Source organism: Serinicoccus hydrothermalis, from assembly GCF_001685415.1.
GTDB classification, from domain to species: Bacteria; Actinomycetota; Actinomycetes; order Actinomycetales; family Dermatophilaceae; genus Ornithinicoccus; species Ornithinicoccus hydrothermalis.
On sequence record NZ_CP014989.1, the window covers coordinates 2,766,441 to 2,821,998 of the forward strand.

Here is a 55,558-nt window from a genome sequence, read left to right on the forward strand (position 1 = left end):
CTACAAGGACGTCGGGCTGGTCAGCCAGGTCTTCGACGAGTCGGCGCTCGCCTCGCTTCAGGGTCACCTGGCCGTGGGCCACTGCCGCTACTCGACGACCGGGCGCAACTCCTGGCACAACGCGCAGCCGACCCTCGGCGGCACCGCCGACTCCACCCTGGCGCTGACCCACAACGGCAACCTCATCAACACCGCCGAGCTGCGCGACCTGCTCCGCGAGGCCCTGGGGGGCGACCTGAGCCGTTCCGCCGGGGAGGTCGGCCGGGGCAACACCACCGACACCGCGATCGTCACCGGGCTGCTCACCGCGGACCCCGACCTGTCCCTGCAGGAGTCGGCGATGCGGGTGCTGCCGCAGCTGCGCGGCGCCTTCTCCCTCGTCTTCTGCGACGAGGGCACGCTGTATGCCGCCCGCGACCCGCAGGGCGTGCGTCCCCTGGTCCTCGGCCGGCTGGAGCGGGGGTGGGTGGTCGCCTCGGAGACCGCGGCGCTCGACATCGTCGGGGCCTCGGTGGTGCGTGAGGTCGAGCCGGGCGAGCTCATCGCCATCGACGAGAACGGCCTGCGCTCCAGCCGCTTCACGCAGGCCGCCCCCAAGCGGTGCGTCTTCGAGTGGGTCTACCTCGCCCGCCCGGACACCCGCATCGCCGGACGCGAGGTCTACGACTCCCGGGTGGAGATGGGGCGTCAGCTCGCGCGCGAGCACCCGGTCGAGGCGGACATGGTCATGCCGACGCCGGAGTCGGGGACCCCGGCGGCGATCGGGTATGCCGAGGAGTCCGGGATCCCCTACGGCCAGGGCCTGGTGAAGAACGCCTATGTCGGGCGGACCTTCATCGCGCCCAGCCAGACGATCCGGCAGCTCGGCATCCGGCTCAAGCTCAACCCGCTGCGGGACGTCATCAAGGGCAAGCGGCTCGTGGTCGTCGACGACTCGATCGTGCGGGGCAACACGCAGCGGGCCCTGGTCCGGATGCTGCGCGAGGCGGGCGCGGCCGAGGTGCACGTGCGGATCTCCTCGCCCCCGGTGCGCTGGCCCTGCTTCTACGGCATCGACTTCGCCACCCGCGCCGAGCTCATCGCCACCGGGCTGGAGGCCGAGGACATCTGCGCCTCGGTCGGGGCGGACTCGCTGGGATACATCAGCGAGGAGGGCATGGTGGCCGCCACCGAGCAGCCCCGGTCCGCGCTGTGCACCGCCTGCTTCTCCGGCGACTACCCGATCGAGCTCCCGGCCGAGGACCAGCTCGGCAAGGATGTGCTGGAGCTGCAGTTCCCGGTCGACGAGGCCGACGTGGACCCGACGGACGTCGGCACGCTGGACGTCGACCGGGTCGGTGTCACGGCCACGGCCGGCGGCGCCGACGCCGTGCGCCGCCCCTGAGGGAGGGCATACCTCCGAGGGGGGCGGGCCTGTCTCCCGTTCCCTCTCCCGACCTGTGCACGCTTCTGCAGCCTGTGCACGCCACACGAGCCCCAGGCATACCTGGGCACGGATATGCGGGCAGAGCGTAGGAAATAACGTATGCACCGGCCGCACACGCGTGCACAGGTGACGTCCAGGCAGGTGCGGGGGCGCTTCGCCGCGCGGGAGGAGCCGGATCGGGTCTAGCGTCCGTGGCGACGGGTCGGCGACGGCGGCGACCCGAGATGCGGAGACGTCATGAGCGAGCAGGACGAGCGGGCCACCTCGGACACCGAGGACCAGGAGCAGACCACGTCGGAGACCGAGGGCGGCTTCGAGGGGAGTGCCTCGGGCTCTGGGGGCGAGAAGACCGGTGACGGCGGCATCGACGAGGGGAGTTCCTCGGGGTCCGGCGACGGGACGAGGGGCGACGCCCTGGCTGAAGGGAGCTCGGCGGGGTCGGCGGAGGGGACGACCGACCAGGCCGAGGGGGAGACGGCTGGGGCGTCGGACTCCGACGCAGACTCCGACGCGGATTCCGAGGACGACTCCGACGAGGACGACGAGAGCGGTTCCGCAGAGCCGGAGGGGACGGCCGCCGACGCGTCCGACGCGTCCTCGGCCGCGGAGACCTCTGACGCGGACGATGACGGCGAGGACGGGGACGGGCAGGACGACGACGAGGCGGAGCGGGACGCCGAGGAGGCCGCGGAGGAGACCCGGCGCCGGCAGGAGGAGTTCGCGCGCGAGCACGACCCGGCCAACCACGACGTCGACGCCGGTGCGGACTTCCGTCAGCCGGGGGACTGGGCGGCCGGCGAGGGCGAGGAACCCCAGCACCTGGAGACCGACCAGGCCACGCTGACCGCGGTCGACGACAGCACGGGCGACGACAGCGCCACGGGGCAGACCCAGGCCGAGGCGGAGCCCACGGACGGCAGCGGCACCCCTGACACCGGAGAGGCCGGGTCGACGGGCGAGGAATCCGCGGGCGGCCCTGGCGGCACCGAGGGCGAAGGGGGCTCCACCCCCGACACCACCGAGGAGATCCGCGACGGCGGGCACGGCTGGGGTTCGGCGGCGCCGAGCAGAGACGGCGGGACCCCGGAGGGCCACCCGGTCAAGGCCTGGCACGACACGATGACCTACGTGCTCCCCGACGAGGAGGGCTACGACACCGCACCGCACGAGTGCTTCGTCGACGCGCAGACCGCGGAGCAGGCCGGCTTCCGGCACGCCCACGGCTGAGCCGTCCGGCCCCCGGGCCCGAGTCCGGTCGCCGCTGCCGGCGCGCGGCGGCATACCCTGGGTGCGCACCCGTCCCGACCCCCGAGGGAACGCACCTGATGAGCGACCAGCCGATCACGTATGCCAGCGCGGGCGTCGACGTGCACGCGGGCGACCGCGCCGTGGAGCTCATGAAGGAGTCGGTCCGGCGCGCGCAGCGCCCGGAGGTGCTCGGCGGGCTCGGCGGGTTCGCCGGGATGTTCGACGCCTCGGCGCTGCAGGGGATGCGCCGCCCGGTGCTCGCCACCTCGACCGACGGCGTCGGCACCAAGGTGGCGCTCGCGCAGGCCATGGACCGGCACGACACGATCGGGCAGGACCTCGTCGGGATGGTCGTCGACGACATCGTCGTGAGCGGGGCCGAGCCGCTGTTCATGACCGACTACATCGCCTGCGGCCGGGTCGTCCCGGAGCGCATCGCCGCGATCGTGTCGGGCATCGCGCGGGGGTGCGAGCTCGCCGGCGTCGCGCTGGTCGGCGGCGAGACGGCCGAGCACCCGGGCCTGCTCGACCCGGAGGAGTACGACGTGGCCGGGGCGGCGACCGGCGTGGTCGAGCACGACGCGGTCCTCGGCCCGCACCGGGTCGAGGACGGCGACGTCGTGCTCGCCCTGGCCAGCTCCGGGCTGCACAGCAACGGCTTCTCCCTCGTCCGCCGGGTCGTCGGGGCGTCGGGTTGGGCATGGGACCGGCAGGTGCCCGAGCTCGGGCGCACGCTCGGCGAGGAATGCCTGGAGCCGACCCGGATCTACACCCGCCCGCTGCTGGAGCTGGTGCGCGACCTCGGGACCGACCTGCACGCCCTCTCGCACGTCACCGGGGGAGGGCTCGCGGCCAACCTCGCACGGGTCCTGCCCGCCGGGACGCTGGCCACCGTCGAGCGCTCGTGGACGCCGCCGCCGATCTTCACCCTCGTCCAGGAGCTGGGCCGGGTGCCGCAGCCCGACCTGGAGCAGACGCTCAACATGGGCGTCGGCTTCGTCGCGGTGCTGTCGGCCGACCGCGCCGGACGGGCGATCGAGCTGCTGACGGGCGCGGGCGTCGACACCTGGCAGATCGGCACGGTGAGCCGCGGCGGGACCGGCGAGCAGGACGGCGACGTGGTGCAGGGCGCCAAGGGCGTGGACGGCGGGGCCGTGCGCGTGGTGGGGAGCTATCCCGCCGGCGTGATCAGCACCCAGTAGGACGTGGGCCCGCGGCCGCCGATGAAGCCGCCCCACATGGTCTCGCTGGCGTCGCTGGTCAGCTCGACGCGGACGCGCTGCGCCTCGGGCTCGGCGATGACGACCGTCTGCGCCGGGTCCTGCAGCTCGAGGTCGACGCTGTGCTCCGGCGAGTTGACCGGCCAGGCGTCCCAGGTGAGGACCGACCCGGAGACGTCGTCCGGCTCGATCCGGTCCATGCCCTGCATGAGCGCCATGGTGACCGGCGCCGCGGGCACCGGGTCGCAGGCCGCCGCCTGCACCTCGTCCCAGCTCGACTGCTCGGTGAGGGACTCCTCGCACTGCCGCACCTCGTAGGTGACGGTGTCGATACCCATGTAGACCCGGTAGCCGCCGTAGAGCGCGAGCAGCGCGAGTCCGAGGAGCAGCGGGAGCATCCACCACGCGTTGCGGGGCAGTCGCCCGCTGGCCGTGGCCTCGGCGTGCGTCCACCGGGCCTCGTGCCTGCTGCGGGTGCTCACCGCCCCGCCCCCGCGGTCACGGTCTCAGCGACCGCCTGCGGCCCAGGAGCCGTAGTCGTCGCCGCGCTCGTCGTCGGTGTGCTCGGCGTAGCTGTCGTCCTCGGGGTCGAGGTCGTCGTCATCGTCGACCTCGTCGCCCGGAGGGGAGTAGTCGAACTCGCCGCGCGTGGAGTGCAACTCCCGCTCGAGTGCGGAGAGGTCGGTGTCGGGAGCTGAGTACTTCAGCTTCCGTGCAACCTTGATCTGCTTTGCCTTGGCCCGGCCGCGCCCCATGGCGTGACCCCCTTGCCTCGAGTCTGCCGGGGCGGCATCGCTGGCTGATCGCTCAGGTCGCGGAGCCGGCCCGGGAATGTGTGTAATCCGTGGGCCCTACGGTACATGAGAGGGGGCCGACCTCCCGCATCAGGACCCGCCGTCAGGAGCGTCCGCGCTGCCAGGTCCAGGCCAGCGTGCCGAGCAGCCCGGCGACCGCCACGCCCACCACGACCCACGCCCAGCCGGGCACACCGGTCGCCGTGCTGACGGACTCCTCGGACGTCTGGCCGGAGTCGTCGGTCGTCTCCTCCTCGGTGGTCTCCTCCTCGGCACCCTGGGTCTCCTCCGGCGTGGGGGCCGGCTCGGCCTCGCTCTCCTGCGGGGCCTCGGACGACTCCTCCGGCTGGGCCTCCTCGGAGGTCTCCTCCGAAGTCTGCGCGGCCGCACCCTCGACGGTGAAGCCGAACTCTCCGGAGATCGGGTGACCGTCCTCGCTGGTCACCCGCCAGGCGACGGCATACTCCCCGTCGGTGAGGTCGTCCGCGAGGTCCTGCTCCACCTCGGTGCCGTCCACCTGCGGCTCACCGTCGGTGACCGAGCTGCCGTCCGGGGAGGTCACGGTGACGGCCGCGCCGACCTCGGCGATGTTGCCGCTGAAGGTGAGGGTGAGGTCGTCCGGGGCCTCGCCGGTGGCACCGTCGGACGGTTCGCTGCCGGTGAGCTCGTCGTGCGCCTGCGCGGTCGCGGGCACGAGGACGAGGCCGGCGGCGAGGACGGCGGCGGGCAGCGTGCGGAGGGAGGCCATGCTCGCAGTGTAGGAGCAGACCCTGGTGCGGCCTACCCTCGCCTGGTGGAGCCGACGACCTACCGGACGATCGCCACCCCCGTCGTGGGGCGCCTCGAGGAGAGGCGGTCGGTCTTCGAGTGCTGGCTGCGGCGGGCCGAGGACGAGGCCGCCGCCCGGGAGGTCGTCGACGAGGCGCGGCGGACGCACTGGGACGCCGGGCACCACTGCTCGGCCTTCGTCCTCGGCGCCGACGGTTCGCTCGTGCGCAGCAACGACGACGGCGAGCCGGCCGGCAGCGCCGGTATGCCGATGCTCGAGGCGCTCACCCACGCCGGCCTCACCGAGGTGGTCGCCGTCGTCACCCGCTGGTTCGGCGGGACGAAGCTGGGCACCGGCGGGCTCGCCCGCGCCTACGGCGGGGCGGTCCGGGACGCGGTGGAGCAGGCGCCGCTGCTGACCCGGATGCTGGTGCACGAGGTCGACGTCCGCGCAGGTCACGACCTCGCGGGGCGGCTGGAGCACGACCTGCGTGCGCGCGGCGTCTCGATCGGCGACGTCCGGTATGCCCGCGACGTCACCCTGCGGCTCCAGGTGCCCGTCGCGCAGGCTTCGGGGCTGCCGGACCTGCTGGCCGAGCTGACCGCCGGGGCGGCCGAGCCGGTCCCCGGGACCGAGGGGCAGGCCTGGTTGGACGCGCCCGGCGGCCCGCGCGGCGGGTGAGCGTACGGCGGTGACGCTGCGGCGCTACGGTGTGTCCCACAGCGCCGACGTCGACCCGGGGAGACCCTATGGAACCGATGGATCCCGTCTACGGAGCGGGCACTCTCCTGACCATCGCGGCGGTCGCCGTGGCGGTCCTGCTCTTCCTCATCATCAAGCTGCGCATGCACGCCTTCGTGGCGCTCATCTCGGTGAGCTTCCTCACCGGGCTCGCGGCCGGCATACCCTTCGGCGAGCTCGCCGGCGTGGCCACCGGCTTCTTCGGCACCACCCTCGGCTCGGTCGCGCTGCTCGTCGGCCTCGGCGCCATGATCGGGCGCATCCTGGAGGTCACCGGCGGTGCCCAGGTGCTCGCCGACACCATGATCAACCGCTTCGGCGAGCAACGGGCCCCGCTCGCGCTCGGCGTGGCCGCGCTGTTCTTCGGCATCCCGATCTTCTTCGACGCCGGCCTGGTCGTCTTTCTGCCCATCATCTTCTCCGTCGCCCGACGCTTCGGCGGGTCGGTGCTGCTGTATGCCCTCCCCGCCGCCGGCGCCTTCGCCGCGATGCACGCCATCGTGCCCCCGCACCCCGGCCCGGTGACCGCGGCGACCGAGCTCGGCGGGTCCATCGGGCTCAGCCTGCTCATCGGCCTCCCCGTCGCCTTCGTCGCGTGGTACGTCGGCGTCTACCTCGTCACCACCGCCTACGCCGGCAAGATCATGGTGCCGATCAACGACAGCATGCTGCGCGGCACGGTGTCCGGCGAGCCGGGCGACCTGGACGACGGCGACGACGACGCCCGCGCCGAGCGGATCGCGAGCGGCGAGGAGGAGGTCGCTCCGCCGTCCTTCGGGATGGTCCTGGGGCTGCTGCTGCTGCCCTTCGTCCTCATCGCGCTCAACACCGGGATCGGCACGCTGCGCTCGGCCGAGGTGCTCGGCGACAACGTGGTCCTGGACGCCCTCGTCTTCATCGGCCAGACCCCGGTCGCGCTGCTCATCACCCTGCTCGTCACCACCTACGTGCTCGGCACCAAGGGCAGGTCGCTGGCCACCGTCGAGAGCCTGCTCAACGACGCGCTCGGGCCGATCTGCGCGATCATCCTCATCACCGGCGCGGGTGGCATGTTCGGCGGCGTCCTGCGCTACTCCGGCATCGGCTCGGCGCTCTCGGACAGCCTGTCCGACCTCGGCCTGCCGCTCATCGTGTCCGCCTTCCTCATCGCCACCCTGCTCCGGGTGGCCCAGGGCTCGGCGACGGTGGCGCTGACCACCACCGCGGGCCTCATCTCGGCCGCCGTGGCGGCGGACGGCCTGTCCGACCTCAAGATCGCCTGCCTCGTGCTCGCGATCGCCGCCGGGGCCACGGTCCTCTCCCACGTCAACGACTCGGGCTTCTGGCTGGTCAGCCGCTTCTTCGGGATGGACGTCAAGACCACGCTGCGGACCTGGACGGTCATGGAGACGACCCTGGGCCTGACGATCTTCGTCCTGGCCCTCGGCCTCTGGGTCGTGGTGCCGTGACGCCGCTGCCCGACCCGGTCGCGGAGCCGATCCACCTCGTGGTCATGGGGGTGTCCGGCACCGGCAAGTCGACGATCGCGCAGGCGCTGCACAGCCGGCTCGGCTGGGACTTCGCCGAAGGGGACGACTTCCACCCGGAGGCCAACGTCGCCAAGATGGCCAGCGGTCGCCCGCTCGTCGACGAGGACCGGTGGCCCTGGCTGGAGGCCCTGGCCGGCTGGACCCGCGAGCGGGACGCGCGCGCGGAGCCGACGATCCTCACCTGCTCCGCGCTGCGCCACGTCTACCGCGACATCCTGCGGCGCGGGGGCGAGGGCACGTGGTTCGTCCACCTCGTCGGCGACAAGGGCCTGCTGCTGGACCGGATGAGCACGCGCGACCACTTCATGCCGCCCTCGCTCCTGGAGTCCCAGCTCGACACCCTCGAGCCGCTGGGGGCCGAGGAGCGCGGCGCGACCTACGACGTCGCGAACCCGCCGGAGCGGATCGCGCGCATGGTGCTCGCGCAGCTGGACCGCTGAGCGGCGCATACAGTCGCGGTATGCCCGCGCCCCTCGACGCCCCGCTGCCCCGCGACTGGTGGAGCTCCGCCGTCGTCTACCAGATCTACCCGCGCAGCTTCGCCGACGGCGACGGGGACGGCATCGGGGACCTGCGCGGCGTGCTGGACCACCTCGACCACCTGGAGCACCTCGGGGTGGACGTGGTCTGGCTCAGCCCGGTCTACCGGAGCCCGCAGGACGACAACGGCTACGACATCAGCGACTACCAGGACATCGACCCGGTCTTCGGCTCGCTGGAGGTGATGGACGAGCTGATCGCCGCCCTGCACGGGCGGGGGATCCGCCTGGTCATGGACCTCGTGGTCAACCACACCAGCGACGAGCACCCCTGGTTCGAGGACAGCCGCTCCTCCCCGGTGTCGGACCGGCGCGACTGGTACTGGTGGCGCCCGCCGCGGGAGGGGCATACCGGAGGGGAGCCGGGCGCCGAGCCGACCGACTGGCGCTCCTTCTTCTCCGGGCCGGCGTGGGAGTTCGACGAGGCGACGGGGGAGTACTACCTGCACCTGTTCAGCCGCAAGCAGCCCGACCTGAACTGGGAGAACCCGCAGGTCAGGGAGTCGGTCTACGCGATGATGCGGTGGTGGCTGGACCGGGGCGTCGACGGTTTCCGGATGGACGTCATCAACCTCGTCTCCAAGCCCGGGACCCTCACCGACGGCGACTGCTTCCACTCCGTGGTCGACGGTCCGCGGATGCACGAGTTCCTCGCCGAGATGCGCCGCGAGGTCTTCGCCGACCACCCTCGCGCCTTCCTCACGGTGGGCGAGACGCCCGGCGTCGACGTCGACACCGCCCGCCGCTACACCGACCCGGAGCGCGGGGAGGTGGACATGGTCTTCCAGTTCGAGCACGTCGACCTCGGCATCGGGGCGGGCGGGAAGTTCGACCGGGTGCCGGTCACCATGCCCGAGCTGCGCGAGAGCCTCATGCGCTGGCAGACCGGCCTCGCCGACCGGGGGTGGAACAGCCTCTACTGGGACAACCACGACCAGCCGCGGGCGGTGTCCCGGTTCGGCGACGACGACCCGGCGTGGCGCGAGCGCTCGGCCAAGACCCTGGCGAGCGTGCTGCACACCCTGCGCGGGACGCCGTACGTCTACCAGGGCGAGGAGCTGGGGATGACGAACCTCCCCTTCGCGACGCTCGCCGACCTGCGCGACATCGAGTCGCTCAACCACGTCGCCGAGCAGGAGGTCGCCGGCGTCGGCTTCGAGGAGCTGCTCGCGGGCCTGCGCGAGGTGAGCCGCGACAACGCCCGGACCCCGGTGCAGTGGAGCGCCGCACCGGGGGCAGGGTTCACCGACGGCGAGCCGTGGATCGGCGTCAACCCCAACCACCGGGAGATCAACGCCGAGGCGCAGGTGGGCGTCGCCGGCTCCGTCCTCGAGCACTACCGCGCGCTCGTCGCGCTCCGGCACGAGCACGAGGTGGTGGCCCGCGGCGGCATCACCCCGCTGGCGATGGATCACCCCGACCTGTGGGCCTTCGGGCGTGAGCTCGACGGCGTCGAGCTGCTGACCCTGGCCTCCTTCACCCGCGAGCCGCTCACCCTGCCCGAGGGTCTGCTCGACGGCTGGCGGGACGCCGCCGTGGCGGTGTCGACCTCGACCGAGGCCGCCGCCGGGGTGCAGGAGGGCGGCGTGCTGCTGGGCTGGGAGTCGGTGGTCCTGCTCAGAGGAGCCTGAGCGCGTCCGCGACCACGCGCCCGCGGTGCAGGACGGTCCGGTCACCGGGCCGGTCCATGACCGCCGACGTCGGGGTCTCGCCGGCGACGAGGAGCAGGTCGGCCCGGTCACCGACCGCGAGGCCCGGCCGGTCCTCGACGCCGGTGAGCCGCGGCATACCCGGGTCCATGATGCTGGCGCCGCCGCGGGTGGCGACGGCGAGCGCGTGCTCGACGAGGGCGTCGGCCCGGAACCCGTGGGTGAAGGCCAGCTGCCAGGTGCGGTCGAGCATGTCGCCGTTGCCGTAGGGCGACCAGTAGTCGCGCTGGCCGTCCTCGCCGAGCCCCACGCGCACCCCGGCCTCGGCGAGCTGCGCGAGCGGCAGGGTCTGCCGGCCGCCGGGGGCGACGGTCGCCGTGGCGACGTCGAGCTCGGCGAGGCGCTCCACGAGGGCCGCGGTCTGCGGCTCGGTGCCGTCCCAGAGGCCGTAGCCGTGCGAGATGAGCACCTGGCCCTGCATCCCGAGCGCCTCGGTGCGCTCGCAGATGAGGTCGGCGGAGAAGCGTCCGAGCTCGCCCGGCTCGTGCAGGTGGATGTCGACGGGCACGGTATGCCGTTGCGCGAGCTCGAAGACGAGGTCCAGGTGACGCGCCGGGTCGCGGTCCAGCGAGCAGGGGTCGATGCCGCCCACCACGTCCGCCCCGGCCCGCAGCGCCTCCTCGAGCACCTCGACCGAGCCCTGCTCGCGCAGCAGCCCCGCCTGCGGGAAGGCGATGACCTGGACCTCGGCCCGCTCGCTGTGGGTCTCGCGGGCGGCGAGCACCGCCTCGAGCCGCTCCAGGCCGCAGTCGACGTCGACCTGCGCGAAGGAGCGCACCCGGGTGGTGCCCCGGGCGATCATGAGCTCCAGCGTGTGGTCGACCCGTTCGACGAGACCGACCTCCGCGTCCCGCCAGTGCTCCCGGTCGTTGAGCATCATCGTCCACACGCCGGGGCCGCCGGTGTGCGGGCGGAAGGGCAGCCCCAGCCGGGTGGAGTCGAGGTGCACGTGGACGTCGGCGAAGGCGGGCAGGAGCAGCCGGCCCCGTCCCTCCAGGACGACCTCGCCGGTGGTCGAGGGCCTGTCCGGGGAGGGGGCGGTGACCTGCGTGATGTGCTCGCCCTCGACCCGGACGTCGCAGGGAGGGCCGCCCCAGGAGCGGACGTCGGTGATCCACATGCCGGTCAGCCTACGGAGGGCGGCCTGCACGCAGGACGGGGCGCGACCTGTCGGTCGCGCCCCGTCCCGTCCCGCTGCTCAGCGTCGAGCGGTCAGCTCTGCTCGTCCCGTCGCCACGGCTGGCCCTCGCCCTCAGGCCGTTCCCACGGCTCAGCCTCCGGGTCCGCCTGCGCCTGCGCGTCGGCGTCGCCCTGCTCCTGCGCCTGGCCGGCCTGCTGGCCGAGGTCGGGCGCGACCTGCTCGGGCTGGGAGAGCTCGCCGAGCTCGCCCTGCTGGCCCTCGTCGGCCTGGCCGGTGGCCGCACGCTTGGCCTTCTCCGCGGCCTCGGCGATCGCCTGGTCGGCCTCCTTGCGGGACCGGCTGGTGGTCGTCGTCTCGGCGTCGCGGGTGGCGCCCTGCGCCTCCTCGCGGGCCCGGCGCAGCGCCTCGCGCGGGTCCTCCAGGGTGGGGGTGTCCATGTCGTCCAGGCCCATGTCGCCGGCGTCGGAGCTGATGCCCTGCGAGGGGGCGTCGAGCGCCGCGGTGTCGCCGGGGCGGGCACCGCCGAGCGCGTTGCCGATGCCCGACAGCGCGGCCGTGAGCTCGGTCGGCACGACCCACATCTGGTTGGAGTCGCCCTTGGCGATCTCGGGCAGCATCTGGAGGTACTGGTAGGCCAGCAGCTTGCTGTCCGGGTTGCCCTTGTGGATGGCGTCGAAGACCTGCAGGATCGCGCGGGCCTCACCCTGCGACTCCAGGATCGCCGACTGCGCGGTGCCCTCGGCCTTGAGGATCTGGGCCTGCTTCTCACCCTCGGCGGTGAGGATCTGGCTCTGCTTGACACCCTCGGCGTTGAGGATCGCGGCGCGCCGGTCGCGCTCGGCGCGCATTTGCTTCTCCATCGAGTCCTGCACGCTGGCGGGCGGGTCGATCGCCTTGAGCTCGACCCGGTTGACCCGGATGCCCCAGCGGCCGGTCGCCTCGTCCAGCACCCCGCGCAGCTGGCCGTTGATCATGTCGCGGCTGGTCAGCGTCTGCTCCAGGTCGAGGGAGCCGATGACGTTGCGCAGCGTGGTGACGGTGAGCTGCTCGATGCCCTGGATGTAGTTGGCGATCTCGTAGGTCGCCGCCTTGGGGTCCGTGGGCTGGAAGTAGATGACGGTGTCGATCGAGACCACCAGGTTGTCGCTGGTGATCACCGGCTGCGGCGGGAAGCTCACGACCTGCTCGCGCAGGTCGACCACCGAGCGCGGCCGGTCGATGAAGGGCACGAGGAAGTGCAGCCCGGCGTCCAGCGTGCGGTCGTACTTACCGAGCCGCTCGACGATGACGCTCGTCGCCTGCGGCACGATCCGGATCGCCCGGGCGATCGCCACGACGACGAAGAGCGCCAGCAGCAGCACGACGACCCAGACGATGAGGTTGATGGGATCCATGTGGATTCTCCTTGGTCGGTTCCAGCGAAGGTATGCGGGAGCGCCGGCCGGTCAGGCGGGCGGCGGTTCCAGGTCGAAGGGCTTGTCCTCGGGCGTGGAGGCGGCGACCACCGCCGTCGCCCCGTCGATGCGGACCACGGTGACCAGGTCACCGGTGGCGAAGGTCTGACCCTCCAGCTCGGCCCGCGCGGTCCAGTCCTCACCGCGCAGCTTGACCAGCCCGTCGCGGTCGGAGACCGGCTCCAGCACCGTCGCGGTCTGGCCCACGTGGCCCGCGACGCCCATGGGGCCGCCGCGTCCCTCCAGGCGGAGGTACTTCAGCGCGACCGGGCGCAGGGCGAAGACGAACAGGCCCGAGGCGACCGCGAAGAGCAGCACCTGCCAGATGATGCCGATCCCGGCGCCGGCGACCACCGCGGTCACCAGCGCGCCCAGCGCGAGCATGAGGAACAACAGGTCCAGGGTCGTCATCTCGACGATCCCGAACGTCAGGGCCGCACCGATCCACCACAGCCATTGTGGCGAGTCTCGTAGCCATTCAGGCATCGCAGGCTCCTTTCCCCTGTGACGGTCCAGCCTAGGGGGTTGACGTGCGCGGGGCGCGGCGGGTTCCCTCCGAGGGCCGCGCCCGGCGTGCAGACTGTGACCTGTGAGACGCACTGCCGCCGCCGTCGCGCTGTCCCTGCCCCTGCTCGCGGGCTGCACCACCACGGGCACGCCGGAGGCCACGGAGACCGCGGACCAGGCCGCGGTGGCCTCGGCCGCTCCGACGTCGGGCGTCCCGACGTCGGCGACGGCCGCCCCGACGTCGCCGACCCCGGAGCCCGCGCCCATGCCCGACCCCGGCCCCGAGGCGGCGGCGCTCGCACTGGCGCCGGCGGACGCGGCATACCTCACCGTCACGGACTGGGCGGCGATCAAGGAGCGGCTCGGCGCCGCCGACCTCACGAGCGAGAGCATCCAGACCGACACGATCGAGTTCTGGCGGTCCGTGGGCACGAGCACGGTGCTGCTCACCGACGGGGTGCTGCGGGAGGAGAACAGCCGGCTGCGGCTGCGGTATGCCGTGACCCAGGACGACGCGCTCTGGGAGGTGCGCTGGGCCGACGACGAGGTCGATGACGAGCGGACGGCCGGGCTCGCGCTGCGCCTGCGGGACGACCTCGACCTCGACGGGCTGGAGCGCGCGGTGCAGGACGAGGTGCCCGGCGTCGAGGGCGCGAGCGTGCTGCGTGACGGGCACCTGCTGCTGCGGGGAGAGGCCACCGGGGACGTGCTGGCGGACCGCGACGAGGTCGCGGCGCTGCTGGAGGACGAGGGCGAGAGCCGCCTGGCGGTCCCGGGGTGCCTGTCCTGGCCGACCGCGCTGGGCGTCGACGCCACCGTGGAGGAGCAGGACAACGTCGTCGGCGCGGCGCCGGTCGAGGACCTGCGCTCGCCGCGGGCGTGGGGGATGTCCTTCACCGGTCGGGAGGCGACCCTCACCCTGGTGCACGAGGAGGGCGTGACCGGCGAGGAGGCGCGGGCCGACGCCGCCGCCCGGGTCGCGCTCGCCCAGTCCTGGCCCACGACCGAGAGCGTCGGGTGGGGAGACGCGCTGGGGCTGCCGCCGGGGCTCGAGGGCGACCCGTATGCCGTGGAGGAGGACGGCCGGGTGGTCACCTCGATCGACTACCGGGTGGTCAACACCACGGCGGCCGCGACGGTCGCCCTCTCCGGGCTGGTCCCCGGGGCCGTGTGCGCCGAGGTCGACTGGCTGGCCGAGCCGACCGGGCTGTAGGGCGGCGGCTCAGAGCGAGCCGAGGGCGGTGCCGAGCTGGCCGGCACCGAGCATGAGGAGGAGCAGACCCATGACGAGGTTGTTGTGGCCGACCAGCCAGGTCCGGGCCGCCTGCAGCGGCGCGGTCGCCCGGTCGCCGAGGAGGTAGGCGCTTCCGGTCACCCCGAGCGCCGTCACCGAGCAGAGCGTGCCGAGGACGAGCAGGGTGACCCACCACGCGGCCGCGGACAGCCCGGCCTGCGACATCGTCAGGCCGAGGGCATACCCGCGAAGGAACGGTAGGAGAGGACGAGGAAGAGCACGGCGAAGACCCAGGCGGCCCAGTTGACGCCGTCCTCGCCGCCCGACGACGCGCGTCCGGCGCTGCTCGCCCCGAGGGCTGCGCCGAGCCCGATGCCGAGCAGCGTCGCGGCGAACCACCCGAGCGTCCACAGCGCGGCCGCCCCACGACCCCGGCCGATGAGCAGGAAGAGCAGCCCGACCAGCGGCATCGGCGACACCGCGACCGCGACGACGCTCGGCAGGCTGGCCCCGATGACCTGGAGCACCCGTTTTCCCTCCGGTCGGCCGACGGACTACCGGGGACCAGTCTCCACCAGCCGTGGCCTGGGCGGCTGCACCTCGGCGCGTGCCGGGCTGCCGAGCGCCCGCGCGATGATCCCGAAGACCTGCTCGGTCTCGATGAGGAAGGCGTCGTGCCCGTAGGGGCTGTCGATGACGGCGAGCTCGCGGCACGCCGGCGCCGCGGCGACCCGCTCGCCCTCGGCCGGGGTGAAGAGCCGGTCGCTGCTCACCACCGCGACGGTCAGCTCGGCGGTGATACGGCGCAGCGCCGCCTCGACGCCGCCGCGGCCGCGGCCGATGTCGTGGCTGTTCATCGCCTCGGTGAGGGCAAGGTAGGAGTTGGCGTCGAAGCGGCGGACCAGCTTCTTGCCGTGGTGCTCCAGGTAGGACTGCACGGCATACCGGCCGCCGCGCAGCGGGTCCTCCCCGCTCTGGGCGTCGCCGCCGAAGCGCAGCGCGAGCTCGGCCGCGGAGCGGTAGGTGGCGTGCGCGATCTGGCGGGCGATCTCCAGCCCGGCGCGCGGCCCCGGGCCGGGGTAGTAGTCGCCGCCGTGGAAGGCCGGGTCGAGCCGGATCGCGTGCTGCTGCGGCACCGACCAGGCGATCTGGTCCGCGCTCGCCGCCGCGCTCGCGGCGAGGACCACGCACCGCCGCACCCGTCCGGGCAGGCTCGCTGCCCACTCCAGCGAGCGCATACCCCCGACCGAGCCGCCGACGACCAGGGCGAAGCTGCGGATGCCGAGCCGGTCGGCCAGCAGCGCCTCGGCGCGCACCTGGTCGCGGACGGTGATGCGGGGGAAGGAGCTGCCGTAGGGCCGGCCGTCCGGCGCCGCCGATGACGGGCCGGTCGTGCCGCCGCACCCGCCCAGGACACTGGGCGCGATGACGCACCACTCGTCGGTGTCCAGCGGGGCGCCGGGGCCGATGAGGCCCGGCCACCAGCCGCAGGTCGGCTGACCCGGCCCGCGGTCGCCGACGACGTGGCTGTCGCCGGTGAGCGCGTGCAGGACGAGGACGGCGTTGCTGCGGTCGGCGTTGAGCCTGCCCCAGGCCTGGTAGGTGACGCGCACGTCCTCGAGGACCTCGCCCGACTCCAGGGTGAGGTCGCCGACCGACTGGGTGCGGCGCCGGGCGCGGGGGGCCGGGGGAGGCTCGACCGTCTCGGGTCCGGGCAGGGCCGCCACGTCAGGCCGCCTCGGTCTCGCGGCGGGAGGCCGAGACGGCGGCGAAGCCCCGCTCCAGGTCGGCCAGGATGTCCTCGATCCCCTCGATGCCCACCGACAGGCGCACCAGCCCCGGGGTGACCCCGGCCGCGGCCTGGGCCTGCGGGGTCAGCTGGGAGTGGGTGGTGCTGGCGGGGTGGATGACGAGGGAGCGGACGTCACCGATGTTGGCGACGTGGCTGTGCAGCTCGAGCGCCGAGACGAAGGCGCGCCCCGCCGGCGCCCCGCCCTCGATCTCGAAGGCGAGCACGGCCCCGGCGCCGCCGGGCAGGTATGCCTGGGCCCGGGCGTGCGAGGGGTGGTCGGGCAGCCCGGCGTAGGAGACCGAGAGCACCTGGTCCTGCTCGGTCAGCCACTGGGCCACGCGCCGGGCGTTGTCCACGTGCCGCTCGATCCGCAGCGAGAGCGTCTCCAGGCCCTGGGCGATGAGGAAGGCGTTGAACGGAGAGACCGCCGGGCCGAGGTCGCGCAGCAGCTGCACCCGCGCCTTGATGATGAAGGACACGTTGGCGCCGAGGATGCCACCCTCGCCGAGCGCCTCGGCATACACGAGCCCGTGGTAGCTCTCGTCCGGCTCGGTGAACCCGGGGAAGCGGCCTGGCTCGGCGCCGTAGTCGAAGCGGCCGGCGTCGACGATCACCCCGGCGATCGCCGTGCCGTGGCCGCCGAGGTACTTCGTGGCGGAGTGGACCACGATGTCCGCGCCGTGCTCGATGGGGCGGGCGAGGTAGGGGGTCGCGACCGTGTTGTCGACGACGAGCGGGACGCCCACCTCGTGCGCGACGTCCGCGACGGCGCGGGTGTCGAGGACGTCGCTGCTGGGGTTGGCGATGGTCTCCCCGAAGAAGGCCTTGGTGGTCGGCCGGGCGGCCGCGCGCCACTGCTCGGGGTCGGTCGGGTCCTCGACGAAGGTGACCTCGATGCCGAGCCGGGGCAGGGTGTGCGCGAAGAGGTTCTGCGTGCCGCCGTAGAGGCTGGGGGAGGACACGACGTGGTCGCCCGCCCCGGCGAGATTGAGGATCGCCAGGGTCACCGCCGAGGAGCCGGAGGCGACCAGCAGCGCGCCGACGCCGCCCTCGAGGTCGGCGATGCGGTTCTCCACCGTCTCCTGGGTCGGGTTGGTGATCCGGGTGTAGATCGGGCCCAGCTCGGCCAAGGCGAAGCGGTCCGCAGCCTGGTCGGCGTCCTCGAAGACGTAGGAGGTGGTCTGGTAGATCGGCAGCGCGCGGGCGCCGGTCTGGGAGTCGGGGGTCTGGCCGGCGTGGATCTGCCGGGTGGTGAAGTCGGTGTAGGTGGCCATCGCGTCTCGTTTCGCTGGAGGGGGTGCAGGGTGGTCGATCACTCTGCTGAGCCCGCCTCGGCAGCGGGAGGGGATGGCGTCGGACGCTGGTCCGCGGTGCGCATCGGCTGCGAGGGGAGGGCTCAGCAGCGGCGCATTCGGCGGGAACGGGTCGTCATGGGGACCAGTAGAGCAGGGCCGGAGAAGCGAAGTCAATGCGACTTTCGGGCTAGGAGATCGGGTGGTTCCGCACGATCTGCGGCACGGTCACCGCCACTTCAGAATGCTTCGGTATGCCGGGTCTAAGCCAGCAGGTGCGCCCGTCACCGCGGGCCCCGGTGAAACCGATGCTGGTTCGAAAACGGTGTGTCACATCCGTTGCTCCGACGACGGATGTGACACACCGTTCCTGCACCACCGTCACCGCGGGGCGGACTCCAGGACCCGTACGTCCGGCATGGGCGAGGCCGGCCCGAGGGCGACCACCTCGTCCACCCGGGCGAGGAAGCGCCGTGGTCGCGCGTGCAACGTCCAGGGTGAGACACCGATCACCCGCGCGCCGACGCCCACGAGCAGGGCGTCCTTCTCGACGGTGTCCGCCCACCGGTCACCGCCCTGGTCGTCCACGCCCTGGTGGAACTGGCGGGAGTGCACCTGGATGGCGACGCCCCACGAGGGCAGCCAGCCGTCCGGACAGCCGAGGAACCGGCCCGTGGGGGCATGGACGATCCGGCAGTTGGTCAGCAACGCCGGCAGATCCGGCCGGCTGTCCCAGAGCTGTCGCAGCACCGCCTCGGGTCGAGACCAGGCGCCGCCGACGAAGGCCTGGAGGCCGGCGCGCACCCCCTGCACCGTATCCGTGGGCCGCTGCCACAGCTCGTGGTCGAGCTCCTCGGGGCGACCCAGACCGCGTTGCAGCACGGCGATGGTGAGCGCCTCGAGATCGCGCGGTGACACCTCCTCCAGGCAGGCGGCGTCGACGAGCGCCCTGGCCGCTGGAGCCGTCCGTAGGGTGCCGTCACGACGGGCGACCACGGGTATACGCGTCGTCCGGACCGTGCGCGCGTCACCGTGCCGCCGGGCGCGGGACGTACTCGGCACGAGAAAGGTCGCGACCCTCGTTGCCGGGACCCGGAGTCCGTGCTGGCTGAGTGCCACCAGCCCGGTCAGCACCGCCCGCTCGCCCGCCCAGAGCCCGATCGCGGTCAGCAGGTCCTCACCCTGCACCGGCCCTCGATGGGGTGACACGACGCTGGGGTAGGGCGTGCGCCATACCGATGACCGTCGGTGGCGGATCTCCGCCTCCGTCCACCCTGCCGCACGCAGCTGGGCGTAGGTCGCGAGCCCGCGCTGACCGGGAATCGCGGGAAAGGCTGGGTGGTCGGACATGGCGACCAGCCTGCCGGGAACGGGCCAGGCGTGCTGGGCACCTGTGGATAACGATGCTGGTGCCGAGAAGGTGTGCGTGCGTCAGAGGTCGACGGTGCCCTGCTCCTCCAGCGTGGTGAGGTCGGTGATGTGCAGCGAGCTGTCGCCGAGCACCCAGAGCTGGTCGCCGATGACCAGGGTGCGGCGGGCGTGGTCCCAGCCGGAGGCCGAGCTGCCGCCGAGCTGGAGCCGCGGGCCCTGGCTGAGCGAGGTGCCCTCGACCCGTGCCGAGACGACCCCGGTCCACTCCGAGTCCTCGGTCCAGGCGTTCGCCGGCAGGAAGAGCTGCCCGGTCTGCGGCCAGTAGCGGAACGCCCGGTGGTCGTACTCGACGTCGGAGTAGTGGTCGGCCCAGGTCTCCATGGCCACCTGGGTCGGTGCGGCCGGGTCGGAGATGTCGAAGAGCGAGACCTGCAGCCCCGTGGTCCGCCCCTCGTCGGTGGCGTCCTGCCCGACACCGAGCAGCAGATCCTCACCGACCGGGTGGAGGTATGCCGAGTAGCCGGGGATCTTCAGCTCGCCGGTGACCTCGGGCGCGGTGGGGTCGGAGGTGTCGACGAGGTAGAGCGGGTCGGTCTGACGGAAGGTCACCACGGCCGCGGTGTCGGCGGAGAGGTAGCGGACGGAGTAGATCTGCTCGGTCTCGCCGAGCCCGTCGACGCGACCCTGCTCCACCAGCCGGTCTCCCTCCTCGGCGAGCACGACGAGGGAGCTGCTGGAGGGGGTGCTGCCCTGGCGGTCCGTGGTGGTGGCGACCCGGATCACCCCGTCCTGCTCGTCCAGGCTGAACTGGTTGAGGAGCCGGCCGTCGACCGAGCCGGACGCGAGGTAGTCGGTGGAGCCTGCCTCGGTGAGGTCGAAGGTGTGCAGGGACGTGCTCTGCGCCCCGCCGCCACGCGGCATGATCGAGGAGTCGGGCCCGTCGGCGGCGGCCCACGCCTCCCAGGCCCCGGTGGCCACGACGAGCCGGTCTGTCGAGGCATACACGGTCGAGCCGGCGGCGACGACGCCGGTCGACGACGTGACGTCGAGCTGGGCGTCGTCGAGGTCGAAGGTCAGCACCGACATGGTGGACAGACCGGAGAACTCCGGCGGCCGGGCGATGTCCTCGCAGGGGACGGCGAGCTCGGTGCCCGCGGAGCGGGTGCCCTGGATGGTCTGCAGGTGCGGGAGCCAGTCGTCCAGGGTGGTGGCGGAGATGATCTCGCGGTTGGCCTGCTCCGCCTCGTCCTCGGCGACCAGGCTGCCGTTGCGGGGCTGGACGAGGGCGAGCCCCGGGGGAGGGGTGACCATGACCATGCGCGCCGTGCCGTCGTGCATCCGCGTGGAGCGGTAGTCGCCCTCCAGCCGCAGCGTGCCGCCGGCCCGCGGGGCGCTCGGGTCGGAGATGTCGACGAGGGTCACGACGGTCCGGACCGTCTCGAAGGCGGGAAAGGTCGAGAGCCCGTCCGTCGAGGGGAGCGGGGAGACGCCACCGGTCCACTCGCGGGTGAGCACCAGGACGCGGTCGTTGTCCCGGTCGAGCAGCAGCTCGGGCTCCGAGCCGGCGTCACGCCCGGGCAGCCGCAGGCTCCCGACCGTCGCCCTGCTCGCCACGTCGACCACCACCAGCTCCCCGTTGCGCGAGGTGACGACGATCTCCCCGTCGGTCTGGATGATGTCCGGCTCCTCGACCCCCTCCTCCTGGTTGTTGGTGCCGGAGAAGTCGGTGCCCTCCTGGGGCGACCCGGGGGAGGCGGCGCTCTCCGCCGAGCCGGCTGCCGAGTCCGACGCGGCCATGTCGGCGGAGTCCTCGGTCGCGAGCCAGCCCCGTGCGCCACCGAGGCCCCAGGGACCGACCTGCTCCAGCGCGTGGTCCTGGAAGTACCCGAGCAGCTCCTCGCAGGACCCGAAGTCGGTGAGCTCGGCCGCGCCGGCGGCGGGCGGGGAGACGATGTCGGCCGGGCTGCACGCCGCCAGGGCGAGCGGCACGGCGAGGAGCGGGGCGAGAAGGGTGGTGCGGCGGCCGGACGACGGTGTCATGGCGGGCTCCTGGCGGTGGAGATGCTTCGGTCAGGCCTCTGACGCCACGTCACCCTGCCAGGTTCCCCCGAGCACGCACCGACCGCACGGTCTGCGTGCACACCGTGCGGTCGGTCGCCGCACACCGTGCGGCCGGTCAGCAGGGAGGGTCAGCCGCGGCTGTCTCCGCCGTGCCCGTCCTGGTCGGTATGCCCGTCGTGCTCCTGGGCGTACTCCTCCATGTGGCCCTCGGCGTGCGCCGCGACGAGCTCGGAGCGGCCGGGGTAGCGCACGTCCTCCACCACCTGCTGCATGAGCTCGCTGGGCTCGGCCGTGAACTGCGAGACGATGATGACGGTGATGAAGTTGAGGATCATCCCGATCGTCCCGATGCCCGTGGCCGGGATGTCCCAGATCGGCTCGTTGCCGAGGAAGGTCGGCAACGTCCACAGCTGGTAGAGCAGCGTGACGCTCAGGCCCACCGCCATACCCGAGGCGGCCGCCGCCGCGGTGGCCCTCTTCCAGAAGATCCCCAGCACGAGGATCGGGAAGAAGGACGCCGCTGCCAGACCGAAGGCGAGCGCCACGACCTCGGCGACGAACCCGGGCGGGTTGATGCCGAGGTAGCCGGCGACGAGGATGGCCGCCGCCATGGCGATCCGCCCGACCCGCAGCTGCTGGGCGTCGGTGGCCCGCGGGTTGACCTTCTTGAAGTAGAGGTCGTTCGCGACCGAGCTGGAGATGACCAGCAGCAGACCGGAGGCGGTCGACAGCGCCGCCGCCAGACCACCGGCCGCGACGAGGCCGACGATCGGGGCCGGGAGGCCCGCGATCTCCGGGGCGGCGAGCACCACGATGTCGTTGTTGATCGCGAGCTCGGTGCCCTCTCCGATCGCCCCGGCGACGTCGATGATGCCGTTGCCGTTGAGGTCCTCGGTGGTGATGAGGCCGACGTCGCGCCAGGTGTTGAACCACTGCGGGGTGTCGTCGATGCCCGACCCGGGGATCTGGGTGAGCACGTTGTACTTGCTGAACGCACCCACCGCGGGGGCGGTGGTGTAGAGCAGCGAGATGAAGAACAGCGCCCACAGCGCGGAGTAGCGCGCCGCCCGCACCGACTTGGCGGTGTAGAAGCGGACGATGACGTGCGGCAGCCCGGCCGTGCCGAACATCAGCGCGGCCGTGATGAGGATCATGTTGAGCATCGAGGTCTGCGTGAAGGCCTCGGTGTATGCCGCGAGCCCGAGGTCCTGCTGCAGCCCGTCCAGCTCGTCCAGGATGGAGCCGAAGGCGATCGGCGGGAAGGGGTTGCCGGCCAGCTGCAGGGAGATCGCCACCGCGGGGATGAGGTAGGCGACGATGAGCACGGCGTACTGCGCCACCTGGGTCCAGGTGATGCCCTTCATGCCGCCGAGGACGGCATACAGGAAGACGATCGCCATGCCGATGACGACGCCCCAGGTCCGGTCGACGCCGAGGAACCGCTGGAAGACGACGCCGACACCGGACATCTGCCCGGCGACGTAGACGAAGGAGACGACCAGCGCGCAGACCACGGAGACCAGGCGCGCCGTCTCGTTGTAGCGGTCACCGACGAAGTCGGGGACGGTGTACTTGCCGAACTTGCGCAGGTAGGGCGCCAGCAGCAGCGCGAGCAGCACGTAGCCGCCGGTCCAGCCCATGAGGTAGACCGAGCCGGCATACCCGTTCTGGCTGAAGGCGATGAGCCCGGCCATCGAGATGAAGGATGCCGCGCTCATCCAGTCGGCGGCGACCGCGGCGCCGTTCGCGGGGGCCGGGATGCCGCCGCCGGCGACGTAGAAGCCGGCGGTGTCCGAGACGCGGCTGCGGTAGGCGATCCAGATGTAGAAGCTGAACGTGAGGATGACGAAGACGAGCGTCCAGGCCTGGATGGTGCTCACTGGTGATGCACCTCCTGCTCGTACTCGGTGATGCCGAACTCGGCGTCCAGCTTGTCCATCCGCCACACGTAGAAGGCGATGAGCAGGACGAAGACGATGATCGAGCCCTGCTGGGCGAACCAGAAGCCCAGCGGTATGCCGAAGATCGACACGTTGTTGAGGACATCGACGAAGAGGATCCCGGCGCCGAAGGACACCAGGGCCCAGATCACCAGCAGGACCGACATCAGGCGGACGTTGCGCCGCCAGTACTCACGCCGTTGGTCGACGTCAAGCATGGAGCCTCCTTGCTCTGCGGGACGTGTGGTCAGGGACCCACGCAACCCAACCGTTGACGCGCGGGCAAGCGTGGGGCTGGCGTGGTGCGCCGAACGGTGGCGGCGTTGCGCCGAGCGGCACCGGTATGCCGTCCGCCGTGGCATACAGTGCCCGCATGCGGTCCCGACGTGCCCCCGGACAAGGCCGGCTGCTGCTCGCCGCCGGGATGATGGCCCTCGGCGGCTTCCTGCCCTGGCTCTACACCCACGTCGGCACGTTGAGCGGTGCGATCGGCGGCGGGCTGTGGGTCTTCTACGCCGGTCTGCTGGCGCTCGCCGGGGGCCTGCTGCCTGCTGGCCGGTGGCGCACGGTGATCGTCGCGCAGTCGCTGCTCTGCGGCGTGGTGGCCGTGGGTCTGCCGGTCTGGCAGGTCGTCAGGATGCTGAGCTGGGTGGGCTTCCAGGGGTGGATGCCCGGGCCCGGGCTCGTCCTGAGCGCCTTCGGCGGGGTGCTCTGCCTGCTCGCGGCGCGGCAGCTGCTCGCGCTCGCCCCGGCCGAACCGGTCGCCACGGACTGACGTGGCCGATCTCGGGCGGCTCCGGGAGCGGGTGCTGGAGCTGGAGGACCGGCGGGCCCGGTGGCGGAGGCTCCGGCTCTCTCGCGAGCTGCTGCAGCCCCGGATCGACCGGGACCGCGCGCTGCTCGCCGAGCGGGACCGGGCGTATGCCTCCGAGCAGGCGGACGTGGACCGGCTGGACCGTCCGGGGCTGCGCCGGCTCCTGGCCACCCTGGACCGCTCCCTGGACGAGCGGCGGGTCGAGCAGCTCGCCGAGGCCGACGAGGCCGAGGCGCGGGCGGAGGAGGTCCGGGCCCGGCTCGCCACCCTCGCCGTCGAGGCGGACCGCCTCGACGGCGACATCGCGCTCCTGGGCGACCCGGAGACGGCCTACCAGGAGGCGCTCAGCGACCTCGTCCTGGCCGCCCGCGCGCAGGGCCACCTCACCGGTGCGTCCTCCGGCGGCACGGACGGCGCCGAGGAGGTGCTCGTCCCCGAGCAGGTCGTCGGCTGGGCCGAGCGGCGGCAGCAACGGATCCACCAGCGGGCCGGGATCGACGCGGTGCTGCCCGTCGCCCGGCAGCTGGTGAAGGAGCTCACGCGGGTGGACCGGCGCCTGCCCGTCGTGGCGGCGGGGATCGAGGCGTCGATCCCGGCGGGCGATCCCTACGGCGCGCTCCACTGGGTCGACGGGCTCCGTGCGGTGCGGCGGCAGATCGCCGCGGCCGAGGAGGTCGCGTCGCACCTGCGTGAGGAGCTCGCGGCCTCGCGCCTCGAGGTCGACGTGCCCGAGCTCGACGACTTCCCGCAGCGGCTGGGCAGCGTCTTCGACCCGCTGAGCTCACACCAGCTCCTCGAACGGGTCGAGGGGGCGGTCGCCTGGTCGGCGGACCGCCTGGCCGCGGCCAAGGCCCTGGTCGAGCGGCTCGTCGAGCTGCGCGCCGAGCTCGCCGACGCGTGAGGGCGCCGGCCGGGCACGGGGCCCGACCGGCGCGGCCACCCTGGGGTGACGGGGAGTCCCTGCCCCGTCAGCCGGTGGCCTCCTCGCGCCGGGCGGAGAGCCGGCCCCACGCCCAGTAGCCCACGGCGGCCAGGACGGCCAGGCCGAGGAGCTCGGGCAGGATCGCCGCGAGGAAGGACAGGCCGCCGCCGAGCACGCCGAGCAGGGCGAACCCGCCGAGGGCCAGGACGACGAGCGAGCGGCCGCGGCCGTGCCGCAGACCCTGCTCGACGTGCGTGCGACCGGTGCCGTCGGGCAGGACGGTCCACGCGATGAGGTAGAGCCCGACGCCCACGCCGCCGAGCAGGGCGGCCAGCACCGCGGCGGCACGGACGGCGACGGGGGCGACGCCGAGCCGGTCGGCGATGGTCGCGCACACGCCGCCGAGGACGGCCTGGTCGGTGCGGCGGGTGGGGAGGCGGCGCAGGGCGGCATACAGGCCGTCGAGCGAGCCGGAGCGCTGCTGCTGCGGCACGGGCTGCGGCAGGATCGGGGGGAGGTCGGAGGCGGGGGCGGAGCCGGGGTTCTCGTTCATGGGACCCAGCCTGCCGCCGGCCGCTGCCCGGACCGAGCCGGTGGACCACCGGAACGGTGCGGGGGTTATCCCCCTCGGCCGGCACCGGATGCCGTTGCGACCGGCGATCCTCCCGGGCATCGCGCCCCGAGCGCCCTACCGTGGGGCGCATGCCTGACGCGCGACGCAGCCGCAACCGGCGTGCGGTGCTGCTCCTCGCGCACGCGCGCGACCGGGGCGCGGTGACCGCGGCGCGGGCGCTGCAGCGGGCAGGGTGGCGGGTCGGCGCCGGCTCGAGCCGGGTCGACGGCGGCCTGCTCGGGGCCTCGGGCGCGGTCGGGTGCCTGCACCCACTGCCTCGTCCCAGCGGCGACCACGACGTCTTCGTCCGGAGGCTGCGCGCGGCGATCTCCGACGGCGGCTACGACGTCGTCGTCGGGTCGGGGGACGACTGGATGGCCGCGCTCGCGCACCACCGTGACCGCATCGAGGCACGGGTCGCCCACCCCGACGAGGCGGTGGTGAGCGCGGGGATGGACAAGCTCGCGCTGCACCGGCTGGCCCTGGAGGTCGGGCTGGCGACGCCCCCCACGCGCAGCCTGGCCGCCGCGTCCGTGGCCGGGGTCCCGCTGCCCACCGTCGTGAAGAACCGCCGCCACTGGACGCCGCACCACGACCGGCGGCACCGGATCGAGACCGCGGTGTGCCGCACGCCGGCCCAGCTGGAGCAGCACCTGCTGTCCTTCGCCTCCGAGCACGACGAGCCGGTGCTCCAGGAGCCGGTGGAGGGCCACCTCGCGGCACTCATCGGGGTGATGCACGAGGGGCGCCTCACCGGACGGGTGCAGCAGGTTTCGCCCCGGGTCTTCCCGACGCCCTCGGGGGCCTCGGCGCGGGCGCGCACGGTCCCCGTCGAGCCCCTGCTCGCGGCCCGTTGCGAGGAGCTGCTGCGCGCCCTGGGGTGGACCGGGCTGGTGGAGCTGCAGTTCCTCGTCGGTGCGGACGGGGTGCACCGGCTCATCGACCTCAACGGCCGTTTCTTCGGGTCGCTGGCCCTCAGCGAGGCGGCTCGGCCCGGGCTGGTGGACGCCGGGCTGCGGGCGGCGGCGGGGCTGCCGGTGCCCGAGCTGGGCGACGGGCGGGCCGGGCTGCGCTACCAGTGGCTGCCGGGCGACCTGCGCCGGGCCGTCCAGGAGCGCCGTCGGGGGCTGGCCGCCGACGTGCTCGGCACCCTGACGTGGGCCCTGGGGGCCCGGCACAGCATCGCCGGAGCCGGCGACCCCGGTCCGGCCCTCCGCCTCCTGGCCGGGCGGCTCGTCGCCGAGCCCGCCGGGACGTCGGTGCCCTCAGCGGCGCCGCAGCTGCTGGACGACCTCGAGCACCACGAAGCGCTCCGGGGCGCGCATCACGGCCAGGGCGAGCTGGTAGACGAGCGCCCCGGTCACGAGGCCCAGCGCGGCGACCCACCAGACCTGTTCGGTGTGTACGGCGCCGACCGCCAGCCGGGCCACGAGGGTCGCGGCGAGCAGCGCCAGAGCGGCGCGGCCTAGCAGCAGGCCGCTCGCCCGCACCGGCACGAGGTGGTGCCGGTATGCCGCCAGCCACCCGGTGAGGACGGCCGCCACGAGCAGCGAGGCCGAGGTGGCGATGACGATGCCGGCCACCCCGAGGACCGGCGCCAGTGCGAGGTCGCCCACGACGTTGACGACCATCGCGAGGGTGCCGATGGCCACCGGTCCGCGGGTATCGCCCACCGTGTAGCAGGCGCTGACGAGGACCTGGCGGCAGGCGAGGGCGAGCAGCCCGGGGACGAACCAGAGCACGGCCACCGCGGTGAGCCGGACCGCGTCGGCGTCGAACTCGCCCCGGCCGAAGGCGAGGGCCACCACCTGCTCCGGCGCGACGAGCAGCACCACGGCCACCGGCCCGAGGAGGGTGAGCGAGACGGCCAGCCCGCGGTGCACGAGGCGGCGGACCCGGGCGCGCCCGTCGGCCTGCGCGGCGGCCGCGGCCATGGCGGGGTAGAGGGGGGCGACCAGCGCGGCCACGACGAGGGTCTCGGGCAGGTTGACCAGCCGCCAGCCGAGGAAGACCGCCGAGACCGCCCCCTCGCCGACGGTGGAGGCCACGGCGCGGTCCACCAGGGTGTTGACGTTGAGCAGCGCCTGCCCGAGGACCAGGGGCGGGAGCATCGCGGTGATCTCGCGCACCCCGGGGGAGTCGCCGCGGAGCCGCGCCCGCACCGGCCAGCGGTGCCGGAGCACGGGCACGAGCTGCAGGGCGAGCCGGGCCAGCGAGCCCACGAGGAAGCCGACCGCGAGGGCGACGATCCCGAGGTGCGGGCCGAGCAGGCCGGCCGCGGCGATCATCACGAGGTTGAAGGGCACCCCCTGGAGCGCCCCCCACCGGAAGATCCCGTGCGCCTGCGCCTGCGCCACGAGCAGGTCGGTGGCCGCGACGACGACCGTGGTGACCAGCACGATGCGGGTCAGCAGCACCAGCACGTCCGCCGCCTCGCCGGTGAGGCCGGGCGCCAGCAGCCGGGAGACGGGGGCCGCGGCGATCCCCAGGGCGACGCTCAGGGCGCCGATGCCGACGACCGCACGGGTGAGGACGACGTCGAAGGTGCGGTGGCCCGGGCATACCTCCTCGCCGTCCGCCTCCCGCGCGAGCACCGGCGTGCTCGCCCGGGTGAGCGAGGTGCCGAGCAGGCCCAGCACGATGTTGGCCAGGCCCAGCGCCACGAAGTAGGCGTCGAGCTGCGGCCCGGCGCCGTAGACCGCCGCGATGACGGCGTCGCGGACGAAGCCGAGCAGCGTGGAGACGCCGGTGAGGCCGGCGACGAGCAGCGCGGCGCGACCGATGCTCGGTCGGGTCACCACCGGGTGCCCCGCGCGGCCGCTGTCAGAGGTTGATCATGTGCCCGGCGATGCCGTGCACGGCCTCCTTGACGGCCTCACCCAGCGTCGGGTGCGCGAAGACGACCCGCGACATCTCGTCGGCGGTGAGGTCCCACGTCTGCGCCAGGTTGAGCACCGGCAGCAGCTCGGTGACGTCCGGGCCGATGAGGTGCGCGCCGAGGATCTCGTTGTACTTCGAGTCCGCGACCACCTTGACGAAGCCGACGCTCTCGCCCTGGCCCATCGCCTTGCCGTTCGCCGAGAAGGGGAACTGCGCCGTCTTGACGTCGTGCCCGGCGTCCTTGGCCGCCTGCTCGGTCATGCCCATCGAGGCGATCTGCGGGTGGCAGTAGGTGGCGCGGGGGATGAAGGTGTAGTCCAGCGGCATCGTCTCGGCGCCGGCCAGGGTCTCCGCGGCGATGATGCCCTGGGACTCGGCGGTGTGCGCGAGCATGAGCTTCGCGGTGACGTCACCGATGGCATACACGTGGTCGACGTTGGTGCGCAGGTAGTCGTCGACGGCGATGGCGCCGCGCTCGGTGAGCTCGACGCCCGTCGTCTCCAGGCCGAAGCCCTCGACGCGCGGGGCGAAGCCGATGGCCGAGAGCAGCTTGTCCGCCTCGAGGGTCTGCGAGTCGCCGCCGTCGGCGGGGGTCACGGTGACCTTGACGCCGTCGCCGGTGTCCTCGACGTTCTCGACCTTGGTGCTCGTCATGATCTTCACGCCGAGCTTCTTGTACTCCTTGGCCAGCGCCTTGGAGATCTCCGGCTCCTCCAGCGGGACGATCCGGTCGAGGAACTCCACGATGGTCACGTCGACGCCGTAGTTGGCCATGACGTAGGCGAACTCGACGCCGATCGCGCCGGAGCCGGCGATGACGATCGAGCCGGGCAGCTCCTCGTCGAGGATCTGCTCCTCGTAGGTCACGACGTTCTTGCTGACCTCGACGCCCGGCAGCATCTTGGTGACCGAGCCGGTGGCCAGGATGAGGTCGTCGAAGGTGAGCTGGGTGGTGTTGCCGTCGTCATCCTTGACGTCCATCGAGGTCGCCGAGGTGAGCGTGCCCCAGCCGTCGACCTCGGTGATCTTGTTCTTCTTCATGAGGAAGTGGACGCCCTTGACGATGCCCGAGCTGACCTTGCGGCTGCGCTGGTGGGCGGGGGCGTAGGACATCGTGGCGTCGCCCTCGATGCCGTAGAGGTCCTTCTCGTGGTTGAGGGTGTGCGCGAGCGCGGCGTTCTTCAGCAGCGCCTTGCTCGGGATGCACCCGACGTTGAGGCAGACCCCGCCCCAGTACTTCTTCTCGACGACGGCGACCTTCTTGCCCAGCTGGGACGCGCGGATCGCCGCGACATACCCGCCGGGGCCGGCGCCCAGGACAACAACGTCATAGTGATCGGCCATGGGGTCAGACTAATGCCACACCCGGGGGCTTCGCCCCCGGGTTGCCCCACGCCCGGGGGCTCCGCCCCGGGCCCGGGACTCGCTTCGCTCGCTCGTTCCCTTCGTTCCGGGCAACCAGGCTCGCTGCGCTCGCGGTTGCCCGGGGTCAGTCCTCGACGATCTCGCCCTCGGCGATCTCCTCGGGGTCCTCGCCCTGCCGGGAGTCCTCCTCGAACTCGTCGCGGGCGACCTCGGCCTCGGCCAGCATGCGGTAGAGGTCGCGCCGGGTGCGGTCGAGCAGCTCGGCCGCCTCCTGGTTGAGCTGGTCCTGGCCGGACTGGCCGACGGCCTGGGTGGCCATCGCCACGCTGCCCAGGGCCTTCCACAGGGTGCCCGAGCTGCCGCGGCGGTCCCGCTCGCGCTCGCCCCGTCCGCCGTGGCCGCTGTGCGCGCCGTGGCGGTGGCCACGACCGCGCGGGCCCCGACGCTCCTCCCGGTCCTGCCGGTCCTGCGCCCACGGGTCGTCGGGCTCCTCGCCGCCGGCCCAGCCCTGCGGGGGGAGGTCCTGCGCGGCCGCCCGGCCGGCCTCGGTGAGCTCGTAGGCGCGACGACCGTCGACCTCGGTCTGCGAGACCAGGCCCTCGTCCTCGAGCTGGGCCAGCGCGGGGTAGATCGCGCCGGAGCTGGGCCGCCAGGCGCCGCCGGAGCTCTGCTCGATCTCCTGCATGAGCTGGTAGCCGTTCATCGGCTCGCGCTGCAGCAGGTGCAGCACCGCGTTGCGGACGTCCCCGCGCCGCGCGCGTCGCGGGCCGCCCTGGGGGCCGAAGCCCTGCGGGCCCCAGGGTCCACCGCGCCGTCCGCGTCCGCCGGGGCCGGGGCCCTGCGGGCCGAACGGCCCGCCCGGCTGGCCGAAGACCTGACCGAGCAGCCCGTTCGGGCCGAAGATCTGGTCGTCCATGTTGCCGAAACCGCCGAAGTTCTGTCTGGAAGTCATGTGCTTCCCCTCTCTGGTGTGCGCACGGACAGCCCGTGCGTCGTCATACGTCAGAATAACAAGATGTGTCTCGTTATGTCAACGACATATCGATAACTCGATGGGTGTGCGACGTGTCACATACCTATGCACCGGGTTGACGCGGCGGCATCCGAGGAGGTTGTATGTCCCTCATGCAGTGCTTCGTTCTCGTACTTATTACCTAGGGACGCGCCGTCGGCCGATCCTCGCCATCGACGCGTCCTCCCCTCGCCAGCCCACCGGGCCGAGGGGTTTTTTGTTGCCACTGCCCAGACCACCGGAAGTCAGGACCCACCCCATGACCACCACCCACATCCCCGACGGCGCCACCGCGATCCCGCCCGGCGTCACCGGCGGCACCTCGACGGGTGCCCAGCAGCGGACCGGCGCCGAGGCGCTGGTGGCCACGCTGGAGCGGCTCGGCGTCGAGCACGTCTTCGGGCTGCCGGGGGGCGCGGTGCTCCCGCTCTACGACGCGCTCTACGGCGCCAAGGTCCGCCACATCCTCGTCCGGCACGAGCAGGGCGCGGGCCACGCCGCCCAGGGGTATGCCGCCGCCACCGGCAAGGTGGGCGTCTGCATGGCGACCTCGGGCCCGGGGGCGACCAACCTCGTCACCTCGCTCGCGGACGCCAACATGGACTCGGTGCCGATGGTCGCGATCACCGGCAACGTCGCCAGCTCGGCCATCGGGTCCGACGCCTTCCAGGAGGCGGACATCCGGTCGATCTCGATGCCGGTGACCAAGCACTCCTTCCTGGTCACGAACCCGGACGAGATCGCGGCCACCCTCGCCTCGGCCTTCCACATCGCCTCCACCGGCCGGCCCGGCCCGGTCCTGGTCGACGTGACCAAGGACGCCCTGGTCGCCGCTGCCGACGAGTCGCTGCTCCAGCTGCCGATGCCGGGCTACCGCACCCCGAGCAGCCCCGCGCCCGAGGAGGTGCGGGACGCCGTCGAGCTCATGCTCACGGCGCGGCGCCCGGTCCTCTACGTCGGCGGCGGCTGCGTGCGGGCCAACGCGGCGCGGCAGGTCCGCGAGCTCGCCGAGCTCACCGGCATACCCGTCGTCACCACGCTCATGGCGCGTGGCGTCTTCCCGGACAGCCACCCGCAGCACATGGGGATGCCCGGCATGCACGGCAGCGTCTCCGGCGTCGCGACGCTGCAGAAGTCGGACCTCATCGTCAGCCTCGGCGCCCGCTTCGACGACCGGGTCACCGGCGCGAAGCACACCTTCGCCCCGGACGCGACGATCGTGCACGCCGACATCGACCCGGCCGAGATCGGCAAGAACTTCCCGACCGCGGTGGGCCTCGTCGGCGACGCCCGGGAGAGCATCGGGCTCATGGTCACCGAGTGGACGCGGCGCACCGCGGCCGGCGCGACGCCCCGCCACGAGGCGTGGGTGCGCCGCTGCTCGTCGTGGAAGCAGCGCTACCCGCTCGGTTACGACACCCCCTCCGACGGTGCCCTGGCCCCGCAGCTCGTCATCGAGCGGCTCGGCGCGCTCTCCGGCCCGGACACGGTCTTCGCCGCCGGGGTCGGGCAGCACCAGATGTGGGCCAGCCAGTTCATCACCTACGACGAGCCGCGGCGTTGGCTCAACTCCGGGGGCCTCGGGACGATGGGGTATGCCGTGCCCGCCGCCATGGGTGCCAAGGTCGGCCGCCCGGACTCGACCGTCTGGGCGATCGACGGGGACGGCTGCTTCCAGATGACCAACCAGGAGCTCGCGACCTGCTCGGTCGAGGGCATACCCATCAAGGTCGCGATCATCAACAACGCCGCGCTCGGGATGGTCAAGCAGTGGCAGGCGCTGTTCTACTCCGAGCGGTTCAGCCACAGCCAGCTGCCCTCGATGCAGGTCCCGGACTTCGCGACGCTCGCGACGGCCTACGGCTGCGTCGGGCTGCGCTGCGACCGCGCCGAGGACGTCGACTCCACCATCGAGGCGGCCATGGCGGTCGACGACCAGCCGGTCGTGGTGGACTTCCGGGTCAGCCAGGACGCCATGGTCTGGCCGATGGTCGCGGCCGGCACGAGCAACGACGACATCCAGCACGCCCGCGACGTGCGACCCGACTTCGGGGAGGACGAATGACCCTGCTGTCCGACTACCCGCCCCACGACGCCGACGTCCCGACGCCGGCCCCCGCATACCAACCGCACACCGCCCAGCACCACCCGACGAAAGGCACCACCATGAGCGACGCTGCTCGTACCCGTCACGCGCTGTCCGTCCTGGTCGAGAACAACCCGGGCGTCCTGGCCCGCGTGTCCGTCCTGTTCGCCCGGCGCAACTTCAACATCGACCACCTCGTCGTGGGGCCGACCGAGGACAACAAGGTGTCCCGGATGACGATCGTGGTCAACGTCAACGCCGAGCAGCTGCACAAGGTGACCAGCCAGCTCGACAAGCTCGTCGAGGTCATCCACATCGAGGAGCTCGAGGACGCCGACGCCATCCGCAGCAAGCTCTGGCAGATCAACGACAACGGTCCGCGCCCGGTCGGCGCGATGGCTGCCGCCGCCTTCTGATCACGTGCTGGGGGCTTCGCCCCCCGCATGCCCCCCCACTGCGAAGACCTCGCTTCGCTCGGACGCACTGTCTGTTCCGGTGAACCAGGCTCGCTGCGCTCGCGGTTAACCGGGGCTCCGCCCCTCCACCCACCGCTCGACTCACCACCTACCCCACAGGAGAACTCCACCTCATGGCCACGATGTACTACGACGACGACGCCGACCTCTCGCTGATCCAGAACCGCACGGTCGCCGTGCTCGGCTACGGCAGCCAGGGCCACGCCCACGCGCTCTCGCTGCGCGACTCGGGGGTGGACGTGCGCGTCGGGCTCGCCGAGGGCAGCAGCAGCCGGGCCAAGGCGGAGGCCGAGGGACTGCGCGTCGTGACGCCCGCGGAGGCGTGCGCCGAGGCCGACCTCATCATGGTGCTCGTCCCGGACCACGTGCAGCGCCTCGTCTACCGCGACGCGATCGAGCCCAACCTGCAGGAGGGCGACGCCCTCTTCTTCAGCCACGGCTTCAACATCCGGTTCGGCTACATCGAGCCGCCGGCCGGTGTCGACGTCTGCATGGTGGCGCCGAAGGGCCCGGGCCACCTCGTGCGCCGCGAGTACGTCGACGGTCGCGGGGTGCCGGTGCTCGTCGCGGTCGAGCAGGACGCCTCGGGGAAGGCCAAGGAGCTCGCGCTGTCGTATGCCTCCGCGATCGGCGGGCTGCGGGCCGGCGGCATCGAGACGACCTTCACCGAGGAGACCGAGACCGACCTCTTCGGCGAGCAGGCGGTGCTCTGCGGCGGCATGAGCCAGCTGGTGCAGTACGGCTTCGAGACCCTCACCGAGGCGGGCTACCAGCCCGAGGTGGCCTACTTCGAGTGCCTGCACGAGCTCAAGCTCATCGTCGACCTCATGTACGAGGGCGGCATCGCCAAGCAGCGCTGGTCGGTCTCCGACACCGCGGAGTACGGCGACTACGTCTCCGGCCCGCGGGTCATCGACCCCTCGGTGAAGGAGAACATGCAGGCGGTGCTGGAGGACGTGCGCAACGGCGCCTTCGCCGACCGCTTCATCTCCGACCAGGACAACGGCCGGCCCGAGTTCGAGGAGCTGCGGGCCAAGGGCGCGTCCCACCCGATCGAGAACGTCGGCAAGGACCTGCGCGGGATGATGGCGTGGGTCAAGGGCCACGAGGCCGACAAGGACTACGTCGAGGGCTCGGCCGCCCGTGGCTGAGGTCGACGTCAAGCCGCGGTCCCGGGACGTCACCGACGGCCTGGAGAAGACCGCCGCCCGCGGGATGCTGCGAGCGGTCGGGATGGGCGACGACGACTGGGCCAAGCCACAGGTCGGCGTCGCCAGCAGCTGGAACGAGATCACCCCCTGCAACCTCTCGCTCGAGCGGCTGGCCAAGGCGGTCAAGGACGGCGTGCACGCGGCCGGCGGCTACCCGCTGGAGTTCGGGACGATCTCGGTGTCCGACGGCATCTCCATGGGGCACGAGGGGATGCACTTCTCCCTCGTCTCCCGCGAGGTGATCGCGGACTCGGTCGAGACGGTGATGTCCGCCGAGCGGCTCGACGGCTCGGTGCTCCTCGCCGGGTGCGACAAGTCCCTGCCCGGGATGCTCATGGCCGCGGCCCGCCTCGACCTCGCCTCGGTCTTCGTGTATGCCGGGTCGATCCTCCCGGGGATCGCCAAGCTCTCCGACGGCTCGGAGAAGCAGGTGACGATCATCGACGCCTTCGAGGCGGTCGGGGCGTGCTCGCGCGGGCTGATGAAGCGCGAGGACGTCGACGCGATCGAGCGCGCGATCTGCCCCGGCGAGGGTGCCTGCGGCGGCATGTACACCGCCAACACCATGGCCGCCGCCGCCGAGGCCCTCGGGATGTCGCTGCCCGGGTCCGCGGCACCGCCGGCCACCGACCGCCGCCGCGACGGCTTCGCCCGGCGCAGCGGGGAGGCCGTGGTCGGGATGTTGCGGCACGGCATCACCGCACGCCAGATCCTCACCCGCGAGGCCTTCGAGAACGCCATCGCCGTGACCATGGCCTTCGGCGGGTCGACCAACGCGGTGCTGCACCTGCTCGCCATCGCCCGCGAGGCGGACGTGCCGCTGACCCTGGACGACTTCCGGCGGATCGGGAAGAAGGTCCCGCACCTGGCCGACGTCAAGCCGTTCGGGCAGCACGTCATGGTCGACGTGGACCGGATCGGCGGCATACCCGTCGTCATGCAGGCCCTGCTCGACGCCGGGCTCCTGCACGGGGACGTCCTCACGGTCACCGGCCGCACGATGGCCGAGAACCTCGCCGAGCTCGGCGCACCGCCGCTGGACGGCACCGTGCTGCGGCAGATGGACGACCCGATCCACGCGACGGGTGGGCTGACCATCCTCGACGGGACCCTGGCGCCCGGCGGGGCCGTGGTGAAGTCGGCCGGCTTCGACTCCGACGTCTTCGCCGGCACCGCCCGGGTCTTCGACGGGGAGCGGGCCGCCATGGACGCGCTCGAGGACGGCACGGTCACCGCCGGCGACGTCGTCGTCATCCGCTACGAAGGGCCCAAGGGCGGCCCGGGGATGCGCGAGATGCTCGCCATCACCGGGGCGATCAAGGGCGCCGGGCTGGGCAAGGGCGTGCTGCTCATCACCGACGGCCGCTTCTCCGGCGGCACCACGGGCCTGTGCGTCGGCCACATCGCTCCGGAGGCGACCGAGGGCGGCCCGATCGCGCTCGTGGAGGACGGCGACGGGATCACCCTGGACGTCGCCAAGGGCACGCTGGACCTGGACGTCGACGAGGCGGAGCTGGAGCGTCGGCGGGCAGCCTGGGCGCCCCCCGAGCCCCCCGAGCGTGCCCGGCGCGGCGTGCTGGCGAAGTATGCCGCCCTCGTGCGCTCGGCCTCCGAGGGAGCCATCACCCACTAGGCGGGAGCGGGCGTCAGGTGGTGCCGTCGCCGGCGTGCAGGTCCTCGATGACCTGCTGCACCTCACGCTCGACCTCGGGGTCGACCTCCCGGGAGGCGACGTCACGCTCCAGGAGGGCGTCGACGAGCTCGCCGACCCTGGCCTCGATCTGTTCGTAGGCCGACGGGAGGTCGTCGTGCCCCTCGAGCGAGCCCAGCTCGTCCCAGTCGATCTGGTGCAGCCCGTGGGTGGGCATCTGCACCTTCTCCTCGTCGGTGAGACCCATGGTCACGACCACGTCGGAGGTGAGGACCATCTTCCCGGTCATGGCGGTCACCGCGTGGGCATCGGGGTCGTAGCCCTTCTCCCCGCAACAGCGCGGCGATCTCCGGCCGGAGCTGCTCGCCGGGGCTCACCCCGCCGGAGCGGGCCCGCAGCAGCCCCTCTCCCCGTCCGTTGGCGATGGCGGCCGCGATCTGGCTGCGCCCGGTGTTGGCGTCGTCGACGAAGAGGACCTGCTTGACGAGGGCGAGGTCGATCTCGTGCTGGTCAGCCTGCGCCATACCGGCAGTCAACCAGTCCGTCGGCGACGCGCAGATGGCCCGCAGGTGGCCACCAGGGGGCGCCGCGATGACGTCTGGGTCAGGCCAGCTCGGACTGCAGGGCGCGCACCCAGTCGCGCTTGACCGAGCGCCACTCCTCGTCGGTCAGGCCGCGGCGCCAGTAGGGCGACAGAGAGAGGTGGTCGGGCGAGGCCAGCCCGCCGTCGCGGAGCGCGTGACCCACCGCGCGGATCGACTCCGCCTCCCCGTGCACGAAGGCGCTGACGACACCGTCGAGCCGGGGGAGCGCGGCGACCGTGTCCGCCAGCAGCCGGGTCAGCGCGTCCTCGTCGCCCGCCGAGCTGCGGTGGACGTAGGTCACCTCGAGGTCGCCCGGGGAGGTGAGCTCGACCTCGCCGGCCGCGTCCTCGACCTCGACCACCGCGCGGACCGGTATGCCCGCACCGACCTGCTCGGCGCAGGCCGCGATCGCGGGAAGGGCGGACTCGTCGCCGACGAGCAGCACGCCGTCGGCCTCGGTCGGGGGAGAGTAGTCACCCGCGGGGCCGCGCAGCTGCAGCCGGTCACCGGGGCGGGCGTGCAGCGCCCAGCGGCCGGCATACCCCACCTCGCCGTGCACGACGAAGTCGATGGTCATCTCCCGCGTCTGGGGGTCCCAGGACCGGAGGGTGTAGCGGCGCGGGTAGGGGCGCTGCTCCCGCGGCAGCTCGCGCGTCGCCTCGTCCTCGAAGGGCGGCGCGTAGTCGGCGCCGGCCGGCAGGAAGAAGGCGTTGACGTAGGAGTCGGCGAACTGCGGGTCCGCGAAGTCGGCGAGGCCCTCCCCGCCGAGGACGACGCGCACCAGCTGCGGGGTGAGCTGCTCGGTGCGCACGACCGTGCCGTACATGGGTTCTCCTTCTGCTGTCCGGGGATGCAACAAGGCTAACCTCACCCGAATTAGGTCAGGGACCCGGGTGGTGGAGTGGCCGAGGGGCTGTCGCCGCCCCATGACAGACTCTGCGCCATGCCGCCGCACCTGCTGGAGCAGATCCTCGCCGACCCCTCCGGCCAGTCGTGGGCGATCCTGTGGCGCGCGTCCGAGGACGAGGCCGAGGTGCTCGTCGGCGACGTGGAGGACCTCGACCTGCTGGCGCAGATCCCCCGCCCGGACGCCGGTGCGCCGGTCCTCGCGATGGTGCCCTTCCGGCAGATCGCCGAGCGCGGCTTCGTGGCCCACGACGACGGCACCCCGCTACGGGTGCTGCGCCCGAGCCATACCCAGCGGCTCTCGGTCGAGGAGCTCGTGGCGAGCCTGCCGACCGGCGAGGTCGAGGTCGCCGCCGAGCGCTTCAGCGTCGAGGACGCGACCTACGCCCGCACCGTGGCCCAGGTCATCGAGGAGGAGATCGGCGAGGGCGAGGGCGCCAACTTCGTCATCCGGCGCGACGTCCTGGCCCACTGCCGCAGCGACCAGGCCGTCGCCGCGCTGACCTGGCTGCGCCGCCTGCTCGTCGACGAGCGCGGGGCCTACTGGACCTTCGCCGTGCACACCCCCGGCCACACCCTCGTCGGCGCCACCCCGGAGCGCCACGTCAGCGTGCGCGACGGCCGGGTGTGGATGAACCCGATCTCGGGCACCTTCCGCCACCCGGTGCAGGACTCCGAGCTGGAGCCGGAGTTCCGCTCGTTCATCAAGGACACCAAGGAGACCGAGGAGCTCTTCATGGTGGTGGACGAGGAGATGAAGATGATGGCCCAGATCTGCTCGGACGGCGGCCGAATCACCGGGCCCTACCTCAAGCAGATGGCCCACCTCACGCACACCGAGTACCTCCTCGACGGGCGCAGCCACGCCGACGTCCGCGACGTCCTGCGCACGACGATGTTCGCACCCACCGTGACCGGGTCCCCGATGGAGAACGCCTGCAGCGTCATCGCCGAGCACGAGCCGGACGGCCGCGGCTACTACTCCGGGGTGCTGGCGCTGCTGGAGCAGGACGAGCAGGGCGGGGAACGTCTGGACGCGCCGATCCTCATCCGCACCGCGCACCTCACCGAGGACGGGACGGTGCGGGTCAGCGCGGGCGCCACGCTGGTCCGGCACAGCGACCCGGCCTCGGAGTGCGAGGAGACCAGCGCCAAGGCCCGCGGGATGCTGTCGGCGCTCGGGCTGCGCCCCCGTCGGGAGCCCGGTCGCGCGCTCGACCTCGAGGGTCTGCCCGGCGTCGCGGCGGACCTCGCCTCGCGCAACGAGTCGCTGTCCCCCTTCTGGCTCAGCCCGCAGGGCTCCCGGCCCGATCCCGAGCTGCTCGGCCGGCGGGTCCTCGTCGTCGACGCCGAGGACACCTGGACCCAGATGCTGGCGCACATGCTGCGTCACCTCGGCATGGTGCCCGAGGTGCGCCGGTGGGAGCAGGTCACCGAGGCCGACGTGGCGGGCCCCGCCGTCGGCCACGACCTCGTGCTCTTCGGCCCCGGGCCGGGGGACCCCACCGACCTGCAGGACCCCCGCATCGCGGCGCTGCACTCGCTGCTCGCCGCGCGGCTGGGCACCGGGGCGCCGGTGCTGGCGGTATGCCTGTCCCACCAGGTCCTCGCGACCCTCGCCGGGCTCGAGGTCACCAAGCTCCCCGCGCCCAACCAGGGCGTGCAGCTGCCGGTCGACCTGTGGGGGGACGTGCGCCGGATCGGCTTCTACAACACCTTCGTCGCCCGCCCGGGCGACCCGCGCATCGGCGACATCGAGCTGGAGGCGGCGGTGCACGAGCCGGACGACGCCGTCGTCGGGCTCCGGGGCACCCGGGTGGCCAGCATCCAGGGGCACGCCGAGTCGGTGCTCTCCCGGGACGGTCTCACGACGCTGCACGGGCTCATCCGGCAGGCCCTGGCCTAGCGCTTGCGGCGGACGTAGAGCTGCTTGCGGACGCGGGCGACGACCGTGCCGTCCTCGGTGACGACGTCGTTGTCGAACCAGCGCAGCACCTTGGCGCCGTCCGCCGCCTCGGCCCGCAGCTCGTCCAGGACCTGCTCGCTGAGGTCGAAGGTGGCGCTCACCGCGCTCCGGCCGGGCGAGACGAACTCGATCTCGGCGGCCTTGTCCCACACGACATACCCCTGACCGAGGTTGCGCAGCACCATGAGCATCCAGAACGGGTCGACCATCGCCACCAGGGAGCCGCCGAAGAGGGTGCCGACGTAGTTCGTCGTGAGCGGGGTGTGTGCGAGCCGGACCCGGACGTGCCGGAAGTCGGCGGACATCGCCTGGATCCGGATCCCGGAGAAGAGGAACGGCGGCCAGGCGTTCATCCCGTGCCGCAGCGCCCGTGCCGATCCGGCGAGGGCCTTCAGCCGGGACACGCGCTGGTCGGGCCGCGTGCGGGGAGAGGAGGTCACCGCGCCACTGTATGCGCGGGACCACCGCGCCGACTCACCCGGCGACGGCGAGGACGGCGTCGGCGTCGTCCTCGATCTGGTCAGCGGTCAGCAGATCACCGGCCCCGTCCTCGAGGGTGGTGGTCCAGGTGCTGACCGCCTGCTCGAGGACACCGCCCTCGACCAGCGCGGTCCGCAGGCGGGTCAGCTCCGCCTCGTAGGCCGCAGCCCACTCCTCGTCGGCCAGGAAGGTCTCGACGAGCGGGTGGGAGCGGCTCATCATGCCGCCCCCGCCGCCGGGCAACTCGTCGCCCTCCACGCCGGGTGGCTGCACGCCCTCAGGCATCTCGCCCTCCTCGACGGCCGGCGGCTCCAGGCCCTCGGGCACCTGGCCGTCCTCGAAGGTGGGCATTCCGCCGCCCGCGCCGCTCCCGCCGGGGCCACCTCCGGCATTCATCGCCCCGAAGGACAGGTTGTGGTCCCAGGCCACGACGGTGAATTGCTCGGTCGAGGAGTCCCAGAAGAGGTAGGAGTTGTTGCCCGGCCCGTCGATGTCGTCCGTGTTCTGGATGATCTCCTGCACCGCGAGGTAGGTCGCGAAGGACTCGAGGTCGACCAGCTCCGGCAGGCGCTGCGCGATCTCCTCCTCCGTGCCGTTGTGCAGCAGGTCGAGCAGCTCGATGAGCGGCCCGTAGTCGTCCTCGCCGGCCTCGATGTCGAAGGCGGTCGAGTAGTCGCCGTCCTCGCCCCGCCACGACCAGTCACCCTCCGCCTCGGACTTGTAGAGGACGCTGTCCTCACCAGCCTCCGGGAAGGCGTCCGTCACCCAGGCGTCATCGAGGTTCTGGACGGTGAGCCGGAGCTCCTCCTCACTGCCGTTGACCGAGAAGCGGGTCGCGACCGCCTCTGTCGAGGCGAGACCTGCGGCGGACAGCACGTCGAGGGAGACCGCCTCGTTGAGCGACGTCTCCGTGGTGTTGGACCGGACCGTGACGTCGCTGTAGCCCTCCAGGGTCTGGTCGTCGACGAACTTGTCCAGACGGATCCGCAACGGGAGTTCCTGCGCCGGGGTGTCGGTCGAGATCCCGCGCAAGGACGAGTTGCCCTTGAGCTTCAGGCCGACGTCCTCGAAGGTCTGGCCGTCGATGGTGACGGTACCGCTGACCCACTCCTTCTCGCCGGTGTCGAGGTAGGTCTGGATCATCCCGGTGAGGGTGTCCTCGTCGACCGTGACGTCGATGGTGTGGACCTCCGTCGCGGTGAACAGCGCGCTGGTCACCTCCGGCGCCGACGAGACGGCGCTCTCGCCCGTGACGAGGGGTGCGGCGCAGCCGGCGAGTGCGAGCGCGGCGACGAGCGCGAGGGTCGTGGTCGGGCGGTGGTGTCGTCTCATGGCGCGAGTCCACGCGTCGCGGCTGTGCCGAGGGGCTGCCACGGCTGTGACCTCGCTGTGCAGTCCCAAGCCCCCACATGCGGGAGCCGCGGGTGTCTCAGGGGCAGACCCGCGGCTCGTCGCGTGGCCAGGGGCGGGGTCGAACCGCCGACCTTTCGATTTTCAGTCGAACGCTCGTACCAACTGAGCTACCTGGCCGGAAGTAGTGATCCGGCGTGGCCCCGGATCTCTCCGGTGACCACGCCGTTCCCTACTCTGCGACCCCGACGGGACTCGAACCCGCGACCTCCGCCGTGACAGGGCGGCGCGCTAACCAACTGCGCCACGGGGCCTCGATTTCAGGTCGAGACCTGGTGCATCCCCAACGGGATTCGAACCCGTGTTACCGCCGTGAAAGGGCGGGGTCCTAGGCCACTAGACGATGGGGACCTATCCGTTGAGGACGACGATGAGCATACGTGATCGCCCACGCGCAGACCAAAACGCCTCAGACGATGCTCTCCGGGGACCGTGCCCACGCCAGGAGCCGCTCCAGCGGCCACGTGTTGACGACCCGCTCGGGGGGCACACCGTGGCGCACCGCCCGCTCGCAGCCGTAGTCGAGGAAGTCCAGCTGACCGGGGGCGTGGGCGTCGGTCGAGATCGCGAAGACGCAGCCCGTGTCGACCGCGAGGTCGAGCAGCTCGCCGGGCGGGTCCTGCCGCTCGGGGCGGGAGTTGATCTCCACCGCGGTGCCGGTCTGTGCGCACGCCTCGAAGACCGCGGCGGCGTCGAAGTCGCTGGGCGGGCGCATGCGGGAGCCGCTGCGGCCGCCCTTGTCGCCGCGCCGGGGCATGACCCGCCGGCCGGTGCAGTGGCCCAGGACGCTGGTGAGCGGGTTGCGGACCGCGGCCAGCATGCGCCGGGTCATCGCGGCCTTCTCCATGGTGAGCTTGGAGTGCACCGAGGCGACCCGGACGTCCAGCCGGGCCAGCAGGTCCTCCTCCTGGTCCAGCGCGCCGTCGTCGAGGATGTCGACCTCGATCGCCTTGAGCAGGGTGAAGCCGGGGGCGGTGTGGGCGTTGACGGCCTCCACGACCTCCAGCTGGCGCCGCAGCCGGGACGCGGTGAGGCCGTTGGCCACGGTGAGCCGGGGCGAGTGGTCGGTGAGCGCGAGGTAGTCGTGCCCGAGCTCGATGGCGCTGGCGACCATCTCCTCCATGGGGCTGCCGCCGTCGGACCAGTCGGAGTGGCTGTGCAGGTCGCCGCGCAGCTGCTCCCGCATCGCCCCGCCGCCGTCGGCCAGAGGCTCGCCCGCAGCCTCCTCCAGGTCGGCGAGCTTGTCCGGGACCTGCCCCGCGACCACCGCCTCGATGACGGCCGAGGTGGAGGGGCCGATGCCGGGCAGGTCGCGCAGGGTGCCGGCAGCGGCCCGCCGCCGCACCTCCTCCTCGCCCAGCGGTAGGATGGTCGCCGCCGCCCTGCGGTAGGCCTCGACGCGCCGCGTCTCCTCCCGCGACCGCTCCAGGAGGAAGGCGATCCGGCGCAGCGCGTCGACCGGCTCCAGGCCCTGCTCGCCGCTCATGGTCGTGACTCTACGGCGGGACGAGGACATACGCTGCCGCCATGCCCACGATCCGCGCCGCGCACTTCGCCGACCTCGACAACCGCGTGCTGCACGACCTGCTCCGGCTGCGGGTCGACGTCTTCGTCGTCGAGCAGGACTGCGCCTACCCCGAGATCGACGGACGCGACGTCGAGGAGGGCACCGAGCACCTGTGGATGGACCTCGACGGTCAGGTCGCCGCCACGGTGCGCGTCCTGCACGACCCCGACGGCACCCGGCACCTGGGTCGCGTCGCCACGCACCGGGACCACCGCGGCCAGGGGTATGCCGCGGCGCTGCTGCGGGAGGGGCTGGAGCGGCTCGGCCCGGGCCCGGTGCACCTCGGCGCCCAGGCCTACCTCGAGCAGTGGTACGCCCGTCTGGGCTTCCGCCGCAGCGGCGAGGACTACCTCGAGGACGGCATCCCGCACCTGCCGATGGTCAGGGACTGACTACCGCCGGGGCTGCTTGCGGAAGTCCTCGCCGAGGTACTCCAGGGCGAGCCGGGCATACACCTGCTGCTCGGTGACCGTCCGCTCGCCGCGGTGGTCGCGCCCGATGAAGCTCACCGCCCAGTGCATGAGCGTCGCGAGCTGGTTCTTGAAGCCGATGAGGTAGAAGAGGTGGACCGCGAGCCAGGCCACCCAGGCCGGGTAGCCGGTCATCTCGATCCGACCCCGCTTCATGACGGCGCGGAAGCGGGAGATGGTGGCCATCGAGCCCTTGTCGAAGTAGCGGAACTCCTGGCCGGTCTCCTCGCCGCGCAGCCGGCGCAGGATCTGGTCGGCCACGTGCCGGGCACCCTGGATCGCCCCCTGCGCCACGCCGGGGACGCCGTCGACGGCCGCCAGGTCGCCCACGACGAAGACCTCGGGGTGGCCGGGCAGGCTGAGGTCGGGAAGCACCTTGACGCGTCCCGACCGGTCCAGCTCGGCGCCCGCCTGCTCGGCCACCTTGCGGCCGAGGGGGTTGCCCTGCACGCCGGCGGCCCACACCTTGGTCTGGGCCTCGATCCGCTCCTGGCTGCCGTCCTCGGTCGACTCCAGGACCACGCCGCCCTCGTCGACGTCGACGACCTTGCTGCCCATCCGTACCTCGACGCCGAGCTCGGTGAGGCTCTTCTCGGTGCGGGCGCCCAGCTTCTCGCCGAAGGGGGTGAGGACCTGGTCCACGGCGTCGACGAGCAGGATGCGCGCCTTCGTGGGGTCGATGTGCCGGAACTCCTTGCGCAGCGTGCGCTTGCTCAGCTCGGCCAGCTGGCCGGCCATCTCCACGCCGGTCGGCCCGGCGCCGACGACGACGAAGGTGAGCAACCGGGCCACGTCGTCGGGGCGTCCGGCGGCGGCCGCGAGCTCGGCGAGCTCGAAGGCGCCGTAGATCCGGCCGCGCAGCTCCAGCGCGTCGTCGATGGACTTCATCCCCGGTGCGTACTCCGCGAAGTGCGGGCTGCCGAACCACGACTGGTTGGAGCCGGCGGCGAGGATGAGGCTGTCGTAGTCGTAGACCATGTCCTCCCCGGCCGTGCCGGCGGTGACCGTGCGCGCCTCCAGGTCGATGCTCGTCACGTCGCCGAGCATCACCGTGACGTTCTTCTGGTCGGCGAGGACGTCGCGCGTCGAGGGGGCGATGACGCCCTCGGACAGGATGCCGGTGGCGACCTGGTAGAGCAGCGGCTGGAAGAGGTGGTGCCCGGTGCGCGCGACCATGAGCACGGAGACGGCCGGGTCGTTGAGGGCCTTGGTGGCGAACAACCCGCCGAAGCCGGAGCCGATGACGAGGACGCGGTGCGGGGAGTCGGTGCGGGGCTGGACGGCGCTCATATACCTAGTCAACAGCACATCCGGGGTCGGGATTTCCGCTCCGGCCCCGCGGGAGCCCTACGACGACGAGACGTTGGTCACGATGGGAGACTGTCTCGATGAGCTCGCTCGAGACGCGACCGGACGAGGTGACCTGCGGGGAGCAGGCGGAGGCCGACGGCACGGTGACCGTGCTCGGGCCGCGGGAGGTCCCGCTCGGCGGTCCCCGCGCGATGACGGTGCGGCGCACCCTCCCGACCCGGCAGCGCACGATGATCGGTGCGTGGTGCTTCGTCGACCACTACGGCCCGGACGACGTCACCCGCACCGGCGGCATGGTCGTGCCGCCGCACCCGCACACGGCGCTGCAGACCGTGTCCTGGCTGTTCAGCGGCCTCATCGAGCATCGCGACTCCACCGGGGTGCGGGCGCTGGTGCGGCCCGGTGAGCTCAACCTCATGACCGCCGGCCACGGGGTGAGCCACTCCGAGGTCTCGGTCGGCGGCACCGACGGCGTGGCCCCGGTCCTGCACGGGGCGCAGCTGTGGGTCGCCCTGCCCACCGGACGCACCGAGGTCGAGCCCTCCTTCGAGCACTTCGTGCCGGAGCCGCTGGAGCACGGCGGTGCCAGGGTGAGCGTCTTCCTCGGCGACCTCGGGGTGGGGGAGCGGCGCAGCGCCTCGCCGGTCACCACGCATACCCCGCTCCTGGGCGCGGAGGTGGTGCTTCAGCCGGGCTCCCGGGTGCGCCTGGGGGTCGACGCCGGGCACGAGCACGGCGTGCTCGTCGACGAGGGTGAGGTCGAGGTGGCCGGGCAGGCGGTGCGGCGGGCCGAGCTCGCCTACCTCGCCCCCGGTCGCGAGGAGCTGGAGCTCGTCGCGGGCGGTGAGGGCGTGCGCGTGCTCCTGCTCGGGGGGCCGCCCTTCGGCGAGCAGATCGTCATGTGGTGGAACTTCATCGGCCGGTCGCACGAGGAGGTCGTCGCCGCCCGCGAGCAGTGGCAGACCGAGCTCGGGCACCGGGCCGACGGGCGGTTCGGGGCGGTCGACTACCCCGACGGGCCGTCGCTGCCGGCGCCCGCGCTGCCGCAGGTCCGGCTGCGGCCACGGGGCTGAGGCTGAGGTATGCCGGCCGAGGTCCTGCTGGTCGACCACCTCGACAGCTTCACCTACAACCTCGCCGACCTGCTCCACCGCGTCCTCGGCCGGCCCCCGGTGCTCTGGGGGCACGACCACCCGGCGGGCGCGCAGGACCTGCGCCGCTTCGCCGCGGTCGTTATCGGCCCGGGCCCCGGCCGCCCGCAGGTGGCGAGCGACCTGGGGCTCTCCGAGCTGGTGCTGCGGCAGAGCGAGGTGCCCGTGCTGGGGGTATGCCTCGGCCACCAGGGCCTCGCGCACGTCGCCGGCGAGGAGATCACCGAGATGGCGCTCACCCGGCACGGCATCGTCAGCCCGGTCGAGCACGACGGCACCGGGATCTTCGCGGGCGTCCCCTCGCCGGTCCGGGTCGTGCGCTACCACTCGCTGGAGGTGCGGGAACCGCTGCGCTCGCGGCTGCGGGTGAGCGCGCGGGCCGTGGACGACGGCTGCGTCATGGGCCTCGCCGACCCGGACCACGCGTTCTGGGGGGTGCAGTTCCACCCCGAGTCGGTGCTCTCCGAGCACGGGGACCGGATCGTCGAGAACTTCCTCGCGCTCGCCGGGGTGGAGAGGGGTCCGGAGTCGCCCTCGGCCGCGGTGGCGGTGGGCGACGCCATGACCCCGCAGCAGCACCGGGACGGTGGCCGGATGGTGCGGCTCCGGGCGGAGCGGGTCGACGCCGGTGACCCGGTGGACGTCCCGACGCTGCGGGACGCGCTCGTCGGTGACGCGCCGGCCTCGGTCTGGCTGGACTCCTCGGACGGCACCGGCTGGTCCCTGGTCGCCGACGGTCGGGGGCCGCTGGGCGGCGTGCTGAGCCACCGGGTCGGGCAGCGGCCGCCGCTGCTGGACCGGTTGGACGCCGAGCTGGACCGGTGGCAGCTCGACGACACCGACCACCCGATCCCGGCGCACCTGCCCTGGCGCCCCGGCCTCGTCGGCTACTGGGGCTACGAGCTCCAGGCCGAGACCGGTGGGTCGGCGGCGCACGTGTCGGCGACGGCAGCGGCAGCGTCGTGGCCGGACGCCTGGTTCATGCTCGTCGACCGCGGCGCGGTGGTCGACCACGTGACCGGTGAGGTCTGGGCGGTCTGGATCGAGGACGAGCAGGTCGCGCCGGAGCAGGAGCGCTGGCGCGGCGAGGTGGAGGCGGCCGTCCGGGCGGCCGAGGCGTCCACGGGTCCACGGTCGGTCCCGCCGCCGTCGGGCACCGATCAGGGCGGCGTCCGCTGGGTCGCCCGGGACGAGGAGGAGGCCTACCTCGAGAAGGTGCGGGCCGCCCAGGCGCAGATCGCCCGGGGCGAGTCCTACGAGGTCTGCCTGACGACGGCATACCGGGCGCACGCCCCGCACGTGGACGAGGCGCAGATCTACCGGGCGCTGCGCGAGGTGTCGCCGGTCCCGCACGGTGCGTGGCTGCGCACGCCGCACGGGAGCGTCCTCAGCGGCTCGCCGGAGCGTTTCGTGTCCGTCGCCGACGGGACGGTGGAGGCGCGCCCGATCAAGGGCACCCGTCCCCGGGGCGCGGACCCGCAGCAGGACGCCGACCTGGTTGCCGAGCTCGCCGCGTCGGTCAAGGACCGTGCCGAGAACCTCATGATCGTCGACCTGCTCCGCAACGACCTGCACCGGGTCTGCCGGTCCGGCAGCGTCCACGTGCCCGAGCTGTTCGCGGTCGAGACCTACGCGACGGTGCACCAGCTGGTGTCGACGATCCGCGGCGAGCTGGCGCCGGGCATGCGTGCCACGGACGTGCTGCGGGCCTGCTTCCCGGGCGGATCGATGACCGGCGCGCCCAAGGTGCGCACGATGGAGATCCTCGACCGGCTGGAGGGGCAGGCCCGCGGCGTCTACTCCGGCGCGCTCGGGTGGGTCGGGCTGGACGGGTCCATGGACACCTCGATCGTCATCCGCACCCTCACCCGGGACCCGGACGGGACGCTCGCCCTCGGGGTGGGCGGGGCGGTCACCGCGCTGTCGGACCCCGACGAGGAGTATGCCGAGGTCCGCACCAAGGCGCGGGCCGTGCTGGCGGCGGTGGAGCGGGCCGCGCTCAGTCCGGCTGGTCCGGGCCGATCAGCCACAGCTGCACCGGGAAGCGACCCGGCACGCCGTCCAGGGTGAGCAGCAGCCGGTCGTCCTCGTGGTGCCACCGGGCGAGGACGATCGCATGCTTGTTGTGCAGCGCCCGCAGCACCCGGCCCAGGTCCCCGGGCTCGGCGCCGCTCACGAGGAAGGTAGTGGAGTCGGCCAGCCGGAGCCGGCCGACCCCGGTCAGCGGACCCGGTGTGATGCCGCGCACGGGCACCCGCCGGGACACCAGCCCGGGCAGCTTGAGCTCGAGGTGCCGGGACGGGCGGGCCGGGGACGGGGGCTCGTCCGGAGGCCCCCACCACGGCGGATCGCCGCCGGGGTCGTCCGGAAAGGGGTCCCACGACATACGCCCAGTGTGCCCGACCTAGGGTGGGGTGTATGACGAATCAGCCATTTGTGACGCTCAACAACGACGTCCGGATCCCCCAGCTGGGCTTCGGGACCTTCCAGGTCGACGAGAAGGAGACCCAGCGGGTCGTGGAGGCCGCGCTGGAGGCGGGCTACCGCCACATCGACACCGCCGCCGGCTACTACAACGAGGCGGGTGTGGGTGCGGCGCTGCGCGCCAGCGGCCTGCCGCGCGAGGAGGTCTTCCTCACGACCAAGCTGCGCAACGGCGACCAGGGCCGGGACCGCGCCCGGGAGGCCTTCGAGGCCTCGCGCGAGGCCCTCGGCGTCGACGCGGTCGACCTCTACCTCATCCACTGGCCGGTGCCGAGCAAGGGCCTGGCGGGGGAGACCTGGGAGACCTTCCGGGAGCTCTACGAGGAGGGCGCCGTCCGCGCGATCGGTGTCTCCAACTTCCTCCCCGACCACCTCGCCCAGCTGCTCGCGGGAGCCGACGTGACCCCGGCGGTGAACCAGATCGAGGTGCACCCCTCCTTCCAGCAGCCGCAGACCCAGCAGGCCTCGCGCGAGGCGGGCCTGGCGGTCGAGGCCTACGCGCCGATCGGTCAGGGTGCCGACCTCGAGCTGGCCCCGGTGACCGAGGCGGCGGAGGCGCACGGCGTCAGCCCGGCCCAGGTCGTCATCCGCTGGCACCTGCAGGAGGGGCGCATCGTCATCCCGAAGTCGGCCACCCCCGAGCGCATCGTGTCCAACGCCGACGTCTTCGGCTTCGAGCTGGACGAGGCGCAGATGAGCGCGATCAGCGGCCTGGACACCCCCGAGCGGATGTTCCCCGACCCGCAGACCGCGGACTTCACGCAGTTCCGCAGCTGAGCGGCACACCGTCCCGGGCATGACAACGGCCCCGCCAGGTCACAGGGCCGGCGGGGCCGTCGCTCACCCGAGCAGGGGCAGGGTTGCCCGGGGAGTCCTCGAGCTCAGGCGGACTTGATCGCCGAGATCTCGAACTCAAGCGTAACCTTGTCCGCCACGAGAACGCCGCCGGTCTCCAGCGTGGCGTTCCAGGTGAGGCCGAAGTCCTTGCGGTTGACCACGGTCGAGCCCTCGAAGCCGATGCGCTGGTTGCCGAACGGGTCGGTCGCGGCGCCGGCGTACTCGAAGTCGACGGTGACCGGACGGGTGACGTCCTTGATCGTCAGGTCGCCGGTGACGCGCAGCGTCTCGGCGTCCACGGCGGAGACCTCGGTGGAGGCGAAGGTGATGGTCGGGTAGGTCTCGGCGTCGAAGAAGTCGGCCGACTTCAGGTGGCCGTCGCGGTCCGCCGAGCGGGTGTCGACCGAGGCCACCTGCATCGTGACCTGGACGCTCGCGTCCTGCAGGTCCGGGCCGGTGGTGGCCGTGCCCTCGACCTCGTTGAAGGCGCCGCGGACCTTGGTCACCATCGCGTGGCGGGTGGAGAAGCCGACGCGGCTGTGCGAGGCGTCGATGGCGTAGGTGCCGTCCAGGTCGGTGAGGGCGGTGGCGGTGGCGGTGGTCTCGCTCATGATGCGTTCCTCTCGGAGATGATTGACGTTTCAAGCATCATCGTAGATCTCCGTGACGTGTCATGCAACTGGTAGGATGAGGGTATGTCGTCCGCGCCGTCCGTCCCCTGGCTCGAGGAGTCCGAGATGGAGCTCTGGCGTGCCTGGCTGCGTGCGCAGACCGAACTGCCGGCCGCCATGGGCCGGGCCCTGCACGCCGACAGCGAGCTGTCGCTGCAGGACTTCGAGACGCTCGTGCGCCTCTCGGAGTCCGACGACGACCGGCTCCGGGTGTCGGCGCTCGCCGATGAGATGCACTGGGAGCGCTCCCGTCTCTCGCACCACCTCCGGCGGATGGGTGCGCGGGGCCTCGTGGAGAAGGTCGAGTGCGCCGAGGACGGGCGCGGGGCCTTCGTCGTCCTCACCCGGGCCGGTCGGGAGGCGCTGGAGGGGGCGGCGCCGGACCACGTGCGGACCGTGCGGCGGCTCTTCTTCGACGACATGGGGGAGCAGGAGCGCGAGGTCATCACCCGCTTCCTCCAGCGCGTGGTCTCGCGGACCTCCTAGCCCGTGATGGCGTGGCTGCGGCGACCCGATGTCGCCAGCGACCTGCTCCAGGTCGTCAAGAGCGTCGTCGCCGCCCTGGTGGCGTGGGTGCTGGCGGACCGCGTGCTCCAGCTGGAGCAGGCCTTCCTCGCTCCCTGGACCGCCCTGCTCACGGTGCACGCGACCGTCTACCGGACGGTGTCGCGCGGGGCCCAGGCGGTCCTGGCCACCACGGCCGGCGTCACGCTGGCCTTCGTGGCGGTGCTCCTGGGTGGGCGCGGCATCCTCACGCTCGGGATAGCCCTGCTCGTCGCCATGCTGTTCGCGCGGGTCGGCCTGCTGCGCGACGAGGGCGTCACCGTCGCCACGACGGTGCTCTTCGTCATCACCACCTCCTCCTCGACGGGGCCGGGCACGCTGCTGGACCGGCTGGGCGCCACGGGGATCGGCGTCGTGGTGGCGCTCGTGGTCAACGCGGCGCTGGCGGCGCCGCTGCGGGACGCGAGCGCCCGACGGCAGATCGCCGACGTCGACCGAGGTCTCGGGGACCTGCTCACCGACATGGCGGAGGGCATACGGGAGGGTGCGGACGACGAGCGCACGGGCGAGTGGGTGGAGCGGACCCGCGCTCTCGACAAGCGGCTGGAGAGCGCGTGGCGGCTGGTCTACGAGGCGGACGAGAGCAGGTGGGGCAACCCGCGGCAGCGGCGTCGTCGCGACGACCAGGAGCTGTCCCGGGTCCTCCGCCGGCTGGAGGAGGGGATCGCCCAGGTGCGGGGGATGGTGCGGCTGATCCACCAGTCCGCGGAGCAGGCGGAGGACTGGGACGCGATCTTCCGGGACACCTGGACCGACCTGCTGGCGGAGCTGGGGCGCCGGGTGGCGGACCCGGAGGGCGACGTCATCGCGCTGCGCGAGGACGTCGACGCGCTGGCCTCCCGTCTGTCCTCGGCGGACCTGGCCGACCAGCGGTGGCCGCTCTACGGCGCGCTCATCGAGATGAGCCGCGTGGTCATCGACATCGTGGACGACGTCGCGACCTCGCCCGCCGTGCGGGAGTGACCGCGCTCCGGATCTGGTGCTCGACCGCGTCCAGCCAGCGGGTGAGCGAGTCCCGCGCCTGCGGGGTGTCGGGGTAGCGCGCCCGCAGGTGCAGACCGTCGTCGGTGACGACGAACCACACCATGACACCGTCGGTCCGCATGGCCGCGGAGACGTACTGCGCACGGGTGGAGGGGTCGAGCCGGACCGGCAGCCGCCGGGTGTCCAGCCAGGACAGGGCGAACATGCCGGGACCCTCGGGCATACCGCCGTAGGGGGCCAGGATCGGGGCCAGGGGGTGGGACCCGAGCGTGGTCGCCTCGGCCACGGCCTCGCGTGCAGCCCCCGGGTCGGCGGTGCGGCACTCCAGCACCGCGTTGGTGATGAACCAGCCGACGGCGTCGTGCCAGCGCGGGTCGTGGCGGCTGTGGACGGGGAAGACGGCGCGCAGCGGTACCCCGGCCAGCTCCAGGCATACCTGCGTCAGGGCGGCCACCGCGACCGCGGTCGGCCGCGCGTCCTGCTCGCGTGCCGCGTTCTCGAAGGCGGTCCAGCCCGGGCCGTCGAGCAGGTCACGGACCTCGACGACCTCCTCGGGTCGGGGGTCCAGGTCGCCGAGGGGGAGGGGGAAGGTGGGCATGGAGCCGCCCCCGGCCGCGAGGATCTGCGACCAGCGATCGTGCACCTGCTGCGGGGCGGGAGGCGCGGTCTCGAGCTCGCGCGTATGCGCCGCGAACGCGGGAGCCTCGGTGCCGGGCAGGGTGTCGTCGAGGCCGGCGAGCAGGTCGCGGGCGAGCACGACGACGGACCACATGTCGACGTGGGCGTGGTCGGCCCCGACGAGCAGCACCGGGCGGTCGTCGCCGGTCGCGTCCGGCTCGTCGGGCCGGACGAGGCAGAGCTCGTGCGACGGCCGCGCGAACGGCTGGCACGCCGCGTCGAAGACGTCCCGGACGACGTCGCGGGTGGGTCTGCCGCCCGTCTCGTGCTCGCGCCAGGTGCCGGGGTGGAGGGCCGTCTCGTGCAGGGCGAGGAGGCCCGCGGGGGAGCGGGAGAAGGTGGTGCGCAGCGTGCCGTGGCGGGCGAGGACGGCGAGCCAGGCCTGCTCCACCTGAGCCGGGGTGGTGCCCGCCGGGAGCCGGAAGGAGATCGCCATCCACGAGCCCGGACGTGACCCGGCCTCGACGTGCCGGCGCTGGTCGAAGGAGATCGGCAGGCTCGCCCCGAGGGCACCCACCCGGGGTGAGTAGCTCTGGACGTGCCCGGGCGGCAGGACCATCATCCCCACGTTGGTCAGCCGCATGCGCTCGTACTCTAGGCGCATGCCGACATTCCGCGTGGGCGACGCCAGCCTGGACTTCGAGACCAGCGGTGAGGAGGGCCCAGTGGTCGTCCAGCTGCACGGGCTGACCTCCTCGCGCGACCGCGACGCGCACCTGGGGCTGGACCTGGCGCGGGCGCTGCGTGGGCACCGCGTCCTGAGGTACGACGCGCGCGGGCACGGGGGCTCGAGCGGGACGCCGCGACCCGAGCACTACCACTGGAGCCGGCTCGCCGAGGACCTCCTGGCGCTGCTGGACGAGGTGGCGCCGGGGGAGCAGGTGCACGGGATCGGACCGTCGATGGGGGCGGGGACGCTGCTCCACGCCGCCCTCGCCGACCTGGACCGCTTCGCGACCCTGTGCCTCGTGGTGCCGCCGACGGCGTGGTCGACCCGGCCCGCGCAGCGGGAGAGATACCTCGCCGACGCCGCGCTCATCGAGGCCGAGGGGGTGGGCGCCTTCGTCCACCAGGCGAGCACGGCGCCGGGGCCGCCGGCGCTCGCGGACGCGCCGGCGACCGAGCCGACGGTGGCCGAGGAGCTGCTGCCGACCATCCTGCGCGGGGCTGCGGCGACGGACCTGCCTGACCCGGAGCAGGTCGGCCGGATCCCGGTGCCGACCCTCGTGCTGGCCTGGGAGGACGACCCGTCGCACCCGGTCTCGACCGCCGTGGCGCTGGGGGAGCTGCTGCCGGTCAGCAGGGTGGTGGTAGCCCAGACGCCCTATGGGCTCATGGCCTGGCCCGGGCTGGTGGCCGAGCACGTCGCGGTGGGCGCGGGGCTGCGCCGAGGCTGAGCGGGCTCCTCCGCGGTGGGCCCCCCGGGGCTCGAACCCGGAACCTACGGATTAAAAGTCCGCAGCTCTGCCAATTGAGCTAGAGGCCCGGAGGTCGACGTCGTCCGTGGTGGTCGGCGTCGGCTCCGGCGTCCCAGGCTAACCGCTGTCCCGGCGGACGGTGCTCAGAAGGGTGGGGGCTCTCCGGGCGGGATGCGCCAGCCGGTGGTGCCGGGCTCGTCTGTGTCGCCGGGGTCCGGTTCGGGTTCGTCGGTGGTCGCCAGGCCGAGGACGGTTTCCGGGGTCGGGGTGTGGGGGTGGGCGCCGTCGCGGCGGCGACCGGAGTGGGTGCGGGTGACCCACATCCAGCCGGAGAGGGGGCCGCCGTGCTCGCCGGTGCCGGGGTGGTCGTCGGCGTCGGTGAGGAAGGCGCCGGGGCCGCGGTGCGCGAGGGCGGCGTAGAAGGCGCGGTTGAGCAGGTCGCGTCTGGCGTCCAGGTCCTCGCGCAGCGCTGGGTGCTCGTGGGTGCGGGCAGGGTCCAGCGGCACGGCGTGGTCGAGCGCCTCGGCCAGGTCGGGTGCTGCGCTGTACTGGCGGTAGTCGTGGACCCGGGTGGTCTCGGTCTGGCCGAGCAGCGTGGTCCAGGTGAGGTCGCGCAGGTCGTTGATCCGGGCGAGGGCCCGTCCGAGGGTCTTGAGCTGGTGGGGTGACTTGGCGAGGGCGACGAGGTTGGTCTCGGCCGTCGGGCCTCCGGGTCGCTCCGGTGCCCAGGGGGTGACGTGGTCGAGCTCGCACACGGTACCGGGTCGGCGGGTGCCGGGGGCCCGGGAGTAGACGTCGGCGGCCAGGACCTGTCGGCGCATGGCGGCGTCGGGGCGGTAGGCGGTGATGGACCGTTCGACGAGCCTTCCGTCGGCGGGGTCGGTCAGCAGCCGGGCCAGGGTGGTGCCGGGGGCCAGGGCGAGCTCGCGCAGGTGCCCGGGGGAGAGGAAGGTCGGGTGCCGCCCGAGCACCAGCCCCACGCCGCCCCCTCGCCCACGCGAAGCACGCTCACGACCATCACCGTTGTTGGGGTCGGCGAGGGCGGAGTCCTCCCCGAGGCCCAGGCCGTGGCCGTGCTCGGCGGAGGCAGAGTCCTCCCCGAGCCCGTGGCCGTGGTCGGTGGGGGCAGGGTCCTTCCCGTGGCCGTGGCCGTGCCCGGGACCGGCGACGGACGTCCCGGCGCAACGGGTGCACGCCGGTCGGCCGGTGAGCGCGTCCCAGGGGACGATGACCTGCAGCTCGATGGTCGGCATCCCGCTCACGACCCGGGCGATGCCCTCGAGATCGGGGGTCAACAGGTCGGCCCACCCCTCCGGAGGGCCGGCCACGTCGTTGCCGCAGGAGGGTGACCGGCCCAGGTCGCTCCCGACCGGCCCGTCTGGGCTCGCCTCGCTCCCGCCAGGTGCGTGCGGGCGCGGGTCGCTCCCGCCAGGTCGCTCCGGGCTCGGGTCGTTGCCGCCGGGCTCGTCCTGCGGCACGGGGAGTTGTCCGTGGACGAGCAGGGCCATGAGCACGTCGGAGCGCAGCTGGTCCAGGGTGCGCGGGTCGCCCTGCTTGCGCAGCAGGCGGGCGGCGCGCTCGACCCGGCTGTGCGCGGCGATGACCGAGATCGCGGGGCCGGTGGCCTCCAGGGTCGCGGTGCCGTCGTCGTGCACGGTGATCGTGGCCCGGCGGGCCCGGTAGGCCTTGCGCCGGCGTTCCCGCTCGGCCTGCGCGTCCTCACCCTCGGCCCGGGCGGCCTCCCGCGCCAGCGCCGTGGTGTAGTCGGCCTGGTGCCAGGGGCGCTCACGCAGGTCACCCTCGGGCGTCAGGCGCTCGGTGACGACCACGGCAGGGTCGGTCCCGAACAGGCCCTCGGCGACCAGGAGCGCCTTGTCGGCCTCGAGGGACCCGCAGCGCCGCCAGAAGGACCGCACCATCTCCCAGGTCACCTCCGCCCGGTCGAGTGCGCCGAGCACCAAGGTGCGCACCCCGTCCGGCGCGCAGGCCAGTCCCACGAGCTGGCGTGCCTCGGTGACGCCCATGCCGAGGCGGGCCTGCACCTCGGCGCAGGCGGCCCGCTTGGTCTCCGCCCGCCACTTCGTGCGCTGCCCCTGGCTCAGCTCCTCCACCGACGTGAACCCCTTCTGCGCCAGCACCGCCGCCCCGGTCACCGCGACGACCAGGCGGGCCGCCTCCACCAGCCGCGCGTCCAGCCCCGCCCGGGTCGCCGCCACGACACCGAGGGCCTCCAGCGCAGCATCCTCCGCGCACCCTTGCGGCTCGATTGCCGTGACCGCC

50 protein-coding genes, 4 tRNA genes and 1 pseudogene (2 of these 55 only partly in view) are annotated in these 55,558 nt (G+C 73.0%); 23 read left to right on the forward strand and 32 right to left on the reverse strand.

Annotated elements, in window-relative coordinates:
• The 3 genes from purF to purM all read left to right on the forward strand — a co-directional run.
• Nucleotides 1-1,384 carry the 3' portion of an amidophosphoribosyltransferase gene (purF, locus tag SGUI_RS12890; protein ID WP_066640948.1) on the forward strand. It extends 197 nt beyond the left edge of the window, so the window shows 1,384 of its 1,581 coding nt (coding positions 198-1,581); its start codon lies beyond the left edge, outside the window; the stop codon is at nucleotides 1,382-1,384.
• Between the two features lie 279 nt (nucleotides 1,385-1,663).
• On the forward strand, nucleotides 1,664-2,653 hold the full coding sequence (locus SGUI_RS12895; RefSeq protein ID WP_066640949.1) for a sunset domain-containing protein: 990 nt from the start codon (nucleotides 1,664-1,666) through the stop codon (nucleotides 2,651-2,653).
• Nucleotides 2,654-2,751: 98 nt separating this feature from the next.
• Nucleotides 2,752-3,876, forward strand: a complete 1,125-nt coding sequence (purM, locus tag SGUI_RS12900) for a phosphoribosylformylglycinamidine cyclo-ligase (protein ID WP_066640951.1) — start codon at nucleotides 2,752-2,754, stop codon at nucleotides 3,874-3,876.
• Here the strand turns inward: purM and SGUI_RS12905 are convergent.
• The 3 genes from SGUI_RS12905 to SGUI_RS12915 form a co-directional block, all read right to left on the reverse strand.
• On the reverse strand, nucleotides 3,846-4,376 hold the full coding sequence (locus SGUI_RS12905; protein ID WP_066640953.1) for a hypothetical protein: 531 nt from the start codon (nucleotides 4,374-4,376) through the stop codon (nucleotides 3,846-3,848). The two genes, purM and SGUI_RS12905, sit on opposite strands and share 31 nt — an antisense overlap.
• 24 nt (nucleotides 4,377-4,400) lie before the next feature.
• Nucleotides 4,401-4,649 carry a DUF3073 domain-containing protein gene (locus SGUI_RS12910; RefSeq protein ID WP_066640955.1) on the reverse strand — a complete coding sequence of 83 codons (249 nt, stop codon included), beginning with the start codon at nucleotides 4,647-4,649 and terminating at the stop codon, nucleotides 4,401-4,403.
• 142 nt (nucleotides 4,650-4,791) lie between these two features.
• Nucleotides 4,792-5,436 carry a copper resistance CopC family protein gene (locus SGUI_RS12915; protein WP_066640957.1) on the reverse strand — a complete coding sequence of 215 codons (645 nt, stop codon included), beginning with the start codon at nucleotides 5,434-5,436 and terminating at the stop codon, nucleotides 4,792-4,794.
• 45 nt (nucleotides 5,437-5,481) lie between these two features.
• On the opposite strand from SGUI_RS12915, the gene SGUI_RS12920 reads away from it, so the two are divergent.
• From SGUI_RS12920 to SGUI_RS12935, 4 genes are all read left to right on the forward strand, one after another.
• Nucleotides 5,482-6,138, forward strand: coding sequence for an IMPACT family protein (locus SGUI_RS12920; protein WP_066640959.1), 657 nt, complete (start codon nucleotides 5,482-5,484; stop codon nucleotides 6,136-6,138).
• Between the two features lie 68 nt (nucleotides 6,139-6,206).
• Nucleotides 6,207-7,646: a GntP family permease gene (locus SGUI_RS12925; RefSeq protein ID WP_066640961.1), complete on the forward strand. Its 1,440-nt coding sequence runs from the start codon at nucleotides 6,207-6,209 to the stop codon at nucleotides 7,644-7,646.
• The gene (locus tag SGUI_RS12930; RefSeq protein ID WP_237141356.1) at nucleotides 7,643-8,167 is read left to right on the forward strand and encodes a gluconokinase; all 525 of its coding nucleotides are present in this window, start codon (nucleotides 7,643-7,645) and stop codon (nucleotides 8,165-8,167) included. The genes SGUI_RS12925 and SGUI_RS12930 overlap by 4 nt, the downstream gene beginning before the upstream one ends.
• Before the next feature lie 20 nt (nucleotides 8,168-8,187).
• Nucleotides 8,188-9,897 carry an alpha-glucosidase gene (locus tag SGUI_RS12935; protein WP_066640963.1) on the forward strand — a complete coding sequence of 570 codons (1,710 nt, stop codon included), beginning with the start codon at nucleotides 8,188-8,190 and terminating at the stop codon, nucleotides 9,895-9,897.
• On the opposite strand, the gene SGUI_RS12940 is transcribed toward SGUI_RS12935, so the two are convergent.
• The 3 genes from SGUI_RS12940 to SGUI_RS12950 form a co-directional block, all read right to left on the reverse strand.
• A complete protein-coding gene (locus SGUI_RS12940; RefSeq protein ID WP_066640965.1) occupies nucleotides 9,884-11,095 on the reverse strand; it encodes an amidohydrolase family protein in 1,212 nt (403 codons plus the stop codon). The genes SGUI_RS12935 and SGUI_RS12940 overlap by 14 nt on opposite strands.
• Nucleotides 11,096-11,187: 92 nt before the next feature.
• Nucleotides 11,188-12,510, reverse strand: a complete 1,323-nt coding sequence (locus SGUI_RS12945; protein WP_066640967.1) for an SPFH domain-containing protein — start codon at nucleotides 12,508-12,510, stop codon at nucleotides 11,188-11,190.
• A gap of 51 nt (nucleotides 12,511-12,561) precedes the next feature.
• Nucleotides 12,562-12,981 carry an NfeD family protein gene (locus SGUI_RS12950; RefSeq protein ID WP_202816580.1) on the reverse strand — a complete coding sequence of 140 codons (420 nt, stop codon included), beginning with the start codon at nucleotides 12,979-12,981 and terminating at the stop codon, nucleotides 12,562-12,564.
• A gap of 178 nt (nucleotides 12,982-13,159) precedes the next feature.
• Here SGUI_RS12950 and SGUI_RS12955 point away from each other — a divergent pair, with 178 nt between their 5' ends.
• Nucleotides 13,160-14,290, forward strand: coding sequence for a hypothetical protein (locus SGUI_RS12955; RefSeq protein WP_066640972.1), 1,131 nt, complete (start codon nucleotides 13,160-13,162; stop codon nucleotides 14,288-14,290).
• 9 nt (nucleotides 14,291-14,299) lie between these two features.
• Here SGUI_RS12955 and SGUI_RS12960 read toward each other — a convergent pair whose 3' ends face one another.
• The 8 genes from SGUI_RS12960 to SGUI_RS12995 form a co-directional block, all read right to left on the reverse strand.
• The gene (locus SGUI_RS12960) at nucleotides 14,300-14,536 is read right to left on the reverse strand and encodes a hypothetical protein (RefSeq protein ID WP_066640976.1); all 237 of its coding nucleotides are present in this window, start codon (nucleotides 14,534-14,536) and stop codon (nucleotides 14,300-14,302) included.
• 2 nt (nucleotides 14,537-14,538) lie between these two features.
• Nucleotides 14,539-14,838: a hypothetical protein gene (locus SGUI_RS12965; RefSeq protein ID WP_066640977.1), complete on the reverse strand. Its 300-nt coding sequence runs from the start codon at nucleotides 14,836-14,838 to the stop codon at nucleotides 14,539-14,541.
• Nucleotides 14,839-14,865: 27 nt separating this feature from the next.
• Nucleotides 14,866-16,038, reverse strand: a complete 1,173-nt coding sequence (metX, locus tag SGUI_RS12970; RefSeq protein ID WP_066640978.1) for a homoserine O-acetyltransferase MetX — start codon at nucleotides 16,036-16,038, stop codon at nucleotides 14,866-14,868.
• Between the two features lies 1 nt (nucleotide 16,039).
• Nucleotides 16,040-17,377, reverse strand: a complete 1,338-nt coding sequence (locus tag SGUI_RS12975; protein ID WP_066640987.1) for a bifunctional o-acetylhomoserine/o-acetylserine sulfhydrylase — start codon at nucleotides 17,375-17,377, stop codon at nucleotides 16,040-16,042.
• Between the two features lie 399 nt (nucleotides 17,378-17,776).
• Nucleotides 17,777-18,745 (reverse strand): hypothetical protein, encoded by a 969-nt coding sequence (locus SGUI_RS12980; protein ID WP_157621842.1) that lies wholly within the window; start codon nucleotides 18,743-18,745, stop codon nucleotides 17,777-17,779.
• An 81-nt stretch (nucleotides 18,746-18,826) separates the two neighbouring features.
• Nucleotides 18,827-20,806 carry a beta-propeller domain-containing protein gene (locus SGUI_RS12985; protein WP_066640991.1) on the reverse strand — a complete coding sequence of 660 codons (1,980 nt, stop codon included), beginning with the start codon at nucleotides 20,804-20,806 and terminating at the stop codon, nucleotides 18,827-18,829.
• Between the two features lie 149 nt (nucleotides 20,807-20,955).
• A complete protein-coding gene (locus SGUI_RS12990) occupies nucleotides 20,956-22,707 on the reverse strand; it encodes a sodium:solute symporter family protein (protein WP_066640993.1) in 1,752 nt (583 codons plus the stop codon).
• Nucleotides 22,704-22,985, reverse strand: coding sequence for a DUF4212 domain-containing protein (locus SGUI_RS12995; RefSeq protein ID WP_010148966.1), 282 nt, complete (start codon nucleotides 22,983-22,985; stop codon nucleotides 22,704-22,706). The genes SGUI_RS12990 and SGUI_RS12995 overlap by 4 nt, the downstream gene beginning before the upstream one ends.
• 155 nt (nucleotides 22,986-23,140) lie before the next feature.
• Here SGUI_RS12995 and SGUI_RS13000 point away from each other — a divergent pair, with 155 nt between their 5' ends.
• Nucleotides 23,141-23,542, forward strand: coding sequence for a hypothetical protein (locus SGUI_RS13000; RefSeq protein WP_202816581.1), 402 nt, complete (start codon nucleotides 23,141-23,143; stop codon nucleotides 23,540-23,542).
• Nucleotide 23,543: 1 nt separating this feature from the next.
• The gene (locus SGUI_RS13005) at nucleotides 23,544-24,482 is read left to right on the forward strand and encodes a hypothetical protein (RefSeq protein WP_066640996.1); all 939 of its coding nucleotides are present in this window, start codon (nucleotides 23,544-23,546) and stop codon (nucleotides 24,480-24,482) included.
• Nucleotides 24,483-24,549: 67 nt separating this feature from the next.
• Here the strand turns inward: SGUI_RS13005 and SGUI_RS13010 are convergent, their stop codons facing one another.
• The gene (locus SGUI_RS13010) at nucleotides 24,550-25,056 is read right to left on the reverse strand and encodes a PspC domain-containing protein (protein WP_066640997.1); all 507 of its coding nucleotides are present in this window, start codon (nucleotides 25,054-25,056) and stop codon (nucleotides 24,550-24,552) included.
• 794 nt (nucleotides 25,057-25,850) lie between these two features.
• On the opposite strand from SGUI_RS13010, the pseudogene SGUI_RS18460 reads away from it, so the two are divergent.
• Nucleotides 25,851-26,141: pseudogene (locus SGUI_RS18460) on the forward strand (ATP-grasp domain-containing protein); the annotation flags it as partial.
• Nucleotides 26,142-26,381: 240 nt separating this feature from the next.
• On the opposite strand, the gene murJ reads toward SGUI_RS18460, so the two are convergent.
• From murJ to SGUI_RS17535, 3 genes are all read right to left on the reverse strand, one after another.
• Nucleotides 26,382-27,917 carry a murein biosynthesis integral membrane protein MurJ gene (gene murJ / locus SGUI_RS13015; protein ID WP_066640999.1) on the reverse strand — a complete coding sequence of 512 codons (1,536 nt, stop codon included), beginning with the start codon at nucleotides 27,915-27,917 and terminating at the stop codon, nucleotides 26,382-26,384.
• Between the two features lie 22 nt (nucleotides 27,918-27,939).
• Entirely contained in the window at nucleotides 27,940-29,340 is a 1,401-nt protein-coding gene (gene lpdA, locus SGUI_RS13020) for a dihydrolipoyl dehydrogenase (protein WP_066641000.1), read from the reverse strand.
• Nucleotides 29,341-29,485: 145 nt separating this feature from the next.
• Nucleotides 29,486-30,313, reverse strand: coding sequence for a PadR family transcriptional regulator (locus SGUI_RS17535; RefSeq protein WP_157621843.1), 828 nt, complete (start codon nucleotides 30,311-30,313; stop codon nucleotides 29,486-29,488).
• A gap of 319 nt (nucleotides 30,314-30,632) precedes the next feature.
• Here SGUI_RS17535 and SGUI_RS13030 point away from each other — a divergent pair, with 319 nt between their 5' ends.
• The 4 genes from SGUI_RS13030 to ilvD all read left to right on the forward strand — a co-directional run bounded on the left by SGUI_RS13030 (nucleotide 30,633) and on the right by ilvD (nucleotide 35,779).
• Nucleotides 30,633-32,438, forward strand: coding sequence for an acetolactate synthase large subunit (locus tag SGUI_RS13030; RefSeq protein ID WP_083190684.1), 1,806 nt, complete (start codon nucleotides 30,633-30,635; stop codon nucleotides 32,436-32,438).
• Complete coding sequence (ilvN, locus tag SGUI_RS13035) at nucleotides 32,435-32,875, forward strand: acetolactate synthase small subunit (protein ID WP_066641003.1); 441 nt, start codon at nucleotides 32,435-32,437, stop codon at nucleotides 32,873-32,875. Before SGUI_RS13030 ends, ilvN begins: the two co-directional genes overlap by 4 nt.
• 173 nt (nucleotides 32,876-33,048) lie before the next feature.
• Nucleotides 33,049-34,086: a ketol-acid reductoisomerase gene (gene ilvC / locus SGUI_RS13040; RefSeq protein ID WP_066641007.1), complete on the forward strand. Its 1,038-nt coding sequence runs from the start codon at nucleotides 33,049-33,051 to the stop codon at nucleotides 34,084-34,086.
• Complete coding sequence (ilvD, locus tag SGUI_RS13045) at nucleotides 34,079-35,779, forward strand: dihydroxy-acid dehydratase (RefSeq protein WP_066641010.1); 1,701 nt, start codon at nucleotides 34,079-34,081, stop codon at nucleotides 35,777-35,779. The genes ilvC and ilvD overlap by 8 nt, the downstream gene beginning before the upstream one ends.
• Nucleotides 35,780-35,792: 13 nt before the next feature.
• On the opposite strand, the gene SGUI_RS13050 is transcribed toward ilvD, so the two are convergent.
• Together SGUI_RS13050 and SGUI_RS13055 are read right to left on the reverse strand one after the other, a co-directional pair.
• Nucleotides 35,793-36,095 (reverse strand): hypothetical protein, encoded by a 303-nt coding sequence (locus tag SGUI_RS13050; RefSeq protein WP_157621844.1) that lies wholly within the window; start codon nucleotides 36,093-36,095, stop codon nucleotides 35,793-35,795.
• Between the two features lie 305 nt (nucleotides 36,096-36,400).
• Nucleotides 36,401-37,207, reverse strand: a complete 807-nt coding sequence (locus tag SGUI_RS13055; RefSeq protein WP_066641014.1) for a siderophore-interacting protein — start codon at nucleotides 37,205-37,207, stop codon at nucleotides 36,401-36,403.
• Between the two features lie 117 nt (nucleotides 37,208-37,324).
• Between SGUI_RS13055 and SGUI_RS13060 the strand changes: the two genes are divergently transcribed.
• Nucleotides 37,325-39,193 carry an anthranilate synthase family protein gene (locus SGUI_RS13060; protein WP_066641016.1) on the forward strand — a complete coding sequence of 623 codons (1,869 nt, stop codon included), beginning with the start codon at nucleotides 37,325-37,327 and terminating at the stop codon, nucleotides 39,191-39,193.
• On the opposite strand, the gene SGUI_RS13065 is transcribed toward SGUI_RS13060, so the two are convergent.
• The 6 genes from SGUI_RS13065 to SGUI_RS13090 form a co-directional block, all read right to left on the reverse strand.
• Nucleotides 39,190-39,693, reverse strand: a complete 504-nt coding sequence (locus SGUI_RS13065; protein ID WP_237141357.1) for a DUF4442 domain-containing protein — start codon at nucleotides 39,691-39,693, stop codon at nucleotides 39,190-39,192. The genes SGUI_RS13060 and SGUI_RS13065 overlap by 4 nt on opposite strands.
• Before the next feature lie 34 nt (nucleotides 39,694-39,727).
• Nucleotides 39,728-41,065, reverse strand: a complete 1,338-nt coding sequence (locus tag SGUI_RS13070; protein WP_066641018.1) for a CotH kinase family protein — start codon at nucleotides 41,063-41,065, stop codon at nucleotides 39,728-39,730.
• A gap of 124 nt (nucleotides 41,066-41,189) precedes the next feature.
• A tRNA-Phe gene (locus SGUI_RS13075) sits at nucleotides 41,190-41,263 on the reverse strand.
• 60 nt (nucleotides 41,264-41,323) lie between these two features.
• A tRNA-Asp gene (locus tag SGUI_RS13080) sits at nucleotides 41,324-41,397 on the reverse strand.
• A gap of 24 nt (nucleotides 41,398-41,421) precedes the next feature.
• Nucleotides 41,422-41,494: transfer RNA gene (locus SGUI_RS13085), tRNA-Glu, on the reverse strand.
• A gap of 58 nt (nucleotides 41,495-41,552) precedes the next feature.
• A complete protein-coding gene (locus SGUI_RS13090; RefSeq protein WP_066641020.1) occupies nucleotides 41,553-42,629 on the reverse strand; it encodes a PHP domain-containing protein in 1,077 nt (358 codons plus the stop codon).
• A 41-nt stretch (nucleotides 42,630-42,670) separates the two neighbouring features.
• Between SGUI_RS13090 and SGUI_RS13095 the strand changes: the two genes are divergently transcribed.
• Nucleotides 42,671-43,102 (forward strand): GNAT family N-acetyltransferase, encoded by a 432-nt coding sequence (locus SGUI_RS13095; protein WP_066641021.1) that lies wholly within the window; start codon nucleotides 42,671-42,673, stop codon nucleotides 43,100-43,102.
• Here SGUI_RS13095 and SGUI_RS13100 read toward each other — a convergent pair whose 3' ends face one another.
• Nucleotides 43,103-44,470, reverse strand: coding sequence for an NAD(P)/FAD-dependent oxidoreductase (locus tag SGUI_RS13100; protein ID WP_066641022.1), 1,368 nt, complete (start codon nucleotides 44,468-44,470; stop codon nucleotides 43,103-43,105).
• A 98-nt stretch (nucleotides 44,471-44,568) separates the two neighbouring features.
• Between SGUI_RS13100 and SGUI_RS13105 the strand changes: the two genes are divergently transcribed.
• Both SGUI_RS13105 and pabB read left to right on the forward strand, forming a co-directional pair.
• Entirely contained in the window at nucleotides 44,569-45,564 is a 996-nt protein-coding gene (locus tag SGUI_RS13105) for a pirin family protein (protein ID WP_066641024.1), read from the forward strand.
• 9 nt (nucleotides 45,565-45,573) lie between these two features.
• Complete coding sequence (gene pabB, locus SGUI_RS13110) at nucleotides 45,574-47,712, forward strand: aminodeoxychorismate synthase component I (protein ID WP_066641026.1); 2,139 nt, start codon at nucleotides 45,574-45,576, stop codon at nucleotides 47,710-47,712.
• On the opposite strand, the gene SGUI_RS13115 is transcribed toward pabB, so the two are convergent.
• Nucleotides 47,642-48,028 carry a hypothetical protein gene (locus SGUI_RS13115; protein ID WP_066641028.1) on the reverse strand — a complete coding sequence of 129 codons (387 nt, stop codon included), beginning with the start codon at nucleotides 48,026-48,028 and terminating at the stop codon, nucleotides 47,642-47,644. The genes pabB and SGUI_RS13115 overlap by 71 nt on opposite strands.
• A gap of 32 nt (nucleotides 48,029-48,060) precedes the next feature.
• On the opposite strand from SGUI_RS13115, the gene SGUI_RS13120 reads away from it, so the two are divergent.
• On the forward strand, nucleotides 48,061-48,903 hold the full coding sequence (locus SGUI_RS13120) for an aldo/keto reductase (RefSeq protein ID WP_066641030.1): 843 nt from the start codon (nucleotides 48,061-48,063) through the stop codon (nucleotides 48,901-48,903).
• 104 nt (nucleotides 48,904-49,007) lie between these two features.
• On the opposite strand, the gene SGUI_RS13125 is transcribed toward SGUI_RS13120, so the two are convergent.
• Nucleotides 49,008-49,574, reverse strand: a complete 567-nt coding sequence (locus SGUI_RS13125) for a YceI family protein (protein ID WP_066641031.1) — start codon at nucleotides 49,572-49,574, stop codon at nucleotides 49,008-49,010.
• Between the two features lie 84 nt (nucleotides 49,575-49,658).
• Here SGUI_RS13125 and SGUI_RS13130 point away from each other — a divergent pair, with 84 nt between their 5' ends.
• Both SGUI_RS13130 and SGUI_RS13135 read left to right on the forward strand, forming a co-directional pair.
• Nucleotides 49,659-50,120: a MarR family winged helix-turn-helix transcriptional regulator gene (locus SGUI_RS13130; RefSeq protein WP_237141358.1), complete on the forward strand. Its 462-nt coding sequence runs from the start codon at nucleotides 49,659-49,661 to the stop codon at nucleotides 50,118-50,120.
• Nucleotides 50,121-50,126: 6 nt separating this feature from the next.
• Entirely contained in the window at nucleotides 50,127-51,161 is a 1,035-nt protein-coding gene (locus SGUI_RS13135) for an FUSC family protein (RefSeq protein WP_066641032.1), read from the forward strand.
• Here SGUI_RS13135 and SGUI_RS13140 read toward each other — a convergent pair.
• Nucleotides 51,112-52,443 (reverse strand): condensation domain-containing protein, encoded by a 1,332-nt coding sequence (locus tag SGUI_RS13140; protein ID WP_066641033.1) that lies wholly within the window; start codon nucleotides 52,441-52,443, stop codon nucleotides 51,112-51,114. The two genes, SGUI_RS13135 and SGUI_RS13140, sit on opposite strands and share 50 nt — an antisense overlap.
• Nucleotides 52,444-52,462: 19 nt before the next feature.
• On the opposite strand from SGUI_RS13140, the gene SGUI_RS13145 reads away from it, so the two are divergent.
• On the forward strand, nucleotides 52,463-53,257 hold the full coding sequence (locus SGUI_RS13145; protein WP_066641034.1) for an alpha/beta fold hydrolase: 795 nt from the start codon (nucleotides 52,463-52,465) through the stop codon (nucleotides 53,255-53,257).
• A gap of 16 nt (nucleotides 53,258-53,273) precedes the next feature.
• Here the strand turns inward: SGUI_RS13145 and SGUI_RS13150 are convergent.
• Together SGUI_RS13150 and SGUI_RS13155 are read right to left on the reverse strand one after the other, a co-directional pair.
• A tRNA-Lys gene (locus tag SGUI_RS13150) sits at nucleotides 53,274-53,346 on the reverse strand.
• 75 nt (nucleotides 53,347-53,421) lie between these two features.
• Nucleotides 53,422-55,558, reverse strand: partial view of an HNH endonuclease signature motif containing protein gene (locus tag SGUI_RS13155; RefSeq protein WP_066641036.1) — the 3' portion only. It continues 2 nt past the right edge of the window; the window shows 2,137 of its 2,139 coding nt (coding positions 3-2,139); its start codon straddles the right edge of the window (only 1 of its three bases is visible, at nucleotide 55,558); it ends in the stop codon at nucleotides 53,422-53,424.

Bases quoted from the DNA above. Each gene is read 5' to 3' on its own strand.
- SGUI_RS12895 (WP_066640949.1), top strand. From the start codon at position 1,664: ATGAGCGAGCAGGACGAGCGGGCCACCTCGGACACCGAGGACCAGGAG.
- purM (WP_066640951.1), top strand. From the start codon at position 2,752: ATGAGCGACCAGCCGATCACGTATGCCAGCGCGGGCGTCGACGTGCAC.
- SGUI_RS12910 (WP_066640955.1), bottom strand. From the start codon at position 4,649: ATGGGGCGCGGCCGGGCCAAGGCAAAGCAGATCAAGGTTGCACGGAAG.
- SGUI_RS12915 (WP_066640957.1), bottom strand. From the start codon at position 5,436: ATGGCCTCCCTCCGCACGCTGCCCGCCGCCGTCCTCGCCGCCGGCCTC.
- SGUI_RS12925 (WP_066640961.1), top strand. From the start codon at position 6,207: ATGGAACCGATGGATCCCGTCTACGGAGCGGGCACTCTCCTGACCATC.
- SGUI_RS12935 (WP_066640963.1), top strand. From the start codon at position 8,188: ATGCCCGCGCCCCTCGACGCCCCGCTGCCCCGCGACTGGTGGAGCTCC.
- SGUI_RS12940 (WP_066640965.1), bottom strand. From the start codon at position 11,095: ATGTGGATCACCGACGTCCGCTCCTGGGGCGGCCCTCCCTGCGACGTC.
- SGUI_RS12945 (WP_066640967.1), bottom strand. From the start codon at position 12,510: ATGGATCCCATCAACCTCATCGTCTGGGTCGTCGTGCTGCTGCTGGCG.
- SGUI_RS12950 (WP_202816580.1), bottom strand. From the start codon at position 12,981: ATGACGACCCTGGACCTGTTGTTCCTCATGCTCGCGCTGGGCGCGCTG.
- SGUI_RS12960 (WP_066640976.1), bottom strand. From the start codon at position 14,536: ATGTCGCAGGCCGGGCTGTCCGCGGCCGCGTGGTGGGTCACCCTGCTC.
- SGUI_RS12975 (WP_066640987.1), bottom strand. From the start codon at position 17,377: ATGGCCACCTACACCGACTTCACCACCCGGCAGATCCACGCCGGCCAG.
- SGUI_RS12980 (WP_157621842.1), bottom strand. From the start codon at position 18,745: ATGTCCGACCACCCAGCCTTTCCCGCGATTCCCGGTCAGCGCGGGCTC.
- SGUI_RS12985 (WP_066640991.1), bottom strand. From the start codon at position 20,806: ATGACACCGTCGTCCGGCCGCCGCACCACCCTTCTCGCCCCGCTCCTC.
- SGUI_RS12995 (WP_010148966.1), bottom strand. From the start codon at position 22,985: ATGCTTGACGTCGACCAACGGCGTGAGTACTGGCGGCGCAACGTCCGC.
- SGUI_RS13000 (WP_202816581.1), top strand. From the start codon at position 23,141: ATGCGGTCCCGACGTGCCCCCGGACAAGGCCGGCTGCTGCTCGCCGCC.
- SGUI_RS13010 (WP_066640997.1), bottom strand. From the start codon at position 25,056: ATGAACGAGAACCCCGGCTCCGCCCCCGCCTCCGACCTCCCCCCGATC.
- lpdA (WP_066641000.1), bottom strand. From the start codon at position 29,340: ATGGCCGATCACTATGACGTTGTTGTCCTGGGCGCCGGCCCCGGCGGG.
- SGUI_RS17535 (WP_157621843.1), bottom strand. From the start codon at position 30,313: ATGACTTCCAGACAGAACTTCGGCGGTTTCGGCAACATGGACGACCAG.
- SGUI_RS13030 (WP_083190684.1), top strand. From the start codon at position 30,633: ATGACCACCACCCACATCCCCGACGGCGCCACCGCGATCCCGCCCGGC.
- ilvN (WP_066641003.1), top strand. From the start codon at position 32,435: ATGACCCTGCTGTCCGACTACCCGCCCCACGACGCCGACGTCCCGACG.
- ilvC (WP_066641007.1), top strand. From the start codon at position 33,049: ATGGCCACGATGTACTACGACGACGACGCCGACCTCTCGCTGATCCAG.
- SGUI_RS13055 (WP_066641014.1), bottom strand. From the start codon at position 37,207: ATGTACGGCACGGTCGTGCGCACCGAGCAGCTCACCCCGCAGCTGGTG.
- SGUI_RS13060 (WP_066641016.1), top strand. From the start codon at position 37,325: ATGCCGCCGCACCTGCTGGAGCAGATCCTCGCCGACCCCTCCGGCCAG.
- SGUI_RS13070 (WP_066641018.1), bottom strand. From the start codon at position 41,065: ATGAGACGACACCACCGCCCGACCACGACCCTCGCGCTCGTCGCCGCG.
- SGUI_RS13090 (WP_066641020.1), bottom strand. From the start codon at position 42,629: ATGAGCGGCGAGCAGGGCCTGGAGCCGGTCGACGCGCTGCGCCGGATC.
- SGUI_RS13095 (WP_066641021.1), top strand. From the start codon at position 42,671: ATGCCCACGATCCGCGCCGCGCACTTCGCCGACCTCGACAACCGCGTG.
- SGUI_RS13100 (WP_066641022.1), bottom strand. From the start codon at position 44,470: ATGAGCGCCGTCCAGCCCCGCACCGACTCCCCGCACCGCGTCCTCGTC.
- SGUI_RS13105 (WP_066641024.1), top strand. From the start codon at position 44,569: ATGAGCTCGCTCGAGACGCGACCGGACGAGGTGACCTGCGGGGAGCAG.
- pabB (WP_066641026.1), top strand. From the start codon at position 45,574: ATGCCGGCCGAGGTCCTGCTGGTCGACCACCTCGACAGCTTCACCTAC.
- SGUI_RS13115 (WP_066641028.1), bottom strand. From the start codon at position 48,028: ATGTCGTGGGACCCCTTTCCGGACGACCCCGGCGGCGATCCGCCGTGG.
- SGUI_RS13120 (WP_066641030.1), top strand. From the start codon at position 48,061: ATGACGAATCAGCCATTTGTGACGCTCAACAACGACGTCCGGATCCCC.
- SGUI_RS13125 (WP_066641031.1), bottom strand. From the start codon at position 49,574: ATGAGCGAGACCACCGCCACCGCCACCGCCCTCACCGACCTGGACGGC.
- SGUI_RS13130 (WP_237141358.1), top strand. From the start codon at position 49,659: ATGTCGTCCGCGCCGTCCGTCCCCTGGCTCGAGGAGTCCGAGATGGAG.
- SGUI_RS13135 (WP_066641032.1), top strand. From the start codon at position 50,127: ATGGCGTGGCTGCGGCGACCCGATGTCGCCAGCGACCTGCTCCAGGTC.
- SGUI_RS13140 (WP_066641033.1), bottom strand. From the start codon at position 52,443: ATGCGGCTGACCAACGTGGGGATGATGGTCCTGCCGCCCGGGCACGTC.
- SGUI_RS13145 (WP_066641034.1), top strand. From the start codon at position 52,463: ATGCCGACATTCCGCGTGGGCGACGCCAGCCTGGACTTCGAGACCAGC.